Origin of the sequence: Escherichia sp. 93.0816 (assembly GCF_013368855.2) — a bacterium.
In the GTDB taxonomy this organism is placed as follows: Bacteria; Pseudomonadota; Gammaproteobacteria; order Enterobacterales; family Enterobacteriaceae; genus Escherichia; species Escherichia ruysiae.
Genome location: NZ_JABWNC020000012.1, coordinates 57672 through 115342 on the forward strand (window position 1 = coordinate 57672; position 57671 = coordinate 115342).

The following is a 57671-nucleotide window of genomic DNA, read 5'->3' on the forward strand; positions in this document are numbered from 1 at the left end:
CTCGCTGCGTTCAATGAACAAAGGGGGGATCCAGTTTGGATCATCGGGATAAAGTGATGACGGAAAAGCGATAAATGCCTTAAGGTCATTTTTATTAATTACTTTTTCAATTTTAATCATCAGCAGACCGCATTCCCTGGCTCAGTGGCTAACAAATAATTAACGGAGGGAATACGGGCATAAACCGAGACATTCGGCACCTTAATAATCCATCCGATGAATATAAAATACTGCTTTTAATTATTGCGATAAAACCATTACCTACATTATCTAAAAAATATTGATCTTTAGTGCTTAATGCGACCAGACAGGCCACTTACTTAATATATTCACAAATCAAATATTATTCACAATAAAAACAAAAAAGTTAAAACCATTATTTAAATCAATGTTCAACATCGCACCCGTGAAAATACTATCTCATTTATCTTTTATGCCTATATAATCCACCACATTATTGTCATTTTATTTTTGATATCCAATTTTCTCGTGGTGTATATGTCTAATAAAATTTTTACGCATTCCCTGCCTATGCGCTATGCCGATTTTCCAACGCTGGTTGATGCTTTGGATTATGCCGCTCTGGGTAGCGCCGGAATGAATTTTTATGACAGACGTTGCCAGCTTGAAGATGAACTGGAATATCACAATTTAAAAACACATGCCGAAGCAGGCGCAAAGCGGTTGTTATCGCTAAATTTGAAAAAAGGCGATCGCGTGGCGCTGATTGCCGAAACCAGTAGCGGGTTTGTCGAAGCATTTTTTGCCTGCCAGTATGCCGGGTTAGTCGCCGTCCCGTTGGCGATTCCGATGGGGGTCGGTCAGCGAGATTCCTGGAGCGCCAAATTGCAGGGCTTACTGGCAAGCTGTCAGCCAGCCGCGATTATCACCGGCGATGAGTGGTTACCACTGGTCAATGCCGCGACGCATGACAACCCCGAGTTGCATGTGTTAAGCCATGCCTGGTTTAAATCCTTGCCGGAAGCCGACGTTACGCTCCAGCATCCCGTTCCAGACGATATCGCCTACCTCCAGTACACCTCCGGCAGCACCCGTTTTCCCCGTGGCGTCATCATTACTCATCGCGAAGTGATGGCCAATCTACGTGCCATCAGCCACGATGGCATTAAATTACGTCCGGGCGATCGCTGCGTCTCCTGGCTGCCTTTCTATCATGATATGGGGCTGGTCGGTTTTCTCCTGACACCTGTCGCCACGCAGCTTTCAGTGGATTACTTGCGCACTCAGGATTTCGCCATGCGCCCGCTGCAATGGCTTAAATTGATAAGCAAAAATCGCGGCACCGTTTCCGTTGCGCCACCGTTTGGCTATGAACTGTGCCAGCGCCGGGTGAATGAAAAAGATCTCGCTGAACTGGATCTCTCCTGCTGGCGCGTCGCCGGTATTGGCGCTGAGCCAATCTCCGCAGAGCAACTCCATCAATTTGCTGAATGTTTCCGTCAGGCTAACTTTGACGATAAAACTTTCATGCCATGCTACGGGCTGGCAGAGAACGCACTTGCCGTCAGTTTTTCTGACGAAGCCTCCGGCGTTGTAGTTAACGAAGTGGATCGCGACATCCTCGAATATCAGGGTAAAGCCGTCGCGCCGAACGCAGAAACGCGCGCTGTATCGACTTTCGTCAACTGCGGTAAAGCCTTGCCGGAACATGGTATTGAAATCCGTAATGAAGCAGGTATTCCAGTCACGGAACGTGTGGTAGGTCATATTTGCATCTCTGGCCCCAGCCTGATGAGTGGTTACTTTGGCGACCTGGCTTCGCAAGACGAGATTGCCGCGACGGGTTGGTTAGATACTGGCGATCTCGGCTATCTGCTGGGCGGTTATCTGTATGTCACCGGACGCATTAAAGATCTGATTATTATTCGTGGGCGCAATATCTGGCCGCAGGATATGGAGTACCTGGCGGAGCAGGAGCCGGAAATTCACTCCGGCGATGCCATTGCTTTTGTTACCGCCCAGGAAAAAATCATTTTGCAGATCCAGTGTCGGATTAGTGACGAAGAACGTCGCAGGCAGCTTATCCACTCGCTGGCGGCACGGATACAAAGCGAGTTTGGCGTGACAGCGGCTATTGATCTGTTACCGCCCCACAGTATTCCCCGCACGTCTTCCGGCAAGCCCGCCCGTGCGGAAGCGAAAAAACGTTATCAGAAGGCCGTCGCCGCTAATCCCCCTGTGCAGGAATCTCTCGTATGAGCCAAACAGTCGCGGTGACGGGTGCTACCGGATTTATTGGTAAATATATTATCGATAACCTGCTCATTCGCGGCTTTCATGTTCGCGCGTTGACGCGTACTGCCCGCGATCACGTCAGCGATAATCTCATCTGGGTGCGCGGTTCGCTGGAAGATACGCATTCGCTTAGCGAGCTGGTTGCCGGTGCCAGTGCGGTGGTTCATTGTGCCGGGCAAGTGCGCGGGCACAAAGAAGATGTCTTTACCCGCTGTAACGTTGACGGCAGTCTGCGCCTGATGCAGGCGGCAAAAGAGAGCGGCTTTTGCCAACGTTTTCTGTTTATCTCTTCGCTGGCGGCGCGCCATCCTGAACTCTCCTGGTATGCAAACTCCAAACACGTCGCCGAACAACGGCTGGCTGCGATGGCTGACGAAATTACGCTGGGCGTTTTTCGCCCGACGGCAGTCTATGGCCCCGGCGATAAAGAGCTAAAACCACTGTTTGACTGGATGCTGCGCGGTTTGCTGCCACGGCTTGGCGCACCAGAAACACGACTCTCTTTTCTGCACGTTACCGATTTCGCGCAAGCTGTGAGTCAGTGGTTAAGCGCCGAAACTGTACCAACGCAAACATATGAATTATGCGATGGCGTCTCCGGAGGCTATGACTGGCAACGCGTACAACAGCTTGCCGCTGCCGCCCGTCGTGGTTCCGTACGGATGGTCGGCATTCCTCTACCGTTGCTCACATGCCTTGCGGATATCAGTACCGCGTTGAGTCGCCTGGCAGGAAAAGAACCTATGCTGACCCGCTCGAAAATTCGTGAATTAACCCATGCCAACTGGTCGGCAAGTAATAACCGTATTTCTGAAGATATTAACTGGTTTCCCGGGATTAGCCTGGAACACGCATTACGCAACGGGCTATTTTGATTGTCTTGTTTAAAGGTGTGTTAACGTTTCTATGGTAAATCGTGAAATAGTAATGGATTACATCCTTTCCTGTTTACAGGATTTGGTCGAAAACGGTGTGGAAATTAAGCCTGACAGCGCGCTCGTCAACGATCTTGGTCTGGAATCGATCAAAGTGATGGATCTCTTAATGATGCTGGAAGACAGATTCGATATTTCCATTCCGATTAATATTCTGCTGGATGTCAAAACCCCTGCGCAATTAATGGAAACACTACTTCCATGGCTGGAGAATAAATAATGGGGCTATACGATAAATATGCGCGTCTTGCTGGCGAGCGCCTGCAATTTAGTGATAACGGTTTAACACCGTTTGGCACCTGTATTGATGAAGTGTATTCCGCCACCGAAGGGCGTATCGGCAATAAAAAAGTGATCCTGGCCGGAACCAATAATTATCTCGGTTTAACCTTTAATCATGATGCCATCAGCGAAGGTCAGGCAGCGTTAGCGGCCCAAGGCACCGGCACCACCGGTTCTCGTATGGCTAATGGCAGCTATGCGCCGCATCTGGCGTTAGAGAAAGAGATCGCCGAATTTTTCAATCGCCCTTCCGCTATCGTTTTTTCAACCGGTTATACCGCGAATTTAGGCGTCATCAGCGCACTTGCCGACCATAACGCCGTAGTGTTGCTGGATGCCGACAGCCACGCCAGTATTTATGATGCCTGTTCTCTCGGCGGCGCGGAAATTATTCGTTTTCGCCATAACGACGCCAACGATCTGGAACGTCGCATGATTCGCCTCGGCGAACGGGCGAAAGAGGCGATTATCATCGTTGAGGGTATCTACAGTATGCTCGGCGACGTTGCACCGCTGGCGGAAATTGTTGATATCAAACGTCGTCTCGGCGGTTATTTGATTGTCGATGAAGCTCACTCGTTTGGCGTGTTAGGCGCAACGGGGCGTGGGCTGGTTGAAGCCGTTGGCGTTGAGGACGATGTTGATATTATCGTTGGCACCTTCAGTAAAAGCCTGGCCTCCATTGGCGGTTTTGCTGTCGGCTCGGAAGCGATGGAAGTGCTGCGCTACGGCAGCCGCCCGTATATTTTTACCGCCTCCCCTTCTCCTTCCTGCATTGCGACCGTGCGCTCGTCGTTAAGAACCATTGCCACACAACCAGAGTTGCGGCAAAAGTTGATGGATAACGCCAACCATCTGTATGACGGTCTGCAAAAATTGGGTTACGAGCTAAGCTCGCATATTAGCCCGGTAGTGCCGGTGATAATCGGTTCGAAAGAGGAAGGGTTACGCATCTGGCGCGAGCTTATCTCACTGGGCGTGTATGTGAATCTTATCCTGCCACCTGCTGCGCCGGCAGGCATTACGCTGCTGCGCTGTAGCGTTAACGCTGCGCACAGCCGCGAACAAATCGATGCCATCATTCAGGCATTTGCCACGCTGAAACAGTAATGTTAACCCGTCGTGGTATTACGCCACGGCGGGTTTAGTATTGCCTGTCATACCAATACACCAGACTCAACGCCACCAGCACAAATGCAATTGGTAAACCTAGCGCAGTAACGGGGGCGCTCAACGCAAATAACAATCCCAGGTTGACTATGATTTGATAGCTGATCCAGGTAAGCAAGCCAACGATGACGCCCACAGCAAGACGGCTGCCCATCCCCGGTGAGCGCGGGGCGCTAAAGGTAAAGGGCACGGCCAGTAAAATCATCGCCAGAGTTAAGATGGGGTGTCCCAGCTTTTCCCACAGCGCCAGTCGATATTCACTGCTGGGTTGCCCGGTTGCCTGCAAATAATGGATGTAATGGTTGAGCTGGCGGACAGAAAAGCTATTACCCGGCATCGATAACTCTTCGAGATTTATACTGGTGAACGTCGATTGCCACGGCAGATTATCTAATGTTTCCAGCGTTTCTTTGCCATTAAGCCATTTTTTATGATTCACACCGTGCAGGAGCCACGTTTTATCGTCTTCGATGGTGGCGCTGCGCGCGTAAATGTAGGATTCGAGTGACAGATCGTCGCGGTAATGAAATATCTCCACGCCTACCGGCTGGCCCTGTTCATTCAGCGATTTCACCGTCACAAATTCATTGTCACGTCTGGCCCACAACATGTTGCCGGTGATGTCATCGTCCACCCCTAACGCGGTGGCGGTCGATTTGATTTGCATCGCCTGTTGCTGCAATGGCGACGCTACCCACTCATCAATCGCGCCTAACGAGACTGTCCACAGCATTCCGGCGACCAGCACCACCAGCGCGATACGGAAAATGGAAAATCCCGTGCTGCGAATGGCGGTAAGTTCACTGTTTTTCGATAACTGCCCAAGACCGACAATCCCCCCTAATAACGCGATAAACGGCGCAAGATCGACCAGTGTGCGCGGCAGGGTCATCACTACCACCAGCACAGCCTGAGTCCAGCGATAACCGCCAGGGCTGACATCATCCAGCTCGTTAATCAGGTTGAAGGTGGTAAAAAGCGGCAGCAGTAGTCCTGCTGCAGCGGCAAAACCGAGAAACAGGTGACGGATTAAATAGCGACTGAAGACATTCATCGGGAAAATTTCTGCAGCAAAGAGAAGTCGCGAGCAACCAGCACCAACAAACCAGTCAACATCAGTCCAGGCACTAACCACAAACCAGGGATAACAGGAATTGCACCGTTCGCCACCAGAGTGCGGCAAACGTCTCCGCCATAAAAAATAGCAATAAACAGTAACGTTAAAGGCAATAAGGTAGAAAATCGCCCCTGCCGTGGTTTTACCCGACTTAAAGAGATAGCCATCAGTGCCATTAACAACGCAGTCACGCCACGGCTTTGTCGCCACTGCAATTCGGCATGATCGGCAGGAAAGACAGAATGCGCCAGCTCCGTGAGCGATTTCGCTTTGCGTTTGACGTTAGGGCTTTGATCCAGCGGATTCAGATGTAATTGCAGATTGCGATAGATCTGTTCGTTGTCGTCACTGCCCTGATGATCGAGAAGATAGGCTGTGCCGTTATGCAACATGACGGTCGGTTTGTCCGGAGAGGGATCGATAACATCAACGGAGCGGGCACGAAAAATGCGGGTTCGATTGGCCGTAGAAGTGTATATCAGCGCGTCAGTCAGGCGATTATTGTCTTGATCAACCGTCTGCGAGAGGATCATCCGCCCATTATCGTTAGTATTAAATTTTTTCGCCCGTAGCTGGCGGACATCCAGCTCCGACTGCGACTGTTGCTCCAGTTGATAAATCTGCGCATAAGCCCACGGCCGACCATACATCGACAAAACGGTGACAAAAATACTTAACGGTATAGCAAGGTAAAGAACAGCTTTATACAAACGCGCCGGGCTGCCTCCCGCCGCAGAAATTGCGGTAATTTCTGAGTCGGTATACATCTGCCCAAGCGTCACGCCAACCGACACATACAGGCCAACCGGTAACAACATCTCCAGTGCAATCAGTATTTTGTAAAAAACGATATCCAGCACAACGTTGAGAGCTAAAGTGCCATTTGCCGCTTCGGTCAGATAACGCTGTGCGGAATAGCTGGCGAAAATAAAGATCAGAAAACCGACGATAATCAGCACCAGACGGCGCGTACCGCGCATGATGTAATGTTCAACCAGCTTCATCTCACTAACGCCCTCAATCCTTTGAGTTTTTTATTCATTGATCAGCTTCTGCGCCAGCGCAATAACATGATCTACCTCTTCCGGCGTCAGGCTGCCGTCCTTTGCCCACTGAATTTGCCCGGCTCTATTCAATACCAGAATGGTTGAACTCTGCTCCGGCAATTGCCAGGCAACGCGTCCCAGGCCATTGCCATCAATAACGAATTGCGCCCACGGATAGCGGCGTTTATTTTTCTCGATTTTACCGCTCACAAAATAGCCTGTACCAAAGATGGCATCATCGGTATTCACAATGGTGGTGGGCTGAAAACGATCCTGCGGAAAGTTCGCCGCTTCCACTGCTTTGATTAACAGTGAGTTCTTTTTCTTTGCCGACTTGCGCCCGGCGATATACTGGATAATGCGGACTTTTCCCTTCAGTTGCGTACTGTTCCACTTTTGGTAGTGAATTTCGTCGTTATTAAGCAGTAGCTCGCCGCCTTCCTGGATATAAACAGGAGTTACCCGTTTTCCAGTGACAAAATTGTGCGCCGCCGCGCCTGGTGCTAAGAGTGCGATGATCAGCGCGACAATCAGGCGAAATGGCATTATTGCTCCGGATATAGCGGAAAACGCGAGATAAGCAGCTCTAAACGCTGGCGAATATCGCTATCCAGCGCCACCGGTGCGTCATATGACCGGCGGTTTTCCATATCATCTGCCACCATGTCGTCGTGCTTATCCCCCATCAGACCGTTAATGGCAGCGAGGAAGCGGGAAATCTGTAACGCCTCTTTATTTTCAGGATCAAGCGATCTTAGGGTGTCGTAATAAGAAACCTGCTGACTGATGATTTTTCGCACATCATGAAATTCCCTGCCGGTTAGTCGCGGTTTGGCAATAATCTCTTTCAGGATATGCATTTGCTTTTGCCGATAGGCAATAAAACCGTTTACGCTTTCTAACTGGCTATGGCGTAATGACCAGTTCACTAACGACCAGACCGGGGAGCTTAAATAAATCCGTAACAGGTTACCGTAATACGACACGATATTTTTCTTACCGTTACGAAAACCATCCTGAAAATGGCCCAGACATACCGTCGTTTTGCCGAATAAAAATCCGGCCTGATGCTTCTTTAAATACAACCGTTGAGCAAAACGTAAATGCTTATAACGCGCTCGCATATATTTAAATTGTTTGCGCTCATCGTCGGTAAGTACTTTGCCTTTTGCTTGTTTCAGCGTTAAGCGAAGCAACTCCTTGCGATTTACACCGTCCAGCCAGAATCTCAGACATAAGGCATAATTGTCATGAATATTATCTGATGAACAGCACAAAGTGATTGTTGGAGGCAAGCTAACCTGTGCGTCAATAACATCATTATCATCAATAGCAATAAATAAACGCTCACTGACCTCAAGTGGAAAATATTTTCTCATCATTGGGATTTTTCTCCGGCAGCATTATAAATCAATAGATGGCGACGGAAAAAAGTCCTTAATGTCGGTGCTAACGAGAGGATCACATCCAGACATTGACCACCGAAATAAGCAAATGCAGCCCCCATTACGCCAAACAGATGACAAAACATAAATAACAAAACAACGTAGGTTAACGATGCGATAGTTTGCGCTATCAAAAAAGCGCGCTGTTTACCCGCCATTAGTAGTAATGATTGCTGCGGGAAGCCCAGCATCGAAATAACAATCGCGCCAAGCATCACCTGGATCAGGTCATATGCTTCGAGATATTTAACGCCAAATACCAGCGAAATGAGCGGCTTGCCGACGATCAGCACCGCGAGCGCCACCAGAATACCGATTCCGCCAGCCAGTAACCCTGACTTCACGCCTAACAACCACGGTCTGGTAGTGCGCGGATCTAAGCGCATTACCTCTGGATAAAAACTTTTACCCAGCAAACCCGCTGGCGTACCGGCGGCATCGAAGAATGTCATGGCGATTTTAAATAACCCAGCGGCGGCTGGCCCCAACACAATCCCCACCAGCACGGTGCTGCACGAGTTACGCGCCGACCAGATGGAGTGGGCAATGTTGGTTGACCAGACAAAACTCCATGCACCTTTAATGTGTCGGGCAGACTCGAACAGGTTCAATTTGAAGGCGTTATGGATATTTCTGCGGCGTAATTCACGCGCAGCAAACCACCAGTACATCGTGCCGCCAACCAGATTCGAGGCGTACCAGGCAATAACAAAGCCCGCAAAACCAAAGTCAAAATACCAGGCGATTACGCTACCCGCCGCGCGCAGAAAAGGCTTCGTCGCCTGCTGTACAGCAATCAAATCGAAGCGATCTACCGCACGCAGAATGCCGGTCGGCGTGGAGGAAGCCATTGAAGGAATGAGCGTGCAATAGAGCGCCGCCAGCCAAAAACTTTGGTCATCCAGACCTAATGAGTGAGAAAGAAATGGCAGTAAGGCAATGCCGCCGACAATCGCCACCGCGCCGCTGACGATATCCAGCGAAAAGGAAAACGAGACGACATTGCGAAATTGTTGGGGATTATTGTTGGTTAAGGCTGGCGTTCCGTACTGCACTACCAACTGCCATGTCTGAAACTTAATAAAATCGCTGATCGACTTGGCATACGATTGCACAATCACCAGTACGCCAAACATCGCTGGCGTCATCCCTTTACCAGCGCACGAGAGCGCCAGTAAGCCCAGCAAGGCGCTCACGACATTGCTGGAGCCTAACCAGGCGCTATTGCGAATAATGGTGCGAAAGGCTCCATCTGCAAACCAATGTTTGATGTTAAAACCCGCCAATTCAGCCAGACCTTATCGTTGATAATGAAAAATAGCCCACCAGCCTTAAGTTAAACTTCGGCGGTCAGAAACGATGGCAACCAGAGAAACCGCTTTCTGCGCCTGTTCCAGCACTTCGCGGTAGGGCGCTCTGGAATCAATCTCAAGAATTTTTGTGCCGTTATAGCCAATCTTCGACATAACGCCGATTTTGTCCTGCAACTCGGCATAGTCGTGATCTGGCTTGCGGGAGATGGCGGTATCAATATCAATGCCCAGACGAATAATTAATTCAGGACGATATTGCGCCATTTGTTGATATAAGCGCCGCTCGCGCTGTGCCAGAAACATGTTGATTTTGCCTCTGGCGCGTTCGACGCCAATCCCCGGTCCGTCATAATAAAAACCGGAAATTTCCGCCTGCGGGAAGCGATCGCTAACCACCAGAACACCACTTTTCGCCAGTCGCTGAACCTTGCGCAGATTCGCCATTCTTCGCAGAGAAAAGCAGTACATAATCACCGCCGCCCATAGCGCCGGAGATTTAGTTTTCATACTTTGAGTTTTCGAGGATTTGGCCGCCAGACGCCGTTCCAGCCAGATGCCAACGAGCGGCAAGCGTTTAATTTTGTCGCCGTCTTCGCCGGATAGCAGCCCCAGATAACGACGCTCAGTTTGCCAGTGTTGTTGCAGCGATTTAACCAAATCGGTGGTCAGCGTGGATTTACCGGTGCCATCGCACCCGACCACCGCAATCAGCCCAGGAATGTAGTTGGGTTGTGGCGCGGTTGTGCTGTTAACAGTTTGCGTTTGTAGTGCATCCATTCGTAAATCATCCCCTATCCATTTTGGTGATCAGGAAAGTGCGGCGTGAATCGAGCGTAATGAGGCTTGCAGGATTTCATCAGCAGGTTGTCGCCCGTCCAGTTCCAGTATCTTTGCGCCATTGAACGTCAGTTGTGGCGTAACGGCGATTTTTTCCTGTAACGCCGCCAGTTGATGGTCGGGCTTGCGGGAAAATGCCGTCTGTTCATCAATAGCAAGACGAATCAATAACACGGGCAAATAAGACGCCATCCACTGGTATAGTTTCAGCTCGCGTTGCCTTAACATTTTTATCCAGCCGTTACCGCCAGTAGTTTTTGCCAGTTGCGGACCATCAAAGCGAAAACCAGGCACTTCTACCTGTGGGTAACGGTCGGTAATCAACAGATAGCCTTGCTGGCTTTTACACAACATTTTACGAAACTTGTACGCCCGCCAGCAGGAAAGCAAATAAATAACCAGCGCGGTAATATTGCCGGGCGGCGTTGACGGCTTTTCATGCACATGTGCCGCTTTCCCCCGCAGATAACGCCCAAAAGGCGCGCCAATTACTGGAAGATGTGATATCCATTCGCCAATTCTCCCGGAAGATTGCCCGAGATAAATGTGTTCTGTTGGCATTTTTGTTGCCAGTTCATTTACCAGGCTTGCTGTGAGAGTCGATTTACCTGAACCATCACAACCCACAATGGCAATAACACGCACTGGCGTGGAATTAATTATTGACATATTACGTTGATTCACGAAAAACCCGGCAGCAAATAATGTATTGAATATTACGTGGTCGGTGCTCAGAATATCCGTTCAACCTAATTGTGACAATGGTTAATTGTGACATTGACCTGAATTACACTTTCATAAAAACATATTAATTAAATAAATATTTTGGACAGGTATTTAAATTTAAGGATATATTCATGCAGTCAATAACCCCTCCATTAATTGCTGTCATTGGTAGCGATGGTTCAGGCAAGTCAACGGTGTGTGAACATCTCATTAACGTTGTTGGAAAATATGGTGCCGCCGAAAGAGTTCATTTAGGAAAACAGGCCGGAAATGTCGGTCGTGCAGTGACAAAATTACCGTTGATGGGAAAATCCTTACATAAAACAATTGAACGAAATCAGGTGAAAACAGCAAAAAAATTGCCTGGACCAGTTCCGGCGCTGGTAATTACAGCGTTTGTCGCCCGTCGCTTACTGCGCTTTCGTCATATGCTTGCCTGTCGTCGTCGCGGGTTAATTGTTCTAACCGACCGTTATCCTCAGGACCAAATTCCTGGCGCTTATGATGGTACGGTGTTCCCACCTAACGTTGAAGGTGGTCATTTTGTCTCATGGCTGGCAAGCCAGGAACGTAAAGCGTTTCACTGGATGGCGAGCTATAAGCCTGATCTGGTCATCAAACTCAATGTTGATCTGGACGTTGCCTGTGCGCGTAAACCCGACCATAAACGGGAATCGCTGGCGAGAAAGATTGCCATAACGCCACAGTTAACCTTTGGTGGTGCACAACTGGTTGATATCGACGCCAATCAGCCACTGGAAAAGGTGCTGGTTGATGCAGAAAAAGCGATTACGGATTTTATGACGGCGCGTGGTTATCACTAGTCAAAAATGGAAATGCCCGATCACCAGGACCGGGCATTTTCAGGAAGGTTAAATCAACAGCAATGCTATCCAGTACAGACTACCAGACAGAAAAATCGCCGCCGGTAAGGTAAACACCCACGCCATCAGGATGCTGGTTACCGTTTTACGCTGTAAGCCTCCGCCATCCACGACCATCGTCCCTGCCACCGCCGAAGAAAGTACGTGTGTTGTGGAAACTGGCATACCGATGTAGCTGGCAAGGCCGATAGATACCGCCGCTGTCATTTGCGCCGCCATCCCTTGCGCATACGTCATGCCACGCTTACCAATCTTCTCACCGATGGTCATCGCTACACGACGCCAGCCAATCATGGTGCCGATACCGAGCGCCAGCGCCACTGCCATAATGATCCACACCGGAGCGTATTCAATGGTGCTTAACATATCGCTGCGCAGTTTTTTCAGCAGGTTCTGGTCTTCTTTACTAACGTCTGGCAGTTTCGCCAGCTTCGCGGAGGTATCAGAAATGCACAGCATAATGCGGCGCAGCTGGCTGCGCTGACTCACGCTTAACGACTCGTAGCTTTCCATATTGCCTGGCAGCATCGTTTTAACGCGCGCAATCGCATCAAAGGTATTTGCCGGATGACAATGGAACTCCGTTACTTGTGTGCCATCCGTCGGAGTCGCAGGCAGCGGGGGTTCCATCGTAATCAATTTCTGCGGCAATTCAGGATGCTGTTGCAGATAGTGTTCAAAGTTAGTCACGGCATCGCGGGTACGGGTAATTTCATAGCCGGACGCGTTCATATTGACGACAAACCCGGCGGGCGCAATTCCCACCAGTACCAGCATCACAAGACCGATCCCTTTTTGTCCATCGTTCGCACCATGCGAAAACGCCACGCCCGCAGCGGAAACAATCAGTGCGATACGCGTCCAGAATGGCGGCTTACGTTTACCTTTTTTCTTTTTGCGATCTTCAGGAATGCGGTGAATACGGTCACGCTTTTTCGTCCCGCTCCAGAAGCGACGCAGCAGGAAAATCAGTCCTCCCGCAATCACCAGCCCCACAATTGGGGAGACAATCAGTGAGGAGAAAATCTTGGTCACTTCACGCAGATTTAACGCGTCCATCACCGATGAACCGGTTAACATCGCATTAGTTAGACCGATGCCGATAATCGCGCCAATCAAAGTATGTGAACTGGAGGCCGGTAAACCAAAAAACCACGTTCCCAGATTCCAGATAATCGCCGCCAGCAGCATGGAAAAGACCATCGCCAGACCGTGGGTTGACCCCATATTCAGCAGCAAATCGGTTGGCAACATATGGACGATGGCATAAGCGACGCTAAGTCCGCCAAGCAATACGCCAAAAAAGTTAAAAAACGCCGCCATTACCACAGCAAGTTGTGGTTGCATGGCTCGGGTATAAATAACGGTTGCCACCGCATTTGCCGTGTCATGAAAACCATTGATTGCTTCGTAGAACAACACAAATGCCAGAGCAAGTAATAACAAAAGCCCCGTATATATATCAAGGCCAACAAATAAATTTAGCATATATTAGATTACGCCATTTTGAATTTACGAACGGAGGCATTATCAGTGACTTTCACGGCGCGGGCAAAGTGAAATATCATTTTTTAACGATAAAAAGAGTGTTATTTCTTGTGTATCAGACAATAAGCATTCATTCAAAATTATTAGAAATAATTAATACAAAGGCATTTCGCCAGTTTATGTATTCACATATGAAATGAATAAATAATAAAATATATAAACATTAAATACTTTGATTAATCCCCGTACTGATTACTCTTTATAATCAGTACGGGGTTGCTACAACATGTATTACTCTTTCACCACAATTAACGGTTCAATATCACTCTCTTTTTTGATGACCAGTGATTCATCGCCGCGCAAGCAGGTCCCGCCATAGTTGCCGCCAACGGTGAAAGTACATACCTGGATATATTTACCGTCCACTTTCGGCAGACACCACAGTTGCTGGTAGATGTTTTTCTGCTCGGCAAATTTACCGCTGGTCTGATCCAGCACCTCTTCATGATGGCTGACCAGGTCGATATTGCTGCCACAGCGACCAGCAATCGGCTTCACGGCATAACCGGTTTTCACCAGTTCATCATTAACAGTGAAATCAGTATCCAGCAGATAACGATGGTGCGGGAACAGCGACCAGAGGATCGGCAGAATCGCTTTGTTGCCGGGGATCACCGTCCACAGCGGCTCAAAGACCAGTACTTCCGGGCGCAGCAGAACGTCGATCAGACGTACTTCATTTTGCGGATGGCCGGTACGAATCGGCACTGCGGCAAACTCACGGTCACTGACTTCACGAATCTGATCAAACGCGGTTTCCCACGCCCAGGTTTTCCAGACGCAGTTAACCAGTCGCCCTTCCCCATCAATCAGTTGCCCGGCAGCATCCCAGCCCAGTTCATCCAGCCCGCGCAAGATACGCGTTTCAAAGCCAGCCTGTTGCAGCGCCTGCTCCATAAACTGGGCGTGATAATTCTCCTCGATATCTTTGTCCTGCATGATATGGACAAATGGACGTGCACGACTGTGTTTCCATGCGCCTGCCAGTTCGTTAATCAGCCCTTCTGCCGGATTGAAGCCGTTGCCTTTATAGCCTTGCTCCGTCCAACGTTCGAGGATTAAGCCCGCTTCAGTATGACAGGAGGCGGAATCGGCGTTGTATTCGTAGACCTTCAGCCCACGCTCATCCATACAGAAATCCATACGACCAGTGATCATATGGTGACGGCGACGCTGCCAGGAGAGACGCAAACGCGGCCAGAGGATTTTTGGAATGTCGAACAATGCCAGAAGGTTGTCATCTTTCAGCACCTTGTCGGTAGCGTGAAGATACATCAGGTGCAGCTCGTTGGTAGCTTTAATCAGCTCCTGCTCGGCACTCTCGGTAATGGTGTAATAATGATATGGATCCTGATTGATCACCTGACCGTTGGCCTGCACGTAGGCGTTTTGTAGCGGATCTTTTTCATCCAGCCATTTACCGTCAAACTGACCTTTGTTTTCCAGACGCGCTCCGCTGATTTTCAACAAATCGCCTTCAATTTGCGGCTGTGGCAAGCTGTATTCGGTATCTTCCGTCTGGATCATCCAGCCCAGAATGGTGGTGTCATCAAACGTGTCTTTGAGGGTATAGCAGCCGTTTTCTACCACCATCTCCAGCTCGCGCGTCCACTGCTGCCCTTGCGGCAACGGGGAATGAATCACGTTTTGTTCCGCAATACGGACTTTGTTGCCGTGCAATTGGGTAATGATGGCGACATGGCCGGTGTCTTTAAATTCTCCGCCTTTATCCCAGATAAGAAGCGCACCCGCTACCGGCGCACGCGGCGAGCCGTTAGGAAATGCCTGCAATGGCAGGATGTTGTCGTTAACCACTTCACGCAGGAAGCGCAGCGAGAAAATCTCCCACGCCATGCCTACATCAGTGAAGACCACACCGTAATTCAGAAAGAGAAAACGGCGAGCAAATTCAACGCATTGCCATTTGTGACCCATATATTCATCGTCGATATAGCTACGGAATACGGCGTCATCTTCGTATTCCTGCGGATCGAGAGAACTGTAATCTGAAGAGTAGATTGCTACACCACCGGGGGCGTAGCCCAATAATGTCCCGAACGGGGCATCCTGGCTGGTCGTTCCTTTGCTCATCACTTTACCTTTAACAATACAACCTAAGCAGTTGGCGTAATTGTTGTGCTCTGATTACCTGCTCAGCGACATTAACCGGACAGAGGTCTGACTTATCATACACCTCAACGCAGCGGCTGGCGCAAAGGGTTAAAAAATTCACAATCTGTACAGCAATCGAACTGCTACACTGCTTCAACACTACCACTCAGAAGGCAACTCAGTATGACAGACAATACTTATCAGCCCGCGAAAGTCTGGACGTGGGATAAATCTGCTGGCGGCGCGTTCGCCAATATCAATCGCCCGGTTTCTGGTTCGACGCATGAAAAAACATTGCCGGTTGGCAAGCACCCGTTACAGCTCTATTCGCTGGGCACGCCGAACGGTCAGAAAGTGACAATTATGCTCGAAGAACTACTCGCGCTGGGCGTCACCGGCGCAGAGTACGACGCCTGGCTGATTCGCATTGGCGATGGCGATCAATTCTCCAGCGGCTTTGTGGAAGTGAACCCGAACTCGAAGATCCCGGCGCTGCGCGATCATACGCAAAATCCGCCGATCCGCGTGTTTGAGTCAGGCTCGATTCTGCTTTATCTGGCAGAGAAATTTGGCTACTTCTTGCCGCATGATCTGGCAAAACGGACTGAAACGCTGAACTGGTTGTTCTGGTTACAGGGCGCTGCGCCGTTCCTCGGCGGTGGTTTTGGTCACTTTTACCATTACGCGCCAGTGAAAATTGAGTACGCCATCAACCGTTTTACCATGGAAGCCAAACGCCTGCTCGACGTACTGGATAAACAACTGGCGCAGCATAAGTTTGTTGCGGGCGATGAGTACACCATTGCGGATATGGCAATCTGGCCGTGGTTTGGCAACGTGGTGCTCGGCGGTGTGTATGATGCCGCAGATTTTCTGGATGCGGGCAGTTATAAGCATGTACAGCGCTGGGCGAAAGAAGTGGCTGAACGTCCGGCTGTGAAGCGTGGACGAATTGTTAACCGCACCAACGGGCCGCTGAACGAGCAGTTGCATGAGCGCCATGATGCCAGTGATTTCGAGACCAATACGGAAGATAAGCGTCAGGGGTAAGGGTTGGTGTTCGTCACAGCAAGCCATCCAGGCCGAGATAGGTCAGATAAGGCGTTCACGCCGCATCCGGCAATCGAGCACAATGCCTGATGCGACGCTCGCGCGTCTTATCAGGCCTACGAAAGCTAATCATCACGCGCTGGTAATGTCGTAATCCATTTGGCGCAGCGCGTCTAATGTGGCTTTGGCTTCATCTTCGTCGATGATGCTCATAGCAAATCCGACATGCACCAGTACCCACTGGCCCAGCAGATCGGCAGGGTTACCTTCACAAATCAGGGCGATATTCACGTCGCGCTTGATACCACATACTTCAACCTGCGCAAGCTGGTGAATATCTTCACCGACAGCCAGCACCTGGCCTGGAACGCCAATACACATTGTTAACTCCGGTTATTTCGATTGCGGACAAACGCGAAAAAGAACCTTTAGCGGGTGTTTCCCCTCACCCTAACCCTCTCCCCGGAGGGGCGAGGGGACCGTCCGTGCGCTTTTCAGGCATTGTCCTCAGTCTTATTCAACTTCAATACTTTTGACGATCAGCGAATCGCCGGTATCGACACGCAACCGCTCGCCGTGACAGATCGGACATTGCGCATCGTGCTGATGAATCTCCACCACCTGGCTGCAATCCCAACACCAGGCCTGGGCGGGTTTATAGACGATATGTAAATCGCACCCTTGCGCCACCGTTCCCTGGCAGACAATTTCAAAACTAAAACGGACGGCGCTCTCCTCAACGCAGGAGAGCGCGCCAATTTCCAGCCACACGGCGGTGACGCGCTTAACATAATGCTGCTCCGCCTGCCGTTGGATAATTTCAACGGCGCTCTGGCAAAGCGACAACTCATGCATTTTCACCACTCCTGCGACCAAACAGCAGGGCGCGACGCCCTGCGTGTGGTACATCCGGATTGGTGACCGGCAGTGAAAGGATCATTCGCGCGCAGTCATCCGTCAGCCGTTGCCCCTCTTCAATCGACATGCTGTGCGAAAGCGGTGACATCAGCGAGCAGGAGAGGTATTGCGAAACACCGTCCAGTTCGCCAACGGTAAAGGTCATGGTGCCGTAAGGCAGTTGCAGACCGATTTTTTCACTCACTTTGCGCAGCGGCCAGAGTTGATCCGGGCCGGGGAAGATAACTGCACTCAGCATCCACGGGGTGATTACACACCCCGTCCACTGACCTTCGAACAACGTAAAGTCGGAAACGTACACCGGCATTGAAGGATGCAGAAAAGAGAGATCGTGCATCGAACGCCGGGCAATTTCTTCAAACGCTGCCTGAACTTGCGCCTTCGGGGAGGTCTGAAAACCTGCTATCTCCTCAGCCATGAGTCGCCTCCCGTGGGATGGCTTCCACGCCTGACTCGCGCAGCGCAGCCAGAACCTGCTCAAGCGCAGGTTCAATCATCGCTTCTACCGTCGGCGTTAAGCCGATATGCGGCTCCAGCGATTCCGGGATCACGCCGACCAGAGTCAGCTTTTTCGGAAACTCACCGGTGAAACGCAGGGCCGACAATACGTCGGCCAGGCCAAGCTGATGCGGAGAGATTTTGTTGGTAAACAGCGCCGGAACTTCTTCATCCCGCAGGATCATCATCGTTCCCGGCGCGTTATTTTTCGACACAATGGCATCCGCAATGATCAGATGATCGCGATTTGCCATGTCGCCAAGCAGCTCCATTCCCGCCGTGCCGCCATCGAGGATTTCAACATAATCCGGCAGAATGTATCGTTGCTCTAACGCTTCGACAATCCGCACACCGATGGCTTCATCGGTCAGCAAAATATTGCCGACCCCTAAGACTAAAATACGCATTACAGAACCTTCACTGAAACCACTTCGTTGCCGTCGGCATCCACTACGTGTACCGCGCAGGCCATGCACGGGTCGAAGGAGTGAATGGTACGCACCACTTCCAGCGGTTTATTCGGATCGGCAACCGGCGTGCCTACCAGCGACTGCTCGTAAGGACCGACGTCATCATTAAAGTTACGCGGGCCAGAGTTCCAGGTTGATGGAACGACCGCCTGGTAGTTGCTGATGATACCGTCTTTAATAACCATCCAGTGAGAGAGCATACCGCGCGGTGCTTCAAGGAAGCCAACGCCTTTGAACTCACCTGTAGCCGGAATGTTCGGCTTCACGAACGTGGTGTGGTCGCCTTTGCCGATATTGGTGATCAGTGCACTGTATTGATTTTGCAGGATATCCTGCAATTCGCAGCAGTGAACAGTACGACCAATAATACGCCCCAGCGTGGAGTGCAGTTGCGCCACTTCCAGCGTGTTGCCAGTCAGTTTCTGATAAATTGCAATGATTTCATTCAGTTTGTTCTGGGTAGACTCGCGTCCTGCCGCCAGTTTCACCAGCATGTTCGCCAGCGGACCCACTTCTACCGTTTTGCCGTAGAAAGTCGGTGATTTCACCCAGGAATATTTACCGTCGTCAGACCAGCCGTCATAAGCCGGAATGGTTGTGCCTTCCCACGGTGCCTGCGGCGCTTCGTCTTTATACCAGGAGTGCTTCGCACTTTCCTGAATCCCTTTGATCAGGTATTCATCGGAATGGGAAGTGATCGGACGATACGAGGACAGATCCGCATTCTCAATGTAACCGCCCGGGAACAGGAAGCTACCATTTTTGCTGTCAGTCGGGAATTCCGGCACGCTCAGGTAGTTCACCGCACCTTTACCGCGCGTCAGCCATTCCGGGTAGAACGCAGCGATAACTGCGGTATCAACCTTATAAACCTGCTCAACAAAGTCGCTCAGCTTGTCGATGAAGGACTTGATGTACATCAGGCGCTCAAGGTTCAGCACGCCCAGACCGTCAAGGTTGATCGGGTTAGCAACACCACCTACTGCCAGGTTCTGAATGTGCGGCGTTTTACCGCCCAGCAGCGCCACTACGCGGTTAGCGTCACGCTGGCACTCCAGCGCCTGCAGGTAGTGCGCTACCGCAATCAGGTTCACTTCCGGCGGCAGTTTCATCGCCGGGTGACCCCAGTAGCCGTTGGCGAAAATACCCAACTGACCGCTGGCAACCAGCTCTTTGATCTTGTTCTGAACTTTGGTGAACTCTTCCGGACTGTTCAGATGCCAGGTCGAAACGCCTTTCAGCATTTCGGAGGCTTTGGTCGGATCGGCTTGCAGCGCAGAAGTGATGTCCACCCAGTCCAGCGCCGAAAGCTGATAGAAATGAACGATATGGTCATGCGTGGTGTGCGCAGCCAGAATGATGTTACGGATGTATTGCGCGTTAACCGGAACGTCGATATTCAGCGCACTCTCTGCCGCACGAACGGAAGAGAGCGCGTGAGTGGTAGTACATACGCCACAGATACGTTGCACAATCATCCATGCATCGCGCGGATCGCGGTTTTTCACGATCTCTTCCATGCCGCGCCACATGGTCCCGGAAGCCCATGCTTTCGAAACGACGCCATTTTCGATTTCGCAATCGATGCGTAAATGCCCTTCAATACGGGTTACCGGATCAATAGTAATTCTCTGGCTCATGCTTTGCTCGCCTCATGACGATTTTGATCGTTTTGTTTTAAAGGAGGAAGTATCGGCAGTAGACGAATGAGTACGATGTAAGCGCAAATCTCAATAGCCACAAAACCAATAGAAATCAACAGTTCTTCCCAGGTCGGGAAGTAGGCGTAACCGCCGCCCGGGTTGAATGCCACCAGCGAATAGGTCAGACGCCAGGTTGCACAACCTAACAGTGCGCTCAGTGCTGACAGGAACAGCATACGGGAATCATTGCGCAGCTTCGCCACACGCAGAACGACCAGCGGGAAGAGCATCAACAGGACTTCAATCCAGAACATCACGGAGTAGAAGTCACCGGCAAACGCTAAGGACAGCTTGTCGCGATAGATTAGCTCGCCAAAGCGCAGCACAATGAAAATCGCCAGCAGCACGCTGATGGTGTTGGTCAGCTTGACGAACAGGCTCTTCTCATCCGGGCCATTGCCACGCAGACCCGCCTGCACCAGCGAACCTTCAAAAATGACAATCGAGAAGCCCATGATGAACGCCGTCAGCAGCGAGAACAGCGGCAACATTTCATAGCTTTGCCACAGCGGATGCACTTTATAGCCCGCCGAGATCATCAACGACCCCATTGAAGACTGGTGCATGGTCGGCAGCAGCGCGCCGAGCGCGATGATAAAGAACATCACCTTGTTCAGACGCTTGAGCGACACCTTCCAGCCCAGACGTTCAAACAGCGCAGGAGCAAACTCAAGCGCCATCACGCCGATGTAGATGGTCATACAGACCGCCGTCTCGAACAGTACCGAGTTCACGTTGAAGTGACCCGGAATATAGAAGTACGGCAGGTTCCAGTATCGACCCACGTCGATAGTGATCGACAAGCCACCCAGTGAGTAACCGAACAGACTCGCCAACAGCGCCGGACGCACCAGCGGATGGTATTGTCCACGGTTAAAGACGTATACCGCCCACGCCAGCGCCCAGCCGCCACAGGCAAAGCCGGTGCCGATCAGCAGGTCAAACGCGATCCACACGCCCCACGGAAAGCCGCCGTTCAGGTCAGAGACAGAGCCAAGCCCGAACACCAGACGCTTCACAATCAGGAGCATACAGATGACGATTAACGGTCCAAAAATCATGACCGGTTTACTGATGATTTTGCCGCCCAGCGGTTGTGGATCATGACTCATGATCGTCTCCTCCGTCGTGATGGTCGTTTTTGGTGTTGCGACGAACCAACACGGTTAAGCCCGCCAGCACAGCCAGTGGTAGCATCATGCCTTTATACAGGGTGTGTTGAATATTTTCGGAACGCGCACCGGTAGAAAGATCGTCCAGCTTCGGCAGGTCGAGATTTTCATAAGGCACACCCGTCAGTACCAGAACCTGAGTACCGCCGCCCTCTTTCTCGCCGTACAGATGCGGATAATATTTCGGCACCGTGTGCAGGTAAGTGTCGCCAGATTTCAGCGTCTGACGCGGATAGTGGTATTCGCTGCCAGGCTTCAGCGCCAGGCGTTTTTTCGCCTCCGCCATCAGCTCTTCACGCGTCCCAAAAATCACCGCGCCCGCCGGGCACACTTCTACGCAGCCAGGCAGACCGCCTTTATCGAGACGTTCCACACCTTTCTGGTTACACAACTCACACTTATGCAGCGCACCAAACGGGTTGTTGTAGTCGTACTTCGGCACGTTGTACGGACAGGCGACCATGCAGTAACGGCAGCCGGTGCACACATCTTTGTCGTAATGGACAATGCCGGTTTTCGGATCTTTTTTCAGCGCAGAAACCGGGCATACAGAGACACAGTTCGGATCGACGCAGTGCATACACTGTTTCTTAATGTACGCATAGCCGTTCTCTTCCTGGTCTTTGTTGACACCCGTGCCGCTGGTCCACACCTGAATGATGTTATTGGTATACGGCGACAGTTTGTCGTTGTTCGACCAGGTCTGTTCCCCTTGTGGGTTACGTTCAGGGAAGTTGATATCCTGACACTTGGTGACGCAAGCCTGGCAGCCTACGCACAAGGTCGAGTCATACAACATACCCAGCGATCCCGGAATTGGCGGGCGGTTTTCAGCAGCCGCATGGCTGACCGACGGCAACGCGCCCGTCAGCAATGCCCCGCAGGAGGCTGCTTTAATAAAATTACGTCTGTTCACGGTTATTCTCCCCGTGAGTCAGCGTTATCTTTCTTTTGCTGACGACCCAGTTCACGCACCGCCATCACGCTGACACCGGCAACCAGCCCAACCACGCCGCCGAGCAAACCGATAGCGCCCGCAGAGACGTTGCCGCCTTCTTTAGCATTCACGTCCGGTTTTTGTGAGCGTGGCGTCTGATTTTCGACGTTGGCAAGCTGATGGATGCCTTTATGGAAGCCGACACCTTCTTCGTTACAGCCATAGCACGGGTGACCAATCGCTACCGGCCACACGCCGCCAACGTCGCAGAATTGCAGCGTTGAGCAGTTGCCGTAAGTTTCTGGCCCTTTACAGCCGAGGTGGTACAGGCACCAGCCTTCACGGTGGCCTTCATCACCGAACTCTTTGGCAAAACGACCAGCATCGAAGTGCGGGCGACGTTCGCAGTGTTCGTGAATCAGACGGCCATAGGCGAAGGTCGGACGGTTTTTGTCATCCAGTTTCGGCGGTTTACCGTAAGTGATGATGTGCGCAACGGTCGCAAGGAAGTTGTGCGGGTTCGGCGGGCAGCCTGGAATGTTGATAACGGTTTTGCCCGGCAGAACTTCTTGCAGGCTGACCGCGCCGGTGGGGTTAACCCCAGCTGCTGCGACACCGCCCCACGCGGAGCAGGAACCGATAGCGATAATGGCTGCTGCGCCTTCCGCCGCTTTGCGGATGTGATCCACAATCGGCTCACCGGCAACCATGCAGTAAATACCGTTATCTTTTAATGGGATGGAACCATCCACAACCAACACATACTGCCCTTTATACTTCTCAAGCGCGTTATGTTTGTTCTCTTCAACCTGATGGCCGAATGCGGCGGAAAGGACTTCGTGATACTCCAGAGAGATGGTCTCCAGCACGAGGTTTTCTACCGTTGGATGCGTTGCACGAAGCAGAGATTCCGTACAACCGGTGCACTCCTGCGCGCCAATCCAGATAACCGGCGGGCGCTGCGGGTTAGTGACCGATTCGGCCATCTCTGCGGCGGCTTTGCTACTCAGCCCCATGGTGGCGGCTAATGCTGCACAAAGCTTCATGAAATCACGACGATTAATGCCGTGAGAATGGATGAGGGTGTTATCTCCAGTCATTTATAGTTATTCCGTTGCGAAGACCTGGCATATATTTTGCCTCAACCGCAAAATCAATAATGCGATCGATGCGCCATTTACCACACATTTATTATGGTTATCATTGTCATGATACTGCGGCGGGGCGCTAAAACGAAGGGAAGAAGCATTAGTGTAATTAATTAAAGCAAGATAATACGTATGTTTGATCAATTTTCGAGGCGATAACCAGCCATAAAAAATCGTAATGTAGAACAGGAATTATTCTCACGAAAGAAATCCATTACCATCTCTTTATCCAGTCCATAACGGCGCGTCAGAATACCTGCTTCCCAGGCGCTGAGCTGGCGGTCACCGGTCTTTTTATACATCCGATGCGAGTAGCCTAATACAAATCCGCGCTTATAATCGGCACAGAATTTAGTCACATTAACCGCACTGTCGGCATGTGTTGCTTTTAATCCCGCCATTAAGCCTTTACCAAAATGGTTATTCATCGTTTTGCCCTCAAACGCTATATATCAACTTATATAGCGATATTTTAGGCAAAGAACGACTTTTACGCACGCTATTTTTTTCAGCATGTTAAGAATGTTATCCAGGAAGAGATAAACCCATCAGGAGAGATATTTGTCGAACCATTTCAGCGTCCTTTGCCAGGCAAGATCGGCGGCAGATTTGTCATAACGGGGCGTGGAGTCATTATGGAATCCGTGATTAACCCCCGGATAAATATACGCTTCATAAACCTTATTATTCGCTTTCAACGCTGCCTCATAAGCGGGCCAACCTTCGTTGATTCGCGTGTCCAGTTCAGCGTAGTGAAGCAGTAAAGGCGCGTCGATTTTCGCCACATCGGCGGTGGGCGCCTGGCGGCCATAAAACGGCACCGCGCAGGCTAGTTCCGGATATGCCACCGCCGCCGCGTTCGAGACACCACCGCCATAGCAAAATCCCGTAATACCCACTTTGCCCGTGGCTTGCGGATAGCGTTGCATAAACTCAATCGCGGCAAAGAAATCATTCATCAGTTTGGTTGGATCAACCTGCTGTTGCAGCTCACGACCTTTATCATCGTTCCCCGGATATCCGCCCACGGAGCTTAAACCGTCTGGCGCCAGGGCGATGTACCCCGCCTTCGCCACTCGCCGCGCCACGTCTTCGATATACGGATTCAGCCCACGATTCTCATGCACTACCACTACGGCTGGCGTTTTGCCGCTCATCTTCGCAGGCTTCACCAGATAACCCCGAACCTCGCCGTGACCATTTGGCGAAGGATACGTGATGTACTCAGCAACAATCTCCGGGTCAGTAAACTCCACCTGAGTCGCCAGCGCATAATTTGGCTTGAGCAAATCAAACAACGCTAATGCCGTCATCCCGCCTACCGCATACTTCGCCGCAAGGTTGAGGAACTCACGTTTCGAGATTTTCCCGTGAGCGTAATAGTCGTAGTAATCCAGCAACTCTTGTGGGAAATCTTTGGCGGTTAAACGCGGCATCGTTGCACTCCTCAACTGTTTTTTTTAAGCAAAGCATAAGCGCGTGTTTTTGCCCAGTTTTTCGTCACTCTGTGAGCCAGACTACGGGATACGCGCTGGCGAATCGCTAAACTAGAAACATTGTTTCGAAATTGAACGGTGGAAAGGAGAGATCATGGTCTGGTTAGCGAATCCCGAGCGTTACGGGCAGATGCAGTACCGCTATTGCGGAAAAAGCGGTTTACGCCTGCCCGCGTTATCGCTCGGTTTATGGCACAATTTCGGTCACGTTAACGCGCTGGAATCACAGCGTGCGATCCTGCGTAAAGCGTTTGATTTAGGCATTACGCACTTTGATTTAGCCAACAATTACGGGCCGCCTCCAGGAAGCGCAGAAGAGAACTTTGGTCGCCTGCTGCGGGAGGATTTTGCCGCTTATCGCGATGAACTGATTATCTCAACCAAGGCTGGCTACGATATGTGGCCCGGCCCTTACGGCTCTGGCGGTTCACGTAAATACCTGCTCGCCAGCCTCGACCAAAGCCTGAAGCGTATGGGGCTTGAGTATGTCGATATCTTTTACTCTCATCGCGTCGATGAAAATACGCCGATGGAAGAAACCGCCTCTGCGCTGGCTCATGCGGTACAAAGCGGTAAGGCGCTGTATGTCGGGATCTCCTCTTACTCGCCAGAGCGGACGCAAAAAATGGTCGAGTTGCTGCACGAGTGGAAAATTCCGCTGTTAATTCATCAACCTTCGTACAATTTACTAAACCGCTGGGTGGATAAAAGCGGCCTGCTGGATACCCTGCAAAATAACGGCGTGGGCTGCATTGCCTTTACTCCTCTGGCTCAGGGATTGCTGACCGGAAAATATCTCAACGGTATTCCGGAGGATTCACGGATGCATCGCGAAGGTCATAAAGTTCGAGGTCTGACGCCGAAAATGCTCACCGAAGCCAACCTCAACAGCCTGCGGTTATTGAATGAAATGGCACAGCAGCGCGGTCAGTCGATGGCGCAAATGGCATTAAGCTGGTTGCTGAAAGATGATCGCGTGACGTCGGTATTGATCGGTGCCAGCCGTGCGGAGCAACTGGAGGAGAACGTACAGGCGCTGAATAATCTGGCGTTTAGCACCGAGGAGTTAGCGCAGATTGATCAGCATATCGCCGATGGCGAGCTGAATCTGTGGCAGGCGTCATCCGATAAATAACATGTTAATAACGGGCGCGAGAACCGCGCCCGAATCAGATCAGTGATTATGGCGAGTCAGTCGGTCAAGATAGCCCATCACAAACGCAGAGAGCACAAACGTCAGATGGATAATGACGTACCACATCAGTTTGTTATCAGGGACATTTTTCGCATCCATAAAGACGCGCAGTAAGTGAATGGAAGAGATCGCCACAATCGACGCTGCCACTTTGTTCTTTAGCGACGTTGCGTCCATTTTCCCCAGCCAGTTCAGCTTCTCTTTGTTCTCGGAGATATCGAGCTGCGAGACGAAATTCTCATAACCGGAAAACATCACCATCACCAGCAAACCGCCAACCAGTGTCATATCCACCAGCGACAGCAACACGAGGATCAAATCTGATTCCGCCATCGAGAAGATATTCGGCAGTACGTGAATAATCTCCTGGAAGAACTTCAGCGCCAGGGCAACTAACGCCAGCGAAAGGCCAAAGTACACGGGGGCAAGCAGCCAGCGAGAAGCATACATTGCATTTTCAAGAAAACGTTCCATACATTCCTGTCGTGTAGTTAAAACGGGCAACAGTATATCGCAATTGAGTAAACAGCGCGCAACAGCAAATCAACATATACGTTAAACCGTTGTCGCATAAATCCGAGGTTTAGGGATCTTCCTGGTTCCCTTATCAACGCATCGAGAGCGTCTACCCTTAAAGGACGTTGAACCTGAAGGGAGAAAAACGATGTCTCATTTAAAAGACCCGACCACGCAGTATTACACTGGTGAATATCCCAAACAGAAACAACCGACGCCAGGCATCCAGGCGAAGATGACACCGGTGCCGGATTGCGGCGAGAAAACCTATGTTGGTAGCGGTCGCCTGAAAGATCGTAAGGCACTGGTGACAGGGGGCGATTCTGGTATCGGTCGTGCTGCCGCCATCGCTTACGCGCGTGAAGGCGCTGACGTGGCGATCAGTTATCTTCCGGCGGAAGAAGAAGACGCCCAGGATGTGAAAAAGATCATTGAAGAATGCGGACGCAAAGCCGTTCTGCTGCCAGGCGATTTAAGCGATGAGAAATTCGCCCGTTCGCTGGTTCACGAAGCGCACAAGGCGTTAGGCGGGCTGGATATTATGGCGCTGGTCGCCGGGAAACAGGTTGCCATTCCTGATATTGCAGACCTCACCAGCGAACAGTTTCAAAAGACCTTTGCCATTAACGTTTTCGCGCTGTTCTGGCTAACGCAGGAAGCGATACCCCTGCTGCCGAAAGGCGCTAGTATCATCACCACTTCGTCAATCCAGGCGTACCAGCCGAGCCCGCACTTGTTGGATTACGCAGCAACGAAGGCGGCGATTCTTAACTACAGCCGTGGTCTGGCAAAACAGGTCGCGGAGAAAGGTATTCGGGTGAATATTGTCGCGCCAGGCCCTATCTGGACGGCACTGCAAATTTCCGGCGGACAAACGCAGGATAAGATCCCACAGTTTGGTCAGAAAACACCGATGAAACGTGCCGGGCAGCCGGCAGAACTGGCACCTGTTTATGTTTATCTGGCAAGTCAGGAGTCGAGCTACGTCACCGCAGAAGTGCACGGCGTGTGCGGCGGCGAGCATTTAGGTTAAAAAAATGCCCGGTTGTGAAAAGCAACCGGGCATCATTTTTATTTCGCTTTAGCGGTTTCTTCGCCGACCAGACCTATCTTCAGGTAACCCGCCTGATGCAGCGTATCCATAACCTTCATCAACGTCTCGTAATCAACGGTTTTATCCGCACGGAAGAAGATTGTGGTGTCTTTCTTACCTTCAGTTAACGCATTCAGCGCCGTAACCATCGTTTCATCGGTGACCGGATCGTTACCGATAAACATCGAGTTGTCCGCCTTCACCGACAGATAAACTGGTTTTTCCGGGCGCGGCTGCGGCGTGCTGGTAGAAGCAGGCAAGTTCACCTTCACATCTACCGTCGCTAACGGCGCCGCCACCATAAAGATAATCAGCAGAACCAACATCACGTCGATAAACGGCGTCACGTTGATATCATGCATTTCGCCGTTATCATCGAGGTTTTCGTTAAGATGCATTGCCATAGCGCATTACCCTGCACGTAATTTTTGTGCGACACGAACCGGATGCGCAGCGGCGCTGGCTTCCAGATCCAGGTCACGGCTTTGCAGCAACAGCACCTGCGCTGCGACATCGCCCAGCATCGCTTTAAAGCCGCCAATCTGGCGCGCGAATACGTTATAGATAACGACCGCCGGAATCGCTGCCACCAGGCCGATTGCCGTTGCTAACAGAGCTTCTGCGATACCCGGTGCAACCACCGCCAAATTCGTGGTCTGCGTTTGCGCGATACCAATAAAGCTGTTCATGATGCCCCAGACCGTACCAAACAGACCAACGAACGGCGAAATCGCGCCAATGGTTGCCAGATAGCCGTTACCGCGTCCCATTTGACGCCCCACTGCGGCGACCCGACGCTCCAGGCGGAAGCTGGTACGCTCTTTAATACCTTCGTTATCGTCGCTGCCTTCTGACAATTCCAGCTCGTTCTGCGCTTCATTGAGCAAATGCAGGCTTAAGCTTTTGCTACCAAAATCAGCGGCGATATCGTTGGCCTGGTTTAAGGAACGCGCTTCAGCCAGCAGTTGCTGCTCGCGCTTAAGGCGACGCTTCTGATTGAAGAACTCTACGCTCTTACTGAAGAAGATTGCCCAGGTGACTACGGAGGCCAAAATAAGCCCAATCATCACGCACTTAACGACAATATCGGCGTGCTGATACATACCCCAGACGGAAAGATCCGTCTGCATTAAATTATTACCCACTGTGTATCTCCAGGACGCAAGTCACAAAATCTGCGCATAATAATATCAAAACGACGTCGAATTGATAGTCGTTCTCATTACTATTTGCATACTGCCGTACCTTTGCTTTCTTTTCCTTGCGTTTACGCAGTAAAAAAGCCACCAGAATGCCATTTGCGAAAATTTTCTTCTTTATGCCAATTCTTCAGGATGCGCTCGCAATTATTCATGCTAGTTTAGACATCCAGACGTATAAAAACAGGAATACCGACATGGCGGACAAAAAGCTTGATACTCAACTGGTGAATGCAGGACGCAGCAAAAAATACACTCTCGGCGCGGTGAATAGCGTGATTCAGCGCGCCTCTTCGCTGGTTTTTGACAGCGTTGAAGCGAAAAAACATGCGACGCGTAATCGCGCCAACGGCGAGTTGTTCTATGGACGGCGCGGAACGTTAACCCACTTCTCGTTACAAGAAGCAATGTGCGAACTGGAAGGTGGCGCCGGCTGTGCACTATTTCCTTGCGGTGCGGCAGCGGTTGCCAATTCCATCCTTGCTTTTGTCGAACAGGGCGATCATGTGTTGATGACCAACACGGCCTACGAACCAAGTCAGGATTTCTGTAGCAAAATCCTCAGCAAACTGGGCGTAACGACATCGTGGTTTGATCCGCTGATTGGCGCGGATATCGTTAAACATCTGCAGCCAAACACTAAAATCGTCTTTCTGGAATCGCCAGGCTCCGTCACCATGGAAGTGCATGATGTTCCGGCGATTGTCTCCGCCGTGCGCAGCGTGGTGCCGGACGCCATCATTATGATCGATAACACCTGGGCTGCCGGGGTGCTGTTTAAAGCCCTTGATTTTGGCATTGATGTTTCCATTCAGGCCGCCACCAAATATCTGGTAGGTCACTCGGATGCAATGATCGGCACTGCGGTATGTAATGCCCGATGCTGGGAGCAACTGCGGGAGAACGCTTATCTGATGGGACAAATGGTCGATGCCGACACCGCTTATATGACCAGCCGTGGCCTGCGCACTTTAGGTGTGCGTCTGCGTCAACATCATGAAAGCAGCCTGAAAGTGGCTGAATGGCTGGCGGAACATCCGCAGGTTGAGCGGGTTAACCACCCTGCTCTGCCGGGCAGTAAAGGTCACGAATTCTGGCAACGAGACTTTACAGGCAGCAGCGGACTATTTTCCTTTGTGTTGAAGAAAAAACTCAACGATGAAGAACTGGCGAACTATCTGGATAACTTCAGTTTATTCAGCATGGCCTACTCGTGGGGAGGATATGAATCGTTGATCCTTGCAAATCAACCGGAACATCTCGCCGCCATCCGCCCACAAGGAAAGATTGATTTCAGCGGCACGTTGATTCGCCTGCATATTGGTCTGGAAAACGTCGACGATCTGATTGCCGATCTGGACGCGGGCTTTACCCGAATTGTGTAACATTGCCAAATTTGGACAATTTTGCAGACATTTAATTGTGAATAGTCTTAAATTGTTGCGTCCGGGATCAAGGCGTCCCGGACGATTCAGGAGTACAATAGGCAAATAAAGGCTTAAACGCTGTTCCACAGGAAAGTCCATGGCTGTTATTCAAGACATTATCGCTGCGCTCTGGCAACACGACTTTGCCGCGCTGGCGGATCCTCATATTGTTAGCGTTGTTTACTTTGTCATGTTTGCCACGCTGTTTTTAGAAAACGGTCTGCTGCCCGCTTCATTTTTGCCAGGCGACAGCTTGTTGATACTGGCTGGCGCACTGATTGCCCAGGGGGTGATGGATTTTCTGCCAACAATCGTGATTCTGACTGCCGCAGCCAGCCTGGGCTGCTGGTTAAGTTATATTCAGGGGCGTTGGCTAGGTAATACCAAAACGGTGAAAGGCTGGCTGGCACAGCTCCCCGCTAAATATCATCAGCGCGCCACCTGTATGTTTGACCGCCACGGTTTGCTGGCTTTGCTGGCTGGACGTTTTCTTGCATTTGTCCGCACGCTGCTGCCAACGATGGCGGGGATTTCCGGTCTGCCAAACCGCCGCTTCCAGTTTTTCAACTGGTTAAGTGGATTGCTATGGGTCAGCGTGGTGACCGGTTTCGGCTATGCCTTAAGCATGATCCCGTTCGTTAAACGTCATGAAGATCAGGTGATGACATTCCTGATGATTCTGCCGATTGCCCTGTTAACCGCCGGCCTGTTAGGCACGTTGTTTGTGGTGATTAAAAAGAAATACGGTAACGCCTGACGTTTTTCACCGTTCCCGGCGGCGATGCCGGGAACGCCTTTAACTCCCCTGCATCGCCCGCATTCTTGCCGCATCTTCCCCCGGCGTCACACCGAAGTAACGTTTAAACTCACGGCTAAATTGCGACGCACTTTCGTAGCCGACGCGCATCGCCGCCGCGCTGGCCTTCATGCCATCATGGATGATCATCATCCGCGCCTTATGCAGTCGGTAGTTCTTCAAATACTGCAACGGAGAGGTGCTGGTGACAGACTTAAAATTATGGTGGAACGCCGATACGCTCATGTTGGCTTCTGCCGCCAGTTGCTCGACGCTCAGGTTTTCGGTGTATTTATTCTCAATCCGTTTCAGCACGCGGCTAATCAGGCTGAAGTGAGTCTGGCGACTGACCAGCGCCAGTAACGCGCCGCCGCAAGGTCCGGTCAGCACGTAGTACAGAATTTCGCGGATGATCTGTTTGCCAAGAATGCGCGCATCCAGTGGTCGCTCCATCACGTCGAGTAACCGCTCCGCCGCGCATAAAATCTCTTCTGACAACGTAGCGGAGTTTATGCCACTGGCAGCCATCGACGGCTGGAAATGCTCATCTTCACCAATGTCCATCAACAGTTCCTGTAACTGCAAAATATCGACATTGAGACGTAAGCCCGCTAATGGCACCTCCGGCGTGGCATAGGTTTCGCACTCAAACGGTAACGGCACCGTCAGCAGCAGATATTCATTGGCATCATAACGAAACACGCGTTCATTGATATAGCCGATTTTATGCCCGGAAAAGAGAATTATGATGCCAGGCTCATACATCACCGGCGTACGTGCGCCAGGGTTCTCGCCATACAATAAGCGCACATCGGGCAACAGCTCACACAAACTATTTTCTTTATTTTTCAGGTTATTAATTTTGTCCGTCAGCAGGCGGCAAATCTCTTCACGTTTCATATCGCGTAATTTCTTAAGAATAATGCGGCAATTTGATTGTGCGCAATTTTGTATCATTTCTCCAGTGCTCTGGAGAAATAGGCAAGACATTGGCAGAAATGAGCATTGAGAGCTGCGGCGCTGGCGACCACAATGAAAAACATCAGGCAGACCGATCTCTGCCCTAATATTGGCTCAGCAAAGGGAGCAAGTAATGAACAACTTTAATCTGCACACCCCAACCCGTATTCTGTTTGGTAAAGGCGCCATCGCTGGTTTACGCGAACAAATTCCTCACGATGCTCGCGTATTGATTACCTACGGCGGCGGCAGCGTGAAAAAAACAGGCGTTCTGGATCAAGTTCTGGATGCGCTGAAAGGTATGGACGTGCTGGAGTTTGGCGGTATCGAGCCAAACCCGGCTTATGAAACGCTGATGAACGCCGTGAAACTGGTTCGCGAACAGAAAGTGACTTTCCTGCTGGCGGTTGGCGGCGGTTCCGTACTGGACGGCACCAAATTTATCGCCGCAGCAGCCAACTATCCGGAAAACATCGATCCGTGGCACATCCTGCAAACTGGCGGTAAAGAGATCAAAAGTGCCATCCCAATGGGCTGCGTGCTGACACTGCCAGCGACCGGTTCAGAATCCAACGCAGGTGCGGTGATCTCCCGTAAAACCACCGGCGACAAGCAGGCGTTCCATTCTGCCCACGTTCAACCCGTATTTGCCGTGCTCGATCCGGTTTATACCTACACCCTGCCGCCGCGCCAGGTGGCTAACGGCGTAGTGGATGCCTTTGTGCACACCGTGGAACAGTATGTTACCAAACCGGTTGATGCCAAAATTCAGGATCGCTTCGCAGAAGGCATTTTGCTGACGCTCCTCGAAGATGGCCCGAAAGCCCTGAAAGAGCCAGAAAACTACGATGTGCGCGCCAACGTCATGTGGGCGGCAACCCAGGCGTTGAATGGTTTGATCGGCGCTGGCGTCCCGCAGGACTGGGCTACACATATGCTGGGACACGAACTGACTGCGATGCACGGTCTGGATCACGCGCAAACGCTGGCTATCGTCCTACCAGCCCTGTGGAATGAAAAACGCGACACCAAGCGTGCGAAACTGTTGCAATATGCTGAACGCGTCTGGAACATCACGGAAGGTTCCGACGATGAGCGTATTGACGCCGCAATTGCCGCTACCCGCAACTTCTTCGAACAATTAGGCGTGCCAACCCGCCTCTCCGACTACGGTCTGGACGGCAGCTCCATCCCGGCATTGCTGAAGAAACTGGAAGAACACGGCATGACCCAACTGGGCGAAAATCATGACATTACGCTGGATGTCAGCCGCCGCATTTACGAAGCCGCTCGTTAAGCTTTTTCCTCCTCAAACTTTCGTTTTCGGGCATTTCGTCCAGACTTAAGTTCACTACACCTCACCGGAGCCTGCTCCGGTGAGTTCATATAAAGGAGGAACGTATGGCTAATCCAACCGTTATTAAGCTACAGGATGGCAATGTCATGCCCCAGTTGGGACTGGGCGTCTGGCAAGCAAGTAATGAGGAAGTAATCACCGCCATTCAAAAAGCATTAGAAGTGGGTTATCGCTCGATTGATACCGCCGCGGCCTACAAGAACGAAGAAGGTGTCGGCAAAGCCCTGAAAAATGCCTCAGTCAACAGAGAAGAACTGTTCATCACAACTAAGCTGTGGAACGACGACCACAAGCGCCCCCGCGAAGCCCTGCTCGACAGCCTGAAAAAACTCCAGCTTGATTATATCGACCTCTACTTAATGCACTGGCCCGTTCCCGCTATCGACCATTATGTCGAAGCATGGAAAGGCATGATCGAATTGCAAAAAGAGGGATTAATCAAAAGCATCGGCGTGTGCAACTTCCAGATCCACCACCTGCAACGTCTGATCGACGAAACTGGCGTGACGCCTGTTATTAATCAAATCGAACTTCACCCGCTGATGCAGCAACGCCAGCTTCACGCCTGGAACGCTACGCACAAAATCCAGACCGAATCCTGGAGTCCATTAGCGCAAGGTGGGAAAGGCGTTTTCGATCAGAAAGTCATTCGCTACCTGGCGGATAAATACGGCAAAACACCGGCACAAATTGTTATCCGCTGGCATCTGGATAACGGTCTGGTGGTGATCCCGAAATCGGTCACGCCTTCACGCATTGCCGAAAACTTTGATGTCTGGGATTTCCGTCTCGACAAAGACGAACTTGGTGAAATCGCAAAACTCGATCAAGGTAAACGTCTCGGTCCCGATCCCGACCAGTTCGGCGGCTAACGCGCAAATTCTCCCGGTGGCGGTAATGTTCCGCTACCGGACTTTTCAGAAATCATTTATTCCCCTCACCTCCCGCCCGTTGTTACTCTCCCCTGCTCAGAAATGCCAAATTTAAGGACATCATCATGCAGAGCTGGAAGCTCTTAAAGCAACAAAGCATCTACAATATGGATAAACACGACGGTGAGGTGAAAAACAGATGAAAATAATACTTCTGTTTTTGGCGTTTTTTGCAAGCTTCACTACTCAGGCACAATCCCCCTCGCTGACTGCTGAACAGACAGTTCGCCAGATTTATCAAAACTATAAATCTGATGCCAGCGCGCCTTATTTTGGTGAGACAGGAGAGCTGGCGATAACATCTGCACGCATACAAAAGGCACTTACCCTGAATGATAATCTCACGCTGCCGGGCAATATTGGCTGGCTGGATTATGATCCGATTTGTGATTGTCAGGATTTTGGCGATCTGGTGTTAGAAAGCGTAGCAGTTACTCAAACGGATACCGATCATGCAGATGCCGTTGTGCGCTTTCGTACCTTTGACGACGATAAAGAAAAGACCACGCAAACGCTGAAAATGGTGGCAGAAAATGGTCGTTGGGTCATTGATGATGTCATCAGCAACCATGGCAGCGTCTGGCAGGCAGTTAATAGCGAGAATGAAAAAATACTGGCAACACTGGCTTCATTACAAAAAGAAGAGCCTGAAGCCTTTGTCGCTGAATTGTTTAAACATATTGCCGATTATAGTTGGCCCTGGACATGGGTTGTTTCCGACACCTATCGTCAGGCAGTCAATGAATTTTATAAAACCACATTCAATAAAAACGGCAATTTCGATCAAGAGATGCAAATAGAACGGCAATTTATTTACGACAACCCGATTTGTTTTGGCGAAGAGTCGCTATTTGCTCGCGTTGATGAAATTCGTGTACTCGAGAAAACTGCCGATTCTGCCCGTATTCATGTTCGTATTGCGCTGACCAATGATAACAGTGAAGAGCAGGATTTAGTTTTACAGCGGCGCGAAGGAAAGTGGGAAATTGCCGATTTTATCCGTCCTGGCAGCGGGAGTTTGCTTAAACAGATTGAAGCGAAAACATCCGCCAGATTAAAGCAATAAGCTGAATAAAATAAAAATTAATCGGAACAATAAATAAAAGGGAGCACGATATGAAAAAGATTTTCACCGTGGGAATACTCATTCTGGTAACCGGCTTATTAAGTGGTTGCGTCAATGAGCAAAAGGTCAATCAACTGGCGGGTAATGTACAAACATTAAATGCCAAAATTGCCCGGCTTGAGCAGGATATAAAAGCATTACGCCCGCAAATCTACGCCGCCAAATCCGAAGCTAACAGAGCCAATACACGCCTTGATGCGCAGGACTATTTCGATTGCCTGCGCTGCTTGCGTATGTATGCGGAATGATAAAAACATCCCCGGCAGCATTCAGTTACCGGGGATGTTTTACTTAACGACCTGTCGCCGCTTTAGGGCGTTTCTTCGCACCGGCATTCACAGGGCGAGATTGCACAGGCGACGCTTTCTTTGTCGTAGCAGGCGTCTGACGCTGAGTCGCCATTGGCGTATGTTTGGTCAACGCCGGACGGGTGTTACGGTTCTGACGACGCGCTTCGCGCATCTCTTCAATGGTTGGCGCAGGCACTAAGCAATCGCGACGGCTGCCAATCAGATGCTTTTTACCCATCGCTTCCAGCGCCTGGCGGATTAACGGCCAGTTTGCCGGATCGTGGTAACGCAACAACGCTTTATGCAGACGACGCTGTTTGTCACCCTTCGGCACGAAGACGTCTTCGCTCTTATAACCAATTTTCGCCAGCGGATTTTTGCCGGTGTAATACATGGTGGTGGAGTTAGCCAACGGCGACGGATAGAAGTTCTGTACCTGGTCGAGACGGAAACGATGTTTCTTCAACCACAGCGCCAGATTTACCATATCTTCATCACGCGTACCGGGGTGCGCGGAGATGAAATACGGGATCAGATACTGCTCTTTACCTGCCTGTTTCGAGTAGGTGTCGAACAGTTCTTTAAAGCGGTCATAGCTGCCCATGCCCGGCTTCATCATCTTCGACAACGGCCCTTCTTCGGTATGTTCCGGGGCAATTTTCAGATAACCACCAACGTGATGGGTTGCCAGCTCTTTGATATAGCGCGGATCTTCCACGGCGATGTCATAACGCACACCGGAGGCGATCAGGATCTTTTTAATGCCTTTCAGATCGCGCGCGCGGCGATAGAGGTTGATCGTCGGTTCGTGGTTAGTGTCCATATGCGGACAAATATCCGGGTAAACACACGACAAACGGCGACAAGTTTGCTCGGCGCGTGGTGACTTGCAGCGCAACATATACATGTTGGCAGTTGGCCCGCCGAGATCGGAAATCACGCCCGTAAAGCCCGGAACGGTGTCGCGGATCGCTTCAATCTCATTGATGATCGAATCTTCCGAACGGCTCTGAATAATGCGCCCTTCATGCTCGGTAATAGAGCAGAAAGAGCAGCCGCCAAAGCAGCCACGCATAATGTTGACCGAGAAACGGATCATTTCGTAAGCCGGAATACGGGCATTACCGTAAGCCGGATGCGGCACGCGCTTGTACGGCAGCGCAAAAACGCTGTCCATCTCTTCGGTAGAAAGCGGAATAGCAGGCGGGTTGATCCACACATAGCGGTCGCCATGTTTTTGCATCAGCGCGCGGGCGCAGCCAGGGTTGGTTTCATGGTGCAAAATACGCGAAGCATGAGCGTACAGCACTTTATCTGCCTTTACTTTCTCGAAAGAAGGTAACAAAACGTAGGTTTTTTCCCACGGTTTCGGGCGCGGCGGCTGCACGGTAACGGCTTTGGCTTCTTGTTTTTTCGGAGCCACCGGTTTGTTATCCGCACACGGCAAATCTTCGCCATACGGATGCGGAATAGGGTCGATTTTCCCTGGTGTATCAAGACGAGTAGAATCCACGCCGCTCCAGCCAGGCAGAGCCTCTTTCACGATAATCGCGGTATTACGTACATCGCGGATTTCGCTAATCGGCTCGCCCATCGCCAGACGATGCGCCACTTCCACCAGCGGACGCTCACCGTTACCGAACATCAGCATGTCGGCTTTGGAATCCACCAGCACGGAACGGCGCACGGTATCGGACCAGTAATCATAATGCGCGGTACGGCGCAGACTAGCCTCAATACCGCCGAGGATCACCGGCACATCTTTCCACGCCTCTTTACAACGCTGGGTATAAACCAGTGTGGCGCGATCCGGTCGCTTACCCGCGACGTTATCCGGCGTGTAGGCATCGTCATGACGTAAACGGCGATCGGCGGTATAGCGGTTGATCATCGAATCCATGTTGCCAGCAGTAACACCAAAAAACAGATTCGGTTTACCCAGACGCATAAAGTCGTCTTTGCTGCTCCAGTCCGGCTGGGCGATGATCCCGACGCGAAAGCCCTGCGCTTCCAGCATACGACCGCAAATCGCCATCCCGAAGCTTGGGTGATCGACATACGCGTCGCCAGTAACCAAAATGATGTCGCAGCTATCCCAGCCAAGTTGATCCATCTCTTCACGAGACATCGGCAAAAACGGTGCCGGTCCAAAACAGGCGGCCCAGTACTGCGGCCAGGAGAACAGGTCGCGATCCGGTTGGATCAGGGAGATAGAGCTCATTTTGCTTCCAGAAATGATAAAAAAATAATCAAAGGCCGGGGATTATAAGCCGGAACGAAAGAGAAATCGAAAGGTATTCCATACTCGCCCTCCTCGGGCGAGTATGGCGATTAAGGCACTGGATTAACCAACAACTGCCCAATAGAGCCGCGATCCGCCATTTCCAGTGTCTGGCTACCAAAGTAAAACGGGAAATGCGCCCAGGAAGGCTGACCGTAATAAACAAGCAGTTCCACTTGTCCATCAACCCAGACGGTATCTTTCCAGCCTCTGTCTTCCGGGAATGGCATTGCGCCATTCACGTTACGGATCTGGAACATCACACCTTCAATATGGAATGATTGCGGCTCGTCCGCGCGTACCGTCCAGCGTTCCCACGTTCCCTGCTGGGCAGCAACATCAATGCGGTTAACGTCCCATAGCTGCCCGTTGATGCCGGGATCGTCACCCAGACTAATATCACGGCTGCGAATCGGTGAACCGGCCATTATTTCAGTCGGTAACAAGCGCATCGGCAGGCTGTCAGTGACCAGCGGCAGAAGACCGGTCGGGCGCAACGTTAGCACCAGCGTGGAAACCAGAATGCTGGACGGCTCAAAGAAGCCACGAATACGATCAACAATGCTCGCCGCTTCGCCACAGGTGATAGACACTTCATCACCGTTGCTCATATCCACCAGAATTTCACGGCGTTCGCCCGGCGCCAGCGAAAGCTGCTTCACCGACACGGGAGCAGGCAGGAATCCCTGATCGCCAGAAATCACGTGCAACGGACGACCATCGCTCATCTGCAGTTGATAGCGACGGGAGTTCGATGCGTTCAGCAGGCGCAGGCGCACCCAACCGCGCGAAACTTCAACGTACGGGCTTTGTACACCGTTGACCAGCAGCGTATCGCCAACAAAGCCGCCACTTCCCGGTTCGTTGTATTCTGGCGTACCAAAGTTATCCAGCCGTTTATCCTGGATGATGACTGGAAAATCATCCACACCATAATGGTTAGGAATGGGCAGCGACTTGCTGACTTCATCTTCCACCAGCCACATCCCGGCAAGGCCGTTATAGACCTGCTGCGCCGTGCGGTTGGGGGTATTAGCGTGATACCACAAAGTCGCAGCATTTTGGCGAATTGGCAGCACAGGCGCCCAGTCAGCGTTTGGCGACATCATGCGTGCCGGACCGCCCATCAGTGGACCTGGCACTTGTAATCCAGCCACTGTCATTGAGACATTTTCTGTCAGTCGGTTGCTGTAAATCAGCTTAACATCGTCGCCCTTCCAGACGCGGATAGTCGGCCCCAGGTAGCGACCATTGATACCCCAAACCGACGCGCGCGTTCCTGGCGTAAATGACCAGTGCGCACGTTGTACTGTCATAAATAGCGGTTGCCCACGGCGAGATTCAAGCAGCGGCGGAACGGGCAGTGGTTGCTGTTGACCGGCTGCGCTTGCCTTCAGGGGGACAGCACCTGCACACAGTGCGATCCCCGATGCCTGAATGAACTGACGCCGACTGAGTGACATATTTGCTCCATGTAAAACTGGCTAAAGTAATACCGTGCAGGAAAACATCCCCGCAAAAAACAGATTGCCGACTTAAACTTTTCCGGCGGCTTCGCGCTCTGCGACTTCTTTATCGAGCTCGGCGATTTTTTGTTCCATTATCGAACGACAATGAGCAGCCAGCTCGCGAACCTGATCTTTACCATATTGACTGATGTCAATTGGCGGCAGCATTTCTACGATCACTAAACCATTATTCAGTCGATTAAGATTAATCTTATTCGAAGTCGTGGAAACACACACGGGAATAATCGGGACGCCTGCCGCAATTGCCGCATGGAATGCCCCAGTTTTAAATGGCAGCAGGCCGCGACCACGGCTACGCGTTCCTTCCGGGAACATCCAGATGGAAATACGGCGTTTTTTGAAGTGATTCACCACTTCCGCGATAGTGCCGTGCGCCTTAGTACGGTTGTTTCTGTCGATCAATAAGTTGCCGGTTAACCAGTACAACTGCCCAAAGAAGGGGATCCACAGCAAACTCTTTTTACCCACTGTGACCGTCGGCGGCTGCACGATGTTCGATGCTGTCACCATGTCATAGTTGTTCTGGTGGTTAGCAATATAGATAGCATTACCATAGCTTTCAGCATCTGCAGGTTTGCGGCACTCAACTTTCAGCCCGTACAGCGGCGCAAGGCGCCCAAACATATGCCCGAAGGTGGCTACATGCTTTGGATTTCGCGGGCTGAAAAGGCAGTAAATGGAGCCGAAAACACAGACTAAGATGCTGTAAATAACGGTAATAATAAGACGAAAGATATATAGCATAACACCCTCTGAAGATCTGAGAGACTGGCATTGTACGTCACCTGAAATCAGGTTAGGGCATTGTTAAAAGCCGCTCTCTGGAAAAGCGTATTGTTAATCGCAACGCATGAATAAACAACGGTTTCAAGGGAATTTTTATCGTTTCCTGGGGCTGATTACGCTGCCGGATGATGACTTAACGTGTCATCCGGCGTTCCTTACAAACGGGAGAAAGCCCCTCCGGCATGTTACTCTTCGCTATCGCTACTGCTGGCGCGGTGAGGTGAGTCAATCTCGACACGGTCGATACGCTGTAAACCGCGCATCAAGGTGCCACGGCGACCACGCTCACCAGTCACTTTCAACAACTCTTCCGGGCGCAGTTTAATTTTGCGTTTCCCGACATGAATAGTCAGAGTGCTCTGCGGCGGTAGTACATACAGGTGAGCCAGACCATCCTCGCCCCGCGCGGCTTCTGCCGATGGGATGTTGATGATCTTGTTGCCTTTACCCTTCGACAGTTGCGGAAGCTCGCTTACCGGGAACATCAACATGCGTCCCGCCAGGGTGATAGCCAGTAGCATATCAGAGGCATCTTCAATCACTACTGGCGGCATAACATGCGCATTTTCAGGTAAGGTAATCAATGCTTTACCTGCACGGTTACGGGCAACAAGATCATTAAAGGTACAGACGAATCCATAGCCAGCATCGGAAGCCATCAACAGTTTCTTATCGTCGCTTTCCATTAGCATGTGATCAACAGTGGCACCTGGCGGTAACGTCAGTTTCCCGGTGAGTGGTTCGCCCTGACCACGCGCCGACGGCAGCGTAATCGGGTCGATGGCGTAGCTACGACCAGTGGAATCAACAAATACCACCGGTTGGTTGCTCTTGCCTTTCACCGCCGCTTTGAAGCTATCGCCCGCTTTATAGTTCAGGCCTGGTGCGTCGATGTCATGGCCTTTGGCGCTGCGTACCCAACCCATCTGTGACAGCACAATGGTAACGGGTTCGGACGGCAGCATATCGTGCTCGCTCATCGCTTTCGCTTCTTCGCGTTCCTGCAACGGCGAACGGCGATCGTCGCCATAGGCTTGTGCGTCGGCCTGTAGCTCTTTCTTCAGCAGGTTATTCATCTTACGCTCGGAAGCCAGAATGCTCTGCAACTGGTCGCGCTCTTTTTCCAGTTCGTTCTGCTCACCGCGAATCTTCATCTCTTCCAGTTTGGCGAGATGACGCAGTTTCAGTTCGAGGATCGCTTCCGCCTGGGTTTCCGTAATGCCAAAACGCGACATCAGTGCCGGTTTCGGTTCATCTTCATTACGAATGATCTCAATCACTTCGTCGATATTGAGAAACGCCACCAGCAAACCTTCAAGAATATGCAGGCGCTTGAGGACTTTCTCCAGACGATAGTTGAGACGGCGGCGCACGGTATCGCGACGGAACACCAGCCATTCGGAGAGGATTTCCAACAGGTTTTTCACCGCCGGACGCCCATCCAGACCAATCATATTGAGGTTAATACGATAGCTCTTTTCCAGATCGGTCGTGGCAAACAGATGATTCATCACCTGATCCATATCCACACGATTAGAACGCGGCACAATCACCAGACGGGTCGGGTTCTCGTGGTCAGATTCATCGCGCAGATCGTCAACCATCGGCAGCTTTTTGTTGCGCATTTGCGCAGCAATTTGCTCCAGTACGCGCGCACCAGAAACCTGATGCGGTAAGGCGCTGATAACTACCGCGCCATCTTCTTTCTTCCACACCGCGCGCATACGCACAGAACCACGACCGTTCTCGTAGATTTTACGGATCTCGGCGCGGGAGGTGATGATTTCCGCTTCGGTCGGGTAGTCCGGGCCCTGAACAATATCCAGCAACTGGTCAAGCGTGGTTTTCGGCTGGTCGATTAACGCGATTGCCGCCTGTGCGACTTCACGCAGGTTGTGTGGCGGAATGTCCGTCGCCATCCCGACAGCAATACCGGTGGTGCCGTTAAGCAAAATATTCGGCAGGCGAGCAGGCAGCATTTTCGGCTCCTGCAAAGTGCCGTCGAAGTTTGGCACCCAGTCCGCCGTCCCTTGCCCCAGCTCACTCAATAACAGCTCAGAATATTTCGACAGGCGGGATTCGGTATAACGCATTGCCGCGAACGATTTCGGATCGTCCGGTGCCCCCCAGTTTCCCTGCCCATCAACCAGCGGATAACGGTAAGAAAACGGCTGCGCCATCAGTACCATCGCTTCATAGCAGGCGCTGTCACCGTGCGGATGGTATTTACCCAGTACGTCACCCACAGTACGGGCCGATTTTTTAAATTTGGCGGTAGCATTCAGACCCAGTTCTGACATCGCATACACAATGCGGCGCTGAACAGGTTTCAGACCATCACCAATAAACGGCAACGCACGATCCATGATGACGTACATGGAGTAGTTTAAGTAGGCGTTTTCCGTAAATTCATGTAGCGCAAGGCGCTCTGCCATATCGCTCATTAATTCTGATTCCTCAACTTATTCGCCAGCCTTCAAAGGGGCAATATTGCCGGAGATACTACATTATCTGTCGCGTCGAGTCACAGGAGATCAGTGTGAATAGTGCCGCCGGACGTACTCCGACGGCGATAAAGGCATCAATGTGCCTTGATATACAACTCTTTGCTGTAGACATAATCCTGGGGATTATGCAGCGGGAAACCGCCAACGTAAGGTTTAAGCAGTTTGATCAGCGGCTGATAGTAGATGGGAATGAGCGGTGCCTGCTGGTTGATAATGGCCTCGGCCTGTTGATACAGCGCATTACGTTTTCCCGCGTCGGTGGTTTGCGCGGCCTGGTTCAATAACGCGTCATACTTTGCATTTTTCCAGTGACCGACGTTCTCTTCACTATCGCTTTTAAGCGTGTTCAGGAAGCTGGATGCATCATTATATGTCGCATCCCACGACTGCCGCGACAACATGAAATCACCGCTACGCCGGGCATCGAGATACGTTTTCCACTCCATTGTGCGCAGCGTCACCTGTGCGCCCAGCCATTTTTTCCATTCGGAAGACAAGGCTATCGCCGTTTTTTCATGCAGATCGTACTTGTTGTAGAACAGTTCAAAGCGTAGCGGATGAGAGGCGTCGTATCCCGCCTGTTTCAGCAAGGCTTTTGCTATCGCGACACGCTCATCCATTGGCTTTTGCAGTTCCTCAAACGTTGGCGCACGAAATCCTTCTACCTCTGGCGGCGTCAATGTTGTTGCGGGCGTTCGCAACCCAAGTATCTTTTGCGCGATTAACGGCCTGTCGACCGTAAGATACAACGCCCGCCGCACACGGGCGTCATCAAACGGCGGTTTCCGGGTGTTGAAGTTGTAATATTCGCTGTTCAGACGCGGGATAATTCGCAGCTCGCCAGGAAGTGATTTCTCGATTGCAGGAATTTGCTGCGCCGGAACCCAGGTGAGATCAACCTCTCCCGCACGATAGCGGTTATAGCCGGTGACCGAATTATCCAGCGCCAGATACTCAACCTGCTGCAAGACAGTATGCTCTGCATCGCGGTATTGAGGATTTTTTCGCGCTGTAATCTTTTCGTTAACTACCCATTTATCAAGCACAAAAGCACCGTTGTAAACCATATGTTCTGGCTTACTCCAGCTATTGCCATACTTCGCAATCACATGATGCGGAACCGGAAACAGCGTCGGCCAGGCGAGCATGGTCGTAAACCAGGGAACGGGCTGCTCAAGCGTGACTTCAAGAGTGCGATCATCGGTAGCCTTCACACCCAGCGATGCAATATCCGCTTTGCCTGCCACAATAGCCGCTGCATTTTTAATATGCGACTGTGCCAGATAGTCAGCAAAAGGGCTTGCCGTTTTGGGGTCAACCGCGCGCTGCCAGCCGAGGACAAAATCCAGTGCCGTTAAGGGCTGGCCATCAGACCACTGTAAACCGTGACGTAAATGGAAAACATAGCGTTTGCCGCCATCTGACACCTCCCATGATTCGGCCTGAGCGGGTTGCACTTTGCCTTCACTGTCTATCCATACCAGACCTTCAAACAGATCCAGCACAATCTGCGCGGCAGTATTCTCCTCAACCTTTTGCGGGTCGAGCGTGCCTGGGTCGCTATGATTGTTGTAACGAAAGACTTGTTGCGGGGCGAGCGGTGTGTTGGCGGGAACGTCAGCAGCATAGAGAGGAGCCGCACTTACCAGGCTGACCAGCCATAATAAATTTCGCGTATACATGGTATTCCTTACCGGAGAAATTATAAGCCCGACAACAATACGCCGGTGGGATTGTTAGCTCAAACTTATAGCGAGTGATGTGGCTCACACTCCGTTAAAATATTTCCCGTCACGCCAACGGCACATAGACATCCGTTTCCAGCCGCTGCTCTGACATCCCTTCAGCCAGATTAGTGTAGTGAAACAGTATCGGCGCTTTACGTATTCTCTCGCCGCTTTCTGGCAGCCACTGACGAATGATCCCCCATACTGTGCGCGAAATATCGTCCAGTTCGCCAACATGACGAGCCACGGCATAACGTCCTCCGCCAAGCTCACTATTACTCACGCCATAACGATTCTCCGGAATCGCTTCGCTAACGCTGCCGCAGATATCAAAGCGAAACGCTTCCGGCGCGGTGCTGGCAGGATCATCCCAGGCGACGCCAAATGTCTGGCTTTGGTTAACAGGGGAAAGTCCCGTCTCTTTGCGCCACATGATAAATTTCGCCACGCTATAGTTGAGCAACTCAGGGCTACAGCGATGCGGCAACAAAGCCACGCGGGTTGAAGGGAAATTGATGATGTTCACGTCCAGTGACTGGTTTTTCATGTTGCCTCCCTGCGAAATTATTCCCGGGAACGCGTCCCGGGAGCGGTAATAATTACGGATTCACTTTACGAATCTGTTTAACGTCGATCTCAACAGAGTTCCAGTCTTTATCGACCTCCCCCTGAATCTCAACCGTATCTTTCGGTGTAACAGTCACACCGTTCCAGCGTTTGTGGTCGATATCGACATTGATAGTACCGCTGGCATCTTTGAACACGTAGAGATCGTCAGAGATGCGTTCAACGATATTGCCGCGCAGGGTTACCCAGGTATCATCACGCAGGGATTTTGCGTTTTCTACGTTAGTTACACTGCCGTTCGGCCCCTGAAATCCTCCGGCCTGATTTTGCGTTGCTGATGGTCCAGAAAAACCACCCTGCTCTGCTGCCATAACTGGTGCGCTACACAGAGCCATTACTGCAATTACTGCTGCTAATTTTTTCATGTTTGTTACTCCCTTTAATGTCTGTTTTCGAGCATTAAACAAGATACTCCTTAACAACTTCTTAAGAAAAAAAAAGAAAATTTAGTACTGTACAGAGCGCGTTACAACACGGTTTACTGACAACGAATACAGCTATCGCAGGGATGAAAAGATGCGAATTTTACTGATAGAAGATGACATGCTGATTGGCGACGGCATCAAAACAGGTCTTAGTAAGATGGGCTTTAGTGTTGACTGGTTTACGGAAGGTCGTCAGGGAAAAGAGGCGCTTTATAGCGCACCTTATGACGCAGTAATTCTGGATTTAACCTTACCGGGAATGGATGGTCGCGATATTTTGCGCGAATGGCGGGATAAAGGTCAGCGTGAACCGGTATTAATCCTGACCGCACGCGATGCCCTGGCGGAACGCGTAGAAGGTTTGCGTCTGGGAGCCGACGATTATCTGTGTAAACCTTTTGCCTTAATAGAAGTCGCTGCCAGGCTGGAAGCTCTGATGCGCCGAAGCAACGGGCAAGCCAGCAATGAGCTACATCACGGTAACGTAATGCTCGACCCAGGCAAACGTATCGCCACCCAGGCCGGCGAACTCTTAACGCTGAAGCCAAAAGAATTTGCTCTGCTGGAATTACTGATGCGTAACGCCGGTCGGGTACTGCCGCGCAAACTGATTGAAGAAAAACTGTATACCTGGGACGAAGAGGTCACCAGCAATGCCATCGAAGTGCATGTGCATCATCTGCGACGTAAGCTCGGCAGCGACTTTATTCGCACCGTTCACGGTATTGGCTACACATTAGGTGAGAAATGAAATTTACCCAACGCCTTAGTCTGCGAGTCAGGCTGACGCTGATCTTTTTGATTCTGGCCTCGGTGACCTGGCTACTCTCCAGCTTTGTCGCCTGGAAACAAACAATTGATAATGTCGATGAGTTATTCGATACCCAGTTGATGCTGTTTGCCAAACGATTAAGTACGCTCGATCTTAACGAAATCAATGCGGCAGATCGTATGGCGCAGACACCGAATAAATTAAAACACGGTCACGTAGATGATGATGCGCTGACCTTTGCTGTCTTTACTCACGACGGCAACATGGTCCTTAACGATGGCGATAATGGCGAAGATATTCCCTATAGCTATCAACGTGAAGGTTTTGCTAACGGGCAACTGGTAGGTGAAGACGACCCCTGGCGTTTTGTCTGGATGACATCCCCCGATGGTAAGTATCGCATCGTTGTTGGCCAGGAGTGGGAATACCGTGAAGACATGGCGCTGGCGATTGTCACCGGACAGCTCATTCCCTGGCTTATCGCGCTGCCTATCATGTTGATTATCATGATGGTACTACTGGGTCGTGAACTCTCGCCACTAAACAAACTGGCTCTGGCGCTGCGTATGCGCGATCCTGACTCGGAAAAACCGCTCAACGCTGACGGTGTACCCAACGAAGTGCGTCCGCTGGTCGAGTCGCTGAATCAACTTTTCGACCGTACACATGCGATGATGGTTCGTGAACGACGCTTTACCTCCGATGCTGCTCACGAACTACGTAGCCCGTTAACGGCGCTGAAAGTACAAACCGAAGTTGCGCAGCTCTCTGACGACGATCCACAGGCACGGAAAAAAGCACTGCTTCAATTACATTCCGGGATTGATCGTGCCACCCGCCTTGTTGATCAACTGCTCACACTATCGCGGCTCGACTCGCTGGATAACCTTCAGGATGTCGCGGAGATCCCACTTGAAGATCTCCTGCAATCGGCGGTGATGGATATTTACCACACGGCGCAGCAGGCGAAAATTGACGTGCGGCTGACGCTCAACGCACAGGGCATCAAACGCACCGGACAACCGCTATTGCTAAGTTTGCTGGTACGAAATCTGCTGGATAACGCCGTGCGCTACAGCCCACAAGGCAGCGTGGTGGACGTCACGCTGAATGCCAATAATTTCATCGTGAGGGATAACGGCCCCGGTGTGACGCCAGAGGCGCTGGCGCGAATCGGCGAACGTTTCTATCGTCCACCGGGACAAACCGCCACCGGCAGTGGGCTTGGGCTGTCGATTGTCCAACGAATTGCCAAATTGCATGGCATGAATGTTGTGTTTGGGAATGCGGAACAAGGTGGATTTGAGGCGAAGGTGAGCTGGTAGTGGTGATATTGTTGCAAAATTCGCAAAAGACTTTGCACATTTTGCTAATTTCACCGTACCGCTCTGTGACGTACTATAGTCGACAAACTTCTCACCTTGAGGATAAAAAATGAGCAATATCCTGATTATCAACGGCGCGAAGAAATTCGCCCACTCCAATGGTCAACTGAACGACACCCTGACCGAAGTCGCGGATGGCACGCTCCGCGACCTCGGGCATGATGTCCGTATCGTTCGCGCCGACAGCGACTACGATGTCAAAGCCGAAGTACAAAACTTCCTCTGGGCTGATGTGGTTATCTGGCAGATGCCTGGCTGGTGGATGGGCGCGCCGTGGACGGTGAAAAAATACATTGATGATGTGTTCACCGAAGGTCACGGTACGCTGTATGCCAGCGATGGTCGTACCCGCAAAGATCCGTCGAAAAAATACGGCTCTGGCGGCCTGGTACAGGGCAAAAAATATATGCTCTCTCTGACCTGGAACGCACCAATGGAAGCCTTCACCGAAAAAGATCAGTTCTTCCACGGCGTCGGCGTTGACGGCGTGTATCTGCCGTTCCATAAAGCAAACCAATTCCTTGGCATGGAACCGCTGCCGACATTTATCGCTAATGACGTGATAAAAATGCCTGATGTTCCCCGCTATACTGAAGAATATCGCAAGCATCTTGTGGAAATTTTTGGTTAACTAGAGCTCTGGCTTTAGAAGGAGTTAACCATGCTTACAGTAATCGCTGAAATCCGTACTCGTCCTGGCCAACATCACCGTCAGGCAGTATTGGATCAGTTTGCTAAAATCGTTCCAATCGTACTGAAGGAAGAAGGTTGCCACGGCTATGCGCCGATGGTGGATTGCGCTGCTGGCGTGAGTTTCCAGTCTATGGCGCCGGACTCTATCGTGATGATTGAGCAGTGGGAAAGCATTGCCCATCTTGAAGCGCATTTGCAGACGCCGCATATGAAAGCGTACAGCGAAGCCGTAAAAGGCGATGTGCTGGAGATGAATATTCGTATCCTGCAGCCGGGGCTTTGATGTTCCTGAAAAGAGGCTGGTAATTTTTATCGGCCTGAGACTGATGGCAAACGTAAGATTGCCTGATGCACTACGCTTATCGGGCCTGGCAGAGGATTGCAATATATTGAATTTGCACGATTCTGCAGGCCGGATAAGGTGTTCACGCCGCATCCGGCATGAACAACGCGCGCTTTGTCAACAAGTTAAGGTCAGTATTGCTACCGACTTTTAGTTTCATACTTCCGCCGTCTCTAAACGCGCTTTAATCTGTTCGTAATATTCATTATTAATCAGATAAAAGCGCATGATAAGTCCAGTTATCAGGTTGAGCACCGCTGGAACTATCGTCATTAATAAGCAGATCCCCCACAGCGCCTTCGGTGTTTGCTCAATGCCTGGTTGGTAGCCCATACAGGATAAAGCAATACCTATAAAGCCTCCCGCCAACCCCATACCGAATTTTTGAAAAAAGAGAATCCCGCCAAATGCCAGCCCGGAAACACGTTGCCCCGTTTTCATTTCGCCGTAATCCACCGATTCAGCAATAGATGCCCAATAGACGGGAAGCTGGATATCCGTCAGGAAGGTCACCACAATATAAAATGTAAAGGCTAACACTATAGAATCTGGTTGCACAAAATACATCGCGCCACCCACCACGAACGCCAGTAATTGGGTATAACGAAACATTTTTATTTTGTCATAGAAACGAGTAAGCCACGTGCAAGTTACCATCGCCATAACAGAAGCAATCACGCCTGAGGTTAAAAAGGGTGAAATTAAAGCATCCCCACCATTCAGATAATATTTTGCATAATATGCAGCTACAGAGTTACGAATAATCCCACCGAACATAATGACCGCGATGGCAACACCAAGAATTAGCCACTGATCATTTTTGACTAATAACCGAAACTGCGCGCTCATCCCAAGAGCAGGTCTTGGATGGTGGATACGTTCTTTTACACTAAAAAAACAATAAAGACATAAACACGTTGCCAGAATTCCCATTGCTCCCATTGCAATTTGATAACCCAGTTGTACATTATTCTTACCAAGATACATTGCAGATAAAGGAACAATAATAGTTACTGCAAACATCGCGATTTTTGTCATGACAAAACGAAAACCGTTGGCACTCAATCGCTCTTGTGGATCATCCGTGATCACGCTAATTAACGAAACATAAGGAATTGCGATGAATGTATATGTCAAGGTGAGTAAAATATAGGTCGCCCAGGCCCACAAAAGTTTCATCGAATAACCAACATCAGGCGTAATGAACATCAACCAAATGCTGATTCCAAAGGGTATCGACATAAAAAGCAACCATGGCCGATATTTTCCCCAACGCGTTATTGTTCTGTCTGTCAGCGTCCCTACAACAGGATCGATAACCGCATCAAGAATACGCACAGAAAATAACAGAATACCTAAATCTACCGGTTTCAGACCAAATATATCCGTGTAAAAATAAGTAATGATCATAGCCAAAGACATCATTACTATTGCGATAGCCATATCACCCGCGCCAAAACCTATCTTTTCATTTATCGTAAGTTTCATACACAGCACTCATTAATTATTTAAATTCATATTAAAAACAAATGTGTTAAAAATTTCAGCACATGATTTCTGTGAGTGAGGATAAATGCATTGGTAGATACCACAACAAACCATTAAATCATTATTGAACAACATCACACAAAAACCAATCTCATTTAACATCATGATTTTTAATTATAAATGTGGTTTTTTCTGTTTTATGTCACAGATAGTGAACAAGCATCATGCGTAATAAAAGCTAAAGAATGTAGAGTTGGTATCAACCACATGAAATGAGGCTTTGTCATGATAAGAATTTATAAAGCCAGTAAAGGTCAGTTAAAACATCGTGAAATCTTTGATGAAATAAAGAAAAAGATTGATAACGGTGAATGGAAAGAAGGCAAAGCTATACCAACAGAAAGAGAACTTTCAGAATATTATTTAAGCAGCAGAACAACGATTCGCAAGGCAATAGAAAGCCTGAAACAACGCGGCTATCTGCATAGTGTCCACGGGCAAGGGACATTTGTATTACCTGCTCGCAGTAGGGAAAATCATTTATTACACAGCTTTACTGATGATATTAAAGCTCGTGGCGGTATACCTGCACAGAATATTCTTGAGATGGGGTTGATTCCCGTCAGTGATGTCATCAGAAAAAATCTCGAACTGGATATTCATGTTCATACCGTATTTTACATTAAACGCATTCGTTATATGGGAAGTACACCACTGGGTATTCAAACATCATGGCTTGCATTAAATGACGGACAAGAAATAACCCAGGATGAGCTGCTGGCGACAGGTTCGCTCTATATTTTACTGGAAGAAAAACTCGCCATTAAACCTTTAGAGGCAACTGAAATTATCTCCGCCCGGCTTCCTTCCCCCCTGGAACGGACATTGCTGGAGCTGACGGCCGAAGATGTCGTATTGAGTTGTACCCGCGTCACGCTATCCGTAGAACGCAAACCGATGGAGTACGTTGAGATGGTTTATCCCGCAAGCCGCTACTCCTACAAGGCACGAATTACAAAAGATAGTTTTAGTGTGTAATAGAGAGAATATTGTGAACAAAATTGAAAAAAACGTTATTTATAACAAAATTTTAGGTTCGTTAGCCTGCGCAGGAATGGGCGATGCTTTAGGCGCGGCGACTGAACTCTACAGCATTGATGAGATAAAAGAGCAATGGGGTGGTTTTTTAAACGATTTTGTATCTCCTCCCGCCGATACTTTCGCTGGCTCATTGAAAGGTGTTGCTGGACTGATTACCGATGATTCCAGTCAAATGTATGTATTTTCAGAGGGATTAATCCAGGCTGGTTTTGATAACTTCACCAATAAGGATTGGTTGGCTTGCCTCCTGCGTTGGGCTGATATGCAGCCCTACGCAAATTACAAAGGCCCCACGACAGAACAAATCGTCAAAGCACTCAAAGAAGGTAGGCCAACAAACACCATTGGGCGCATTGGAACATCTTCTCGCCAGGCTCCCAATATCGGTACAACGAATGGTGCCGGGATGCGTGTCGCCCCAGCAGGATTAATCTGGCCAGGCAATAAAGAAAAAGCATGCAATCTGGCATTATTAACCTGTCTACCTTCGCATGACACTAATATTGCGATTGCCAGCGCATGCGCTATCGCAGCGGCAGCCTCCCAAGCCATGTTGCCGCAAGCCTCTCTTACATCATTACTGGACGCCGCAATCTGGGGAGCTAATTACGGCGAACATCTGGCAAAACAACATGCTCGGTGTGTGGCAGGACCGTCTATTGCCATGCGAATCCAGCTTGCAGCGGACATCGCCAGACGTGCTAATGATCTGGAGTCTTGCCTGCGAGAAATGGAAGGTCTGGTAGGTAACTCTGTCGCAGCTCACGAGTCAATTCCTGCGGCAATCGGCCTTCTGCTGTATTGCAAAGGAGAACCCTGGGAAACCATTTATGCTTGCGCCAATATCGGCAACGACACCGATAGCATCGCCACGATGGCAGGCGCAATTGCAGGAGCATGGCGCGGTTTTGATGCTCTCCCTAAAGACAAATATGCCTTTTTCCGTGCCGTAAATAATAAAGATTTCGACCTTGAAGCGACCGCGTCTGGCCTGACATTGCTTGCATTACAGGCACAGGAGAAATAATGAACATGTCAGCCCGTACTCCTATTATGCCATTAGCGAAAACTCGTGAGGAAATAGACACAACGGCGGCAGCGTTACGTCATTTGGCAATTATCTGGGGTGAATGTTTTTCTACTATTCAGCTCGATGAGTATGCTGTCAAACGCGTCTATATAGTGGGATCGGGCGACTCCTGGACGGTAGCACTGTGTGTCGCCGCATGGCTGGGAAAATATACACATCTGTCTTGTTCCGCATTGCAAACGTGGGATTTTCTTCAGACTGATTTAACCCGTTATCAGGAAGAAACGCTGATCATTATTCTCAGCGCGAGTGGCAGACCCTCATTGGCCGTTGACGCCTTCCACCACGCTGTATACTCAAACGCGCAAGTACTGGGTGTGACGAATTGCCCAGGAACGCCATTTTGCGCAATAACAGAAAATGTGCTCTACACATGGGCGAATAAGCAGGGTATTCCAACACAAAGTAGTAGTGTCACACTTTATGCCCTCCTGCGCTTAGTGCAAAAATTATGTCCAGACATAACACCACTGCAAATTGAAGAAGATTTGGAAGGGAAATTTAGACAGATTAATCGGCACTGGCAGCAAAAGAAGCGCCGTCTTTATCAGCAAAAAGAGATGACGTTTCTGGGTAGCGGCTTAAGTTGGGGACTGGCATTATCGGGCAGTAATTTACTTTCCTGTGGCCCACAGATTCGTGCGACAGCCCTTCCTGTGGAAGAATTCTATCATTCATTACGCTTATATCAAGTTGATGCCAGTCAGCATTATTTTTTAATACCAGCCACATCCTGCGAGTACCCATTTTACCTTGCAACCCAAAAAGCAATCATTGAACAGGGAGCAACAGCAGAATTAATCAGTTTTATACCTGACGCCAGTGAGTCCACCAATTTATTTCTGGTCATGCAGTGGTTATATGAAATGTGTTGGCATTTAAGTTCTGATTATGTCAACGCAGGCGGAAAACGCGTTAGCCATATGGAGAAATAAGGCTATGAAGAAATTTGATGTCGCCGCTTTAGGTAGTGGAAATATAGATATGTTTTTATCTATCCCGTCACTCCCCACACGTGGCGGTAAAGTGATCGGGGCACGCCTGGGCGAACAAGCTGGCGGCACCGTCGCCAACAGTGCCTGTGCGATGGGACAATTGGGTCTCGATGTTGTTTCGGTCTCATGTATAGGCAATGATCATTCGGCCTCGATCATTCTTGACGGATTTAAAAAACATCATGTGAATTGTGATTTCATTCAGGTAATCCCGGATTTAATTGCCAATACCGCGATTATTTTTATTGACGAATCAGGTGAAAAAACGTTGGTTTACTCACCTGGCAGCGATCATGAATGGGATGAAGAAAAAGCCCTACAGGCTATTGCTCAAAGTCATTATTTTTATTCGATGCCAGCCAATATAGAGAAATTTCGTATGCTGGCCCAATATGCCCATAGCCAGACGACAAAAGTCGTCGTTGATATTGAACCCCATATCGTTGCAACACCTGAGCGCCTTGCCAGTATTTTACAGCTTGCAGATATTGCGATTTTTAATTATGACGGCTTTATTCGTGGATATGCAGCAGAGCCAGATTGCGCTCTTCTGCATGATATACAAGAAGATTATCAACTTGATGCTATCGTGGTAACGCTGGATGCTCGGGGAGTGATTGCGGTCAAAGGCAATGAGCAAGTGCAAATCGGTAGTTATACAATCCCCGTTCTTGATACCACAGGCGCTGGAGATACTTTTAATGGTGCCTTTATTTATAGCTTAATAAAAAACATGTCTTTAATTGAAGCTCTGAAATTTGCCTCTGCTACAGCCGCAATAAATATTACCGCGTTAGGTGCCAGAGGCCATCTGGCGACGCCATCGGAGGTTAATCTTTTTCTTTTACAACACGACTAAAAATAGATATACACACACAGGTAAACATCATGAAAATAAAACATGCCGCTATTTTTCTGGCATTACCGCTGTTATGCGCAACAGCGCAGGCAAACAGTTTTCTTCATTATGCCGGCGAGTTTAACTTCCCTACGGGAGAAAAACAGAACAATGTCACCATTGCGGGGATTTCTGCCATTACATTTGATCCCCAAAAGAATATTTTCTACGCTATTAACGATAGCAGAAACAATAATAAGGAGGGAGATGCCAGCCTTTATACGCTAAAAATGCAGGTGTCATCCAGGGGCATTGAGCAAGTAAATTTTCTCAACCAACGTCCACTGCTTGACGCAAAGCAGCAGCCTTTCATGATCAATATGGTGGATGCCGAAGGTCTGGCACTGACACACAATGGTGAATCGTTAATCTGGAGTTCGGAATTAGGTGCACCACTGCGTCTGAGCACTCTTGATGGCGTAATGGAGAAGGAGTTTACGTCTTTATTTCCTGCTCGCTTTAATATTAGCTCTGGCAAAGAGAGTACCAGTGGTATCCGCAGCGGCAATGCCTGGGAGGGCCTGACGCTTACACCTGATGGTAAATCACTTTTTATCGCCGTTGAAAGTAGTCTTAAGCAGGATGGACCTATTGCAAGCCCAATAAATTCAGGCACATCACGCTTACTGCAATTTTCTATGGATGCAGACGGTCAACCTTCAACGCAATTGCATGAATATCTCTATATTACTGATCCTGTTCCGCAAGTGAGTGAATTCGGTATTAATGATAATGGCGTATCCGAGATCCTGGCGTTGAATGATCACCAATTATTGGTCATCGAACGTTCCGGCAGGAACGTCAGTGCTGGGTTCAATGACTGGGATTACTCCGTCAGAGTTTATATGGTGGATTTAAATACCGCGAGCGATATCAAGAATATTGACAGTCTACAAGACTGGCCCAATAAATCCACGTTACAACCCGTCAGTAAAAAATTGTTGATCGATTTTGCCGATTACACTTCATCAGCGGATTGTATTGAAGGGGTAACATTCGGTCCTGAAATTGATGGGCATACATCATTAATATTTGTATCAGATAACAATTTCCAGCCTCATCAACAGACAAAATTCTATTTATTCATCGATAAGGAAAACAAACTTAAAATTTAGAATCAAACCACAGATATAAAAATTCTGACACCTGGAATTATCAGATGGTGTATTCAGCCACCAAAAATATATTTTATTCTGAAAGGGAATATTATGAACTCTTATCTTAAATTATCACTCGTAGGAATAATAACGTTATCTGGCTTTTCGCCTACGCTCACCTATGCAGAACAACCGCATGGATTTATTGATTATCGCCATGAGTATCTCGATGATACTCGCACTCACGCGGACCGTGTCGAATTTGGTACGTTTTTTAGCAACGGTATCGGCCTGATGGGGGAATTACGCTATAACACCGATGAAGGTGATAAAGATAAGTGGGACCCCTCACAATTTGGCAATAACGGAACAGGATTATCTGTCGTTTACCGCTTTAAGCCGCTGGATGACAAAAAGTTCTGGTTAGAACCCATGTTCTGGCTTGATACCACACAATATTGGTCAACTTACGAATATGGTCTTTCTGCTGGTTATGATTTCAGCAAAGAGTGGAAGGTTTCGGGTCGTTTTCGTTATGACATGGATAAAGCCACCGATAAATCTAAAGGTTATGGCAATGATGATCGTAATAACCGCCGTTACGATGTGTGGATCGATTATCGACCACAAAACACCAACTTCCAATATCAGTTAAACCTGGTCTATTACAATAATGGTTATTTAACCTGGAATGATGGTCATACAAACTACACTGCATCATTTAAAGTGGGGTATAAAATGGGATCATGGATACCTTATATGAGTGTTGCGGATTATAAAGGTGTGGATAAAACATCAAGCAATCGCCAAATCCGTTGGCGCTGGGGTCTGACCTATACTTTCTAATCTGGAATAAAAAAATGAATAATAAATTTAAAATCACCCTCTGGATGATGCTCTCTGCCCTACCTGCTTTATCTTGTGCACAGGTAAAAAATATAGTCACTAGCGAATATAGTACAGTCAATAAAATCATAACAGAAAAGGAAACTCTCTATCCTCCCAATAAGATATTATTAGTTTTTGATATTGATAATACGTTATTAACGAGTGGCACACGTATTGGCGGTGATATCTGGTATCAATGGCAAACCGGCAAACTACCGTTAAAACCAGATAGCTCACAAAAAGTTCCTTGCCTGTATGAAAATGCAATCAGTATGCTTTATGAACTTAGCCCTATGCAGCTTACCGAGTCACAGTTACCGGCGATGTTAAAACAATGGCAACAGAAACATACCGCCTTTGCTCTGACATCCAGGGCGCCAGATACACTCTTTCCAACATTACGTGAACTAAAGCGAAACGGCATTGATTTTTCTTCTTCCGCACTCAGGAAAAAAGAGGATGCTTTGCCACCCTTTGAAAAAGGAAAACTTAAACGCTCATGGTTGTACAGCCAGGGGATATTTTTTTCTTCCGGACAAGATAAAGGCGTAATTCTCGACTTTATGCTGGATAAAATGGAGAACAAATATGACGCGATTGTGTTTGTCGATGACGGACAAGCAAACATTAATGCGATGACGAAAATGTTTTCTACGGAAAAATGGTTCTCCACGGATTTTACCGTTATTCATTATACAAAAATAGAAAGCGATTTAATTAAGCAACAAGGGGCAGTCATTACACTCGCACAAACAGATATAATGAGTACCGACTGGAAGATGCTCTCTGGTTCACTGGCCAGTATATTTCCTGATCGACATAAATTGTGTCCGATCAACTAGCCCCCCCTGACAAAATGTCAGTCTTACCGGGATAATTATCATCAGGCATCTGAAATGGCTGCACCCGGTCAGCCATTCTTTCTTCCCGTTTTCAAACCCCGATGGAAATCGTTAATTCGCTTAATGGTTTTAACCGCACGCTGCGGCACTGCGGAAGCCACCGACCAGACAATCATTTCCAGGCACAACAATACCGTACCATGTAGCGGCGTTTTCCCCTTTTCATCGCCGCGCGGAACATGA

58 protein-coding genes (2 of these 58 cut by a window edge) are annotated in these 57671 nt (G+C 49.9%); 25 read left to right on the forward strand and 33 right to left on the reverse strand.

Features of this window, described 5'->3' with window-relative positions:
- On the reverse strand, positions 1–120 hold the start of the coding sequence (gene yghO / locus HEM79_RS13915; RefSeq protein ID WP_021551409.1) for a protein YghO. The gene continues 1005 nt to the left of window position 1, outside the view; 120 of the gene's 1125 nt are visible here — the first part of the coding sequence; it begins with the start codon at positions 118–120; its stop codon lies beyond the left edge, outside the window.
- 378 nt (positions 121–498) lie between these two features.
- Here yghO and HEM79_RS13920 point away from each other — a divergent pair, with 378 nt between their 5' ends.
- The 4 genes from HEM79_RS13920 to spt are packed head-to-tail and all read left to right on the forward strand — an operon-like array spanning position 499 to position 4583.
- The gene (locus tag HEM79_RS13920; protein ID WP_207105869.1) at positions 499–2220 is read left to right on the forward strand and encodes a fatty acyl-AMP ligase; all 1722 of its coding nucleotides are present in this window, start codon (positions 499–501) and stop codon (positions 2218–2220) included.
- Positions 2217–3131, forward strand: a complete 915-nt coding sequence (locus HEM79_RS13925; RefSeq protein WP_176241617.1) for an NAD-dependent epimerase/dehydratase family protein — start codon at positions 2217–2219, stop codon at positions 3129–3131. The genes HEM79_RS13920 and HEM79_RS13925 overlap by 4 nt, the downstream gene beginning before the upstream one ends.
- 31 nt (positions 3132–3162) lie before the next feature.
- Complete coding sequence (locus HEM79_RS13930; protein WP_000248094.1) at positions 3163–3411, forward strand: acyl carrier protein; 249 nt, start codon at positions 3163–3165, stop codon at positions 3409–3411.
- Positions 3411–4583, forward strand: a complete 1173-nt coding sequence (gene spt / locus HEM79_RS13935; protein ID WP_176241616.1) for a serine palmitoyltransferase — start codon at positions 3411–3413, stop codon at positions 4581–4583. Before HEM79_RS13930 ends, spt begins: the two co-directional genes overlap by 1 nt.
- A gap of 34 nt (positions 4584–4617) precedes the next feature.
- On the opposite strand, the gene lptG is transcribed toward spt, so the two are convergent.
- Genes lptG through HEM79_RS13970 form a run of 7 tightly spaced genes read right to left on the reverse strand, consistent with a single transcriptional unit; the run spans position 4618 to position 11085 of the window.
- Entirely contained in the window at positions 4618–5697 is a 1080-nt protein-coding gene (lptG, locus tag HEM79_RS13940; protein WP_176241615.1) for an LPS export ABC transporter permease LptG, read from the reverse strand.
- Positions 5694–6764 (reverse strand): LPS export ABC transporter permease LptF, encoded by a 1071-nt coding sequence (lptF, locus tag HEM79_RS13945; RefSeq protein ID WP_176241614.1) that lies wholly within the window; start codon positions 6762–6764, stop codon positions 5694–5696. Before lptF ends, lptG begins: the two co-directional genes overlap by 4 nt.
- Before the next feature lie 30 nt (positions 6765–6794).
- Positions 6795–7352 (reverse strand): YtfJ family protein, encoded by a 558-nt coding sequence (locus tag HEM79_RS13950; RefSeq protein WP_021551415.1) that lies wholly within the window; start codon positions 7350–7352, stop codon positions 6795–6797.
- Entirely contained in the window at positions 7352–8188 is an 837-nt protein-coding gene (locus tag HEM79_RS13955; protein WP_176241613.1) for a hypothetical protein, read from the reverse strand. The genes HEM79_RS13950 and HEM79_RS13955 overlap by 1 nt, the downstream gene beginning before the upstream one ends.
- Positions 8185–9537: a lipopolysaccharide biosynthesis protein gene (locus tag HEM79_RS13960; RefSeq protein WP_176241612.1), complete on the reverse strand. Its 1353-nt coding sequence runs from the start codon at positions 9535–9537 to the stop codon at positions 8185–8187. The genes HEM79_RS13955 and HEM79_RS13960 overlap by 4 nt, the downstream gene beginning before the upstream one ends.
- A 45-nt stretch (positions 9538–9582) precedes the next feature.
- Positions 9583–10341, reverse strand: coding sequence for a hypothetical protein (locus HEM79_RS13965; protein ID WP_176241611.1), 759 nt, complete (start codon positions 10339–10341; stop codon positions 9583–9585).
- Between the two features lie 30 nt (positions 10342–10371).
- A complete protein-coding gene (locus HEM79_RS13970) occupies positions 10372–11085 on the reverse strand; it encodes a dTMP kinase (protein WP_176241610.1) in 714 nt (237 codons plus the stop codon).
- 173 nt (positions 11086–11258) lie between these two features.
- Here HEM79_RS13970 and HEM79_RS13975 point away from each other — a divergent pair, with 173 nt between their 5' ends.
- Positions 11259–11951 (forward strand): dTMP kinase, encoded by a 693-nt coding sequence (locus HEM79_RS13975; protein ID WP_176241609.1) that lies wholly within the window; start codon positions 11259–11261, stop codon positions 11949–11951.
- A 48-nt stretch (positions 11952–11999) separates the two neighbouring features.
- On the opposite strand, the gene pitB is transcribed toward HEM79_RS13975, so the two are convergent.
- Both pitB and gss read right to left on the reverse strand, forming a co-directional pair.
- Positions 12000–13499, reverse strand: coding sequence for an inorganic phosphate transporter PitB (gene pitB, locus HEM79_RS13980; RefSeq protein ID WP_176241608.1), 1500 nt, complete (start codon positions 13497–13499; stop codon positions 12000–12002).
- A gap of 291 nt (positions 13500–13790) precedes the next feature.
- Complete coding sequence (gene gss / locus HEM79_RS13985; RefSeq protein WP_010348713.1) at positions 13791–15650, reverse strand: bifunctional glutathionylspermidine amidase/synthase; 1860 nt, start codon at positions 15648–15650, stop codon at positions 13791–13793.
- Between the two features lie 204 nt (positions 15651–15854).
- Here gss and yghU point away from each other — a divergent pair, with 204 nt between their 5' ends.
- The gene (gene yghU / locus HEM79_RS13990) at positions 15855–16721 is read left to right on the forward strand and encodes a glutathione-dependent disulfide-bond oxidoreductase (RefSeq protein ID WP_176241607.1); all 867 of its coding nucleotides are present in this window, start codon (positions 15855–15857) and stop codon (positions 16719–16721) included.
- A gap of 132 nt (positions 16722–16853) precedes the next feature.
- Here yghU and hybG read toward each other — a convergent pair whose 3' ends face one another.
- From hybG to yghX, 10 genes are all read right to left on the reverse strand, one after another.
- Positions 16854–17102 (reverse strand): hydrogenase maturation factor HybG, encoded by a 249-nt coding sequence (gene hybG, locus HEM79_RS13995; RefSeq protein WP_000334896.1) that lies wholly within the window; start codon positions 17100–17102, stop codon positions 16854–16856.
- Positions 17103–17234: 132 nt separating this feature from the next.
- Positions 17235–17576, reverse strand: a complete 342-nt coding sequence (hypA, locus tag HEM79_RS14000) for a hydrogenase maturation nickel metallochaperone HypA (RefSeq protein ID WP_176241606.1) — start codon at positions 17574–17576, stop codon at positions 17235–17237.
- Positions 17569–18057: a hydrogenase-2 assembly chaperone gene (hybE, locus tag HEM79_RS14005; RefSeq protein WP_000796938.1), complete on the reverse strand. Its 489-nt coding sequence runs from the start codon at positions 18055–18057 to the stop codon at positions 17569–17571. Before hybE ends, hypA begins: the two co-directional genes overlap by 8 nt.
- Positions 18050–18544 carry a HyaD/HybD family hydrogenase maturation endopeptidase gene (locus HEM79_RS14010; RefSeq protein WP_176241605.1) on the reverse strand — a complete coding sequence of 165 codons (495 nt, stop codon included), beginning with the start codon at positions 18542–18544 and terminating at the stop codon, positions 18050–18052. The genes hybE and HEM79_RS14010 overlap by 8 nt, the downstream gene beginning before the upstream one ends.
- Positions 18544–20247, reverse strand: a complete 1704-nt coding sequence (gene hybC / locus HEM79_RS14015) for a hydrogenase 2 large subunit (protein ID WP_176241604.1) — start codon at positions 20245–20247, stop codon at positions 18544–18546. Before hybC ends, HEM79_RS14010 begins: the two co-directional genes overlap by 1 nt.
- Positions 20244–21422 (reverse strand): Ni/Fe-hydrogenase cytochrome b subunit, encoded by a 1179-nt coding sequence (gene hybB, locus HEM79_RS14020; protein WP_176241603.1) that lies wholly within the window; start codon positions 21420–21422, stop codon positions 20244–20246. The genes hybC and hybB overlap by 4 nt, the downstream gene beginning before the upstream one ends.
- On the reverse strand, positions 21412–22398 hold the full coding sequence (hybA, locus tag HEM79_RS14025) for a hydrogenase 2 operon protein HybA (protein ID WP_001081870.1): 987 nt from the start codon (positions 22396–22398) through the stop codon (positions 21412–21414). The genes hybB and hybA overlap by 11 nt, the downstream gene beginning before the upstream one ends.
- Before the next feature lie 2 nt (positions 22399–22400).
- On the reverse strand, positions 22401–23519 hold the full coding sequence (gene hybO / locus HEM79_RS14030; protein WP_000145412.1) for a hydrogenase 2 small subunit: 1119 nt from the start codon (positions 23517–23519) through the stop codon (positions 22401–22403).
- A 188-nt stretch (positions 23520–23707) separates the two neighbouring features.
- Positions 23708–23995 (reverse strand): DUF2623 family protein YghW, encoded by a 288-nt coding sequence (yghW, locus tag HEM79_RS14035; RefSeq protein ID WP_001059138.1) that lies wholly within the window; start codon positions 23993–23995, stop codon positions 23708–23710.
- A 120-nt stretch (positions 23996–24115) separates the two neighbouring features.
- Entirely contained in the window at positions 24116–25003 is an 888-nt protein-coding gene (gene yghX / locus HEM79_RS14040) for a YghX family hydrolase (RefSeq protein ID WP_175119436.1), read from the reverse strand.
- A 154-nt stretch (positions 25004–25157) separates the two neighbouring features.
- Here yghX and gpr point away from each other — a divergent pair, with 154 nt between their 5' ends.
- Positions 25158–26198: an L-glyceraldehyde 3-phosphate reductase gene (gpr, locus tag HEM79_RS14045; protein WP_176241602.1), complete on the forward strand. Its 1041-nt coding sequence runs from the start codon at positions 25158–25160 to the stop codon at positions 26196–26198.
- A gap of 39 nt (positions 26199–26237) precedes the next feature.
- On the opposite strand, the gene HEM79_RS14050 is transcribed toward gpr, so the two are convergent.
- Positions 26238–26732 carry a TIGR00645 family protein gene (locus HEM79_RS14050; RefSeq protein WP_000439331.1) on the reverse strand — a complete coding sequence of 165 codons (495 nt, stop codon included), beginning with the start codon at positions 26730–26732 and terminating at the stop codon, positions 26238–26240.
- Between the two features lie 190 nt (positions 26733–26922).
- Between HEM79_RS14050 and yghA the strand changes: the two genes are divergently transcribed.
- The gene (yghA, locus tag HEM79_RS14055) at positions 26923–27807 is read left to right on the forward strand and encodes an NADP(+)-dependent aldehyde reductase (RefSeq protein WP_176241601.1); all 885 of its coding nucleotides are present in this window, start codon (positions 26923–26925) and stop codon (positions 27805–27807) included.
- 38 nt (positions 27808–27845) lie between these two features.
- Here yghA and exbD read toward each other — a convergent pair whose 3' ends face one another.
- Positions 27846–28271: a TonB system transport protein ExbD gene (gene exbD, locus HEM79_RS14060; protein ID WP_001240714.1), complete on the reverse strand. Its 426-nt coding sequence runs from the start codon at positions 28269–28271 to the stop codon at positions 27846–27848.
- A gap of 6 nt (positions 28272–28277) precedes the next feature.
- A complete protein-coding gene (exbB, locus tag HEM79_RS14065; RefSeq protein ID WP_000527844.1) occupies positions 28278–29012 on the reverse strand; it encodes a tol-pal system-associated acyl-CoA thioesterase in 735 nt (244 codons plus the stop codon).
- A gap of 251 nt (positions 29013–29263) precedes the next feature.
- Between exbB and metC the strand changes: the two genes are divergently transcribed.
- Both metC and yghB read left to right on the forward strand, forming a co-directional pair.
- The gene (metC, locus tag HEM79_RS14070) at positions 29264–30451 is read left to right on the forward strand and encodes a cystathionine beta-lyase (protein ID WP_176241600.1); all 1188 of its coding nucleotides are present in this window, start codon (positions 29264–29266) and stop codon (positions 30449–30451) included.
- A 139-nt stretch (positions 30452–30590) separates the two neighbouring features.
- Positions 30591–31250 carry a DedA family general envelope maintenance protein YghB gene (gene yghB, locus HEM79_RS14075; protein WP_016159785.1) on the forward strand — a complete coding sequence of 220 codons (660 nt, stop codon included), beginning with the start codon at positions 30591–30593 and terminating at the stop codon, positions 31248–31250.
- Positions 31251–31289: 39 nt separating this feature from the next.
- On the opposite strand, the gene yqhC is transcribed toward yghB, so the two are convergent.
- Positions 31290–32189, reverse strand: a complete 900-nt coding sequence (yqhC, locus tag HEM79_RS14080) for a DNA-binding transcriptional regulator YqhC (protein ID WP_024257411.1) — start codon at positions 32187–32189, stop codon at positions 31290–31292.
- A gap of 193 nt (positions 32190–32382) precedes the next feature.
- On the opposite strand from yqhC, the gene yqhD reads away from it, so the two are divergent.
- The 4 genes from yqhD to yqhH all read left to right on the forward strand — a co-directional run bounded on the left by yqhD (position 32383) and on the right by yqhH (position 35912).
- Entirely contained in the window at positions 32383–33546 is a 1164-nt protein-coding gene (gene yqhD / locus HEM79_RS14085) for an alcohol dehydrogenase (protein WP_001058817.1), read from the forward strand.
- A 104-nt stretch (positions 33547–33650) separates the two neighbouring features.
- A complete protein-coding gene (dkgA, locus tag HEM79_RS14090; protein WP_176241599.1) occupies positions 33651–34478 on the forward strand; it encodes a 2,5-didehydrogluconate reductase DkgA in 828 nt (275 codons plus the stop codon).
- 199 nt (positions 34479–34677) lie between these two features.
- Positions 34678–35604, forward strand: coding sequence for a YbjP/YqhG family protein (locus HEM79_RS14095; RefSeq protein WP_176241598.1), 927 nt, complete (start codon positions 34678–34680; stop codon positions 35602–35604).
- Positions 35605–35654: 50 nt separating this feature from the next.
- Positions 35655–35912 carry a lipoprotein YqhH gene (gene yqhH / locus HEM79_RS14100; RefSeq protein ID WP_176241597.1) on the forward strand — a complete coding sequence of 86 codons (258 nt, stop codon included), beginning with the start codon at positions 35655–35657 and terminating at the stop codon, positions 35910–35912.
- Between the two features lie 43 nt (positions 35913–35955).
- Here the strand turns inward: yqhH and HEM79_RS14105 are convergent, their stop codons facing one another.
- The 7 genes from HEM79_RS14105 to ygiW form a co-directional block, all read right to left on the reverse strand.
- Positions 35956–38175, reverse strand: coding sequence for a YgiQ family radical SAM protein (locus HEM79_RS14105; protein ID WP_016159780.1), 2220 nt, complete (start codon positions 38173–38175; stop codon positions 35956–35958).
- 110 nt (positions 38176–38285) lie between these two features.
- Complete coding sequence (ftsP, locus tag HEM79_RS14110) at positions 38286–39698, reverse strand: cell division protein FtsP (protein WP_000059392.1); 1413 nt, start codon at positions 39696–39698, stop codon at positions 38286–38288.
- Between the two features lie 72 nt (positions 39699–39770).
- Positions 39771–40508 (reverse strand): 1-acylglycerol-3-phosphate O-acyltransferase, encoded by a 738-nt coding sequence (plsC, locus tag HEM79_RS14115; RefSeq protein ID WP_000965724.1) that lies wholly within the window; start codon positions 40506–40508, stop codon positions 39771–39773.
- Positions 40509–40735: 227 nt separating this feature from the next.
- The gene (gene parC / locus HEM79_RS14120) at positions 40736–42994 is read right to left on the reverse strand and encodes a DNA topoisomerase IV subunit A (RefSeq protein WP_001281916.1); all 2259 of its coding nucleotides are present in this window, start codon (positions 42992–42994) and stop codon (positions 40736–40738) included.
- A 137-nt stretch (positions 42995–43131) separates the two neighbouring features.
- Positions 43132–44739, reverse strand: a complete 1608-nt coding sequence (locus HEM79_RS14125) for an ABC transporter substrate-binding protein (RefSeq protein WP_176241596.1) — start codon at positions 44737–44739, stop codon at positions 43132–43134.
- 109 nt (positions 44740–44848) lie between these two features.
- On the reverse strand, positions 44849–45331 hold the full coding sequence (locus HEM79_RS14130) for an AraC family transcriptional regulator (RefSeq protein ID WP_021551428.1): 483 nt from the start codon (positions 45329–45331) through the stop codon (positions 44849–44851).
- Between the two features lie 52 nt (positions 45332–45383).
- Complete coding sequence (gene ygiW, locus HEM79_RS14135; protein ID WP_000731637.1) at positions 45384–45776, reverse strand: OB fold stress tolerance protein YgiW; 393 nt, start codon at positions 45774–45776, stop codon at positions 45384–45386.
- 151 nt (positions 45777–45927) lie between these two features.
- Between ygiW and qseB the strand changes: the two genes are divergently transcribed.
- The 4 genes from qseB (at position 45928) to HEM79_RS14155 (ending at position 48969) form a co-directional block, all read left to right on the forward strand.
- Positions 45928–46587: a quorum sensing response regulator transcription factor QseB gene (qseB, locus tag HEM79_RS14140; protein WP_001221480.1), complete on the forward strand. Its 660-nt coding sequence runs from the start codon at positions 45928–45930 to the stop codon at positions 46585–46587.
- Positions 46584–47933 carry a quorum sensing histidine kinase QseC gene (qseC, locus tag HEM79_RS14145; RefSeq protein WP_176241595.1) on the forward strand — a complete coding sequence of 450 codons (1350 nt, stop codon included), beginning with the start codon at positions 46584–46586 and terminating at the stop codon, positions 47931–47933. Before qseB ends, qseC begins: the two co-directional genes overlap by 4 nt.
- 109 nt (positions 47934–48042) lie before the next feature.
- Positions 48043–48624, forward strand: a complete 582-nt coding sequence (mdaB, locus tag HEM79_RS14150; RefSeq protein ID WP_000065430.1) for an NADPH:quinone oxidoreductase MdaB — start codon at positions 48043–48045, stop codon at positions 48622–48624.
- Between the two features lie 30 nt (positions 48625–48654).
- A complete protein-coding gene (locus HEM79_RS14155) occupies positions 48655–48969 on the forward strand; it encodes a putative quinol monooxygenase (protein WP_000958592.1) in 315 nt (104 codons plus the stop codon).
- A 216-nt stretch (positions 48970–49185) separates the two neighbouring features.
- Here HEM79_RS14155 and HEM79_RS14160 read toward each other — a convergent pair whose 3' ends face one another.
- Entirely contained in the window at positions 49186–50517 is a 1332-nt protein-coding gene (locus tag HEM79_RS14160) for an MFS transporter (protein WP_085461196.1), read from the reverse strand.
- A 285-nt stretch (positions 50518–50802) separates the two neighbouring features.
- Between HEM79_RS14160 and HEM79_RS14165 the strand changes: the two genes are divergently transcribed.
- From HEM79_RS14165 to HEM79_RS14195, 7 genes are all read left to right on the forward strand, one after another.
- On the forward strand, positions 50803–51555 hold the full coding sequence (locus tag HEM79_RS14165; RefSeq protein ID WP_000619463.1) for a GntR family transcriptional regulator: 753 nt from the start codon (positions 50803–50805) through the stop codon (positions 51553–51555).
- A 13-nt stretch (positions 51556–51568) separates the two neighbouring features.
- Complete coding sequence (locus tag HEM79_RS14170; RefSeq protein WP_001033109.1) at positions 51569–52645, forward strand: ADP-ribosylglycohydrolase family protein; 1077 nt, start codon at positions 51569–51571, stop codon at positions 52643–52645.
- A complete protein-coding gene (locus tag HEM79_RS14175; protein ID WP_010347835.1) occupies positions 52645–53643 on the forward strand; it encodes an SIS domain-containing protein in 999 nt (332 codons plus the stop codon). Before HEM79_RS14170 ends, HEM79_RS14175 begins: the two co-directional genes overlap by 1 nt.
- A 4-nt stretch (positions 53644–53647) precedes the next feature.
- Complete coding sequence (locus tag HEM79_RS14180) at positions 53648–54562, forward strand: carbohydrate kinase family protein (protein WP_024212550.1); 915 nt, start codon at positions 53648–53650, stop codon at positions 54560–54562.
- A 29-nt stretch (positions 54563–54591) separates the two neighbouring features.
- The gene (locus HEM79_RS14185; protein ID WP_000693794.1) at positions 54592–55716 is read left to right on the forward strand and encodes an esterase-like activity of phytase family protein; all 1125 of its coding nucleotides are present in this window, start codon (positions 54592–54594) and stop codon (positions 55714–55716) included.
- Between the two features lie 93 nt (positions 55717–55809).
- Positions 55810–56544: an oligogalacturonate-specific porin KdgM family protein gene (locus tag HEM79_RS14190; RefSeq protein WP_001089848.1), complete on the forward strand. Its 735-nt coding sequence runs from the start codon at positions 55810–55812 to the stop codon at positions 56542–56544.
- Positions 56545–56558: 14 nt separating this feature from the next.
- Positions 56559–57428 carry a DUF2608 domain-containing protein gene (locus tag HEM79_RS14195; RefSeq protein ID WP_001060175.1) on the forward strand — a complete coding sequence of 290 codons (870 nt, stop codon included), beginning with the start codon at positions 56559–56561 and terminating at the stop codon, positions 57426–57428.
- Between the two features lie 68 nt (positions 57429–57496).
- On the opposite strand, the gene HEM79_RS14200 is transcribed toward HEM79_RS14195, so the two are convergent.
- Positions 57497–57671 carry the 3' portion of a MurR/RpiR family transcriptional regulator gene (locus HEM79_RS14200; protein ID WP_176241594.1) on the reverse strand. 713 nt of this gene lie beyond the right edge of the window, so 175 of the gene's 888 nt are visible here — the last part of the coding sequence; its start codon lies off the right edge, out of view; its stop codon occupies positions 57497–57499.

Coding starts and splice junctions, on each gene's coding strand:
- qseC (WP_176241595.1), top strand. CDS start 46,584: ATGAAATTTACCCAACGCCTTAGTCTGCGAGTCAGGCTGACGCTGATC.
- HEM79_RS13965 (WP_176241611.1), bottom strand. CDS start 10,341: ATGGATGCACTACAAACGCAAACTGTTAACAGCACAACCGCGCCACAA.
- pitB (WP_176241608.1), bottom strand. CDS start 13,499: ATGCTAAATTTATTTGTTGGCCTTGATATATATACGGGGCTTTTGTTA.
- lptG (WP_176241615.1), bottom strand. CDS start 5,697: ATGAATGTCTTCAGTCGCTATTTAATCCGTCACCTGTTTCTCGGTTTT.
- qseB (WP_001221480.1), top strand. CDS start 45,928: ATGCGAATTTTACTGATAGAAGATGACATGCTGATTGGCGACGGCATC.
- HEM79_RS14180 (WP_024212550.1), top strand. CDS start 53,648: ATGAAGAAATTTGATGTCGCCGCTTTAGGTAGTGGAAATATAGATATG.
- mdaB (WP_000065430.1), top strand. CDS start 48,043: ATGAGCAATATCCTGATTATCAACGGCGCGAAGAAATTCGCCCACTCC.
- yqhC (WP_024257411.1), bottom strand. CDS start 32,189: ATGAAACGTGAAGAGATTTGCCGCCTGCTGACGGACAAAATTAATAAC.
- spt (WP_176241616.1), top strand. CDS start 3,411: ATGGGGCTATACGATAAATATGCGCGTCTTGCTGGCGAGCGCCTGCAA.
- yqhD (WP_001058817.1), top strand. CDS start 32,383: ATGAACAACTTTAATCTGCACACCCCAACCCGTATTCTGTTTGGTAAA.
- yghW (WP_001059138.1), bottom strand. CDS start 23,995: ATGAATAACCATTTTGGTAAAGGCTTAATGGCGGGATTAAAAGCAACA.
- plsC (WP_000965724.1), bottom strand. CDS start 40,508: ATGCTATATATCTTTCGTCTTATTATTACCGTTATTTACAGCATCTTA.
- HEM79_RS13955 (WP_176241613.1), bottom strand. CDS start 8,188: ATGATGAGAAAATATTTTCCACTTGAGGTCAGTGAGCGTTTATTTATT.
- HEM79_RS14160 (WP_085461196.1), bottom strand. CDS start 50,517: ATGAAACTTACGATAAATGAAAAGATAGGTTTTGGCGCGGGTGATATG.
- HEM79_RS14125 (WP_176241596.1), bottom strand. CDS start 44,739: ATGTATACGCGAAATTTATTATGGCTGGTCAGCCTGGTAAGTGCGGCT.
- HEM79_RS14175 (WP_010347835.1), top strand. CDS start 52,645: ATGAACATGTCAGCCCGTACTCCTATTATGCCATTAGCGAAAACTCGT.
- gpr (WP_176241602.1), top strand. CDS start 25,158: ATGGTCTGGTTAGCGAATCCCGAGCGTTACGGGCAGATGCAGTACCGC.
- HEM79_RS14130 (WP_021551428.1), bottom strand. CDS start 45,331: ATGAAAAACCAGTCACTGGACGTGAACATCATCAATTTCCCTTCAACC.
- hybC (WP_176241604.1), bottom strand. CDS start 20,247: ATGAGCCAGAGAATTACTATTGATCCGGTAACCCGTATTGAAGGGCAT.
- hypA (WP_176241606.1), bottom strand. CDS start 17,576: ATGCATGAGTTGTCGCTTTGCCAGAGCGCCGTTGAAATTATCCAACGG.
- lptF (WP_176241614.1), bottom strand. CDS start 6,764: ATGAAGCTGGTTGAACATTACATCATGCGCGGTACGCGCCGTCTGGTG.
- yghA (WP_176241601.1), top strand. CDS start 26,923: ATGTCTCATTTAAAAGACCCGACCACGCAGTATTACACTGGTGAATAT.
- HEM79_RS13925 (WP_176241617.1), top strand. CDS start 2,217: ATGAGCCAAACAGTCGCGGTGACGGGTGCTACCGGATTTATTGGTAAA.
- exbD (WP_001240714.1), bottom strand. CDS start 28,271: ATGGCAATGCATCTTAACGAAAACCTCGATGATAACGGCGAAATGCAT.
- gss (WP_010348713.1), bottom strand. CDS start 15,650: ATGAGCAAAGGAACGACCAGCCAGGATGCCCCGTTCGGGACATTATTG.
- hybG (WP_000334896.1), bottom strand. CDS start 17,102: ATGTGTATTGGCGTTCCAGGCCAGGTGCTGGCTGTCGGTGAAGATATT.
- parC (WP_001281916.1), bottom strand. CDS start 42,994: ATGAGCGATATGGCAGAGCGCCTTGCGCTACATGAATTTACGGAAAAC.
- metC (WP_176241600.1), top strand. CDS start 29,264: ATGGCGGACAAAAAGCTTGATACTCAACTGGTGAATGCAGGACGCAGC.
- hybB (WP_176241603.1), bottom strand. CDS start 21,422: ATGAGTCATGATCCACAACCGCTGGGCGGCAAAATCATCAGTAAACCG.
- HEM79_RS14165 (WP_000619463.1), top strand. CDS start 50,803: ATGATAAGAATTTATAAAGCCAGTAAAGGTCAGTTAAAACATCGTGAA.
- dkgA (WP_176241599.1), top strand. CDS start 33,651: ATGGCTAATCCAACCGTTATTAAGCTACAGGATGGCAATGTCATGCCC.
- HEM79_RS14105 (WP_016159780.1), bottom strand. CDS start 38,175: ATGAGCTCTATCTCCCTGATCCAACCGGATCGCGACCTGTTCTCCTGG.
- ftsP (WP_000059392.1), bottom strand. CDS start 39,698: ATGTCACTCAGTCGGCGTCAGTTCATTCAGGCATCGGGGATCGCACTG.
- HEM79_RS14185 (WP_000693794.1), top strand. CDS start 54,592: ATGAAAATAAAACATGCCGCTATTTTTCTGGCATTACCGCTGTTATGC.
- HEM79_RS13975 (WP_176241609.1), top strand. CDS start 11,259: ATGCAGTCAATAACCCCTCCATTAATTGCTGTCATTGGTAGCGATGGT.
- HEM79_RS14190 (WP_001089848.1), top strand. CDS start 55,810: ATGAACTCTTATCTTAAATTATCACTCGTAGGAATAATAACGTTATCT.
- HEM79_RS14155 (WP_000958592.1), top strand. CDS start 48,655: ATGCTTACAGTAATCGCTGAAATCCGTACTCGTCCTGGCCAACATCAC.
- yghU (WP_176241607.1), top strand. CDS start 15,855: ATGACAGACAATACTTATCAGCCCGCGAAAGTCTGGACGTGGGATAAA.
- hybO (WP_000145412.1), bottom strand. CDS start 23,519: ATGACTGGAGATAACACCCTCATCCATTCTCACGGCATTAATCGTCGT.
- HEM79_RS14095 (WP_176241598.1), top strand. CDS start 34,678: ATGAAAATAATACTTCTGTTTTTGGCGTTTTTTGCAAGCTTCACTACT.
- yghX (WP_175119436.1), bottom strand. CDS start 25,003: ATGCCGCGTTTAACCGCCAAAGATTTCCCACAAGAGTTGCTGGATTAC.
- yghB (WP_016159785.1), top strand. CDS start 30,591: ATGGCTGTTATTCAAGACATTATCGCTGCGCTCTGGCAACACGACTTT.
- hybE (WP_000796938.1), bottom strand. CDS start 18,057: ATGGCTGAGGAGATAGCAGGTTTTCAGACCTCCCCGAAGGCGCAAGTT.
- HEM79_RS13920 (WP_207105869.1), top strand. CDS start 499: ATGTCTAATAAAATTTTTACGCATTCCCTGCCTATGCGCTATGCCGAT.
- HEM79_RS13950 (WP_021551415.1), bottom strand. CDS start 7,352: ATGCCATTTCGCCTGATTGTCGCGCTGATCATCGCACTCTTAGCACCA.
- HEM79_RS13930 (WP_000248094.1), top strand. CDS start 3,163: ATGGTAAATCGTGAAATAGTAATGGATTACATCCTTTCCTGTTTACAG.
- yqhH (WP_176241597.1), top strand. CDS start 35,655: ATGAAAAAGATTTTCACCGTGGGAATACTCATTCTGGTAACCGGCTTA.
- HEM79_RS14050 (WP_000439331.1), bottom strand. CDS start 26,732: ATGGAACGTTTTCTTGAAAATGCAATGTATGCTTCTCGCTGGCTGCTT.
- ygiW (WP_000731637.1), bottom strand. CDS start 45,776: ATGAAAAAATTAGCAGCAGTAATTGCAGTAATGGCTCTGTGTAGCGCA.
- HEM79_RS14010 (WP_176241605.1), bottom strand. CDS start 18,544: ATGCGTATTTTAGTCTTAGGGGTCGGCAATATTTTGCTGACCGATGAA.
- HEM79_RS14195 (WP_001060175.1), top strand. CDS start 56,559: ATGAATAATAAATTTAAAATCACCCTCTGGATGATGCTCTCTGCCCTA.